Source organism: Salmonella sp. SJTUF15591 (assembly GCF_043356435.1).
In the GTDB taxonomy this organism is placed as follows: Bacteria; Pseudomonadota; Gammaproteobacteria; order Enterobacterales; family Enterobacteriaceae; genus Salmonella; species Salmonella enterica.
In genome coordinates, this window is sequence record NZ_JBEUJO010000003.1 from 401,478 (window position 1) to 459,148 (window position 57,671).

At 52.9% G+C, this 57,671-nt stretch carries 54 protein-coding genes, 3 tRNA genes and 1 pseudogene (2 of these 58 cut by a window edge); 30 read left to right on the forward strand and 28 right to left on the reverse strand.

What is annotated here, in order from left to right:
* Positions 1-2,361 carry the 5' portion of a type I restriction-modification system endonuclease gene (hsdR, locus tag ABVM99_RS09405; protein WP_023194447.1) on the reverse strand. The gene continues 1,149 nt to the left of window position 1, outside the view, so only the first 2,361 of its 3,510 coding nucleotides appear in the window; its start codon is at positions 2,359-2,361; the stop codon falls past the left edge of the window.
* A gap of 197 nt (positions 2,362-2,558) precedes the next feature.
* Here hsdR and ABVM99_RS09410 point away from each other — a divergent pair, with 197 nt between their 5' ends.
* The 3 genes from ABVM99_RS09410 to ABVM99_RS09420 all read left to right on the forward strand — a co-directional run bounded on the left by ABVM99_RS09410 (position 2,559) and on the right by ABVM99_RS09420 (position 4,318).
* The gene (locus ABVM99_RS09410) at positions 2,559-3,473 is read left to right on the forward strand and encodes a restriction endonuclease (protein WP_000290515.1); all 915 of its coding nucleotides are present in this window, start codon (positions 2,559-2,561) and stop codon (positions 3,471-3,473) included.
* A 268-nt stretch (positions 3,474-3,741) separates the two neighbouring features.
* Positions 3,742-4,029 carry a BrnT family toxin gene (locus tag ABVM99_RS09415; protein WP_001131963.1) on the forward strand — a complete coding sequence of 96 codons (288 nt, stop codon included), beginning with the start codon at positions 3,742-3,744 and terminating at the stop codon, positions 4,027-4,029.
* Positions 4,016-4,318 carry a BrnA antitoxin family protein gene (locus tag ABVM99_RS09420; protein ID WP_000063143.1) on the forward strand — a complete coding sequence of 101 codons (303 nt, stop codon included), beginning with the start codon at positions 4,016-4,018 and terminating at the stop codon, positions 4,316-4,318. Before ABVM99_RS09415 ends, ABVM99_RS09420 begins: the two co-directional genes overlap by 14 nt.
* A 74-nt stretch (positions 4,319-4,392) precedes the next feature.
* Here ABVM99_RS09420 and yjiA read toward each other — a convergent pair whose 3' ends face one another.
* From yjiA to btsT, 3 genes are all read right to left on the reverse strand, one after another.
* Positions 4,393-5,349 (reverse strand): GTPase, encoded by a 957-nt coding sequence (gene yjiA, locus ABVM99_RS09425; RefSeq protein WP_000187838.1) that lies wholly within the window; start codon positions 5,347-5,349, stop codon positions 4,393-4,395.
* A 10-nt stretch (positions 5,350-5,359) separates the two neighbouring features.
* A complete protein-coding gene (locus tag ABVM99_RS09430) occupies positions 5,360-5,563 on the reverse strand; it encodes a YbdD/YjiX family protein (protein WP_000460616.1) in 204 nt (67 codons plus the stop codon).
* Between the two features lie 94 nt (positions 5,564-5,657).
* The gene (gene btsT / locus ABVM99_RS09435) at positions 5,658-7,808 is read right to left on the reverse strand and encodes a pyruvate/proton symporter BtsT (RefSeq protein ID WP_000379928.1); all 2,151 of its coding nucleotides are present in this window, start codon (positions 7,806-7,808) and stop codon (positions 5,658-5,660) included.
* A gap of 366 nt (positions 7,809-8,174) precedes the next feature.
* Between btsT and tsr the strand changes: the two genes are divergently transcribed.
* Positions 8,175-9,836 carry a methyl-accepting chemotaxis protein gene (gene tsr / locus ABVM99_RS09440; protein WP_023195051.1) on the forward strand — a complete coding sequence of 554 codons (1,662 nt, stop codon included), beginning with the start codon at positions 8,175-8,177 and terminating at the stop codon, positions 9,834-9,836.
* A 111-nt stretch (positions 9,837-9,947) separates the two neighbouring features.
* On the opposite strand, the pseudogene ABVM99_RS09445 reads toward tsr, so the two are convergent.
* A pseudogene (locus ABVM99_RS09445) lies at positions 9,948-10,025 on the reverse strand (GNAT family N-acetyltransferase); the annotation flags it as partial.
* A gap of 133 nt (positions 10,026-10,158) precedes the next feature.
* On the opposite strand from ABVM99_RS09445, the gene ABVM99_RS09450 reads away from it, so the two are divergent.
* The 7 genes from ABVM99_RS09450 to ABVM99_RS09480 all read left to right on the forward strand — a co-directional run bounded on the left by ABVM99_RS09450 (position 10,159) and on the right by ABVM99_RS09480 (position 17,657).
* The gene (locus ABVM99_RS09450; protein ID WP_023195052.1) at positions 10,159-12,924 is read left to right on the forward strand and encodes a sigma 54-interacting transcriptional regulator; all 2,766 of its coding nucleotides are present in this window, start codon (positions 10,159-10,161) and stop codon (positions 12,922-12,924) included.
* A gap of 101 nt (positions 12,925-13,025) precedes the next feature.
* A complete protein-coding gene (locus tag ABVM99_RS09455; protein ID WP_000820693.1) occupies positions 13,026-13,448 on the forward strand; it encodes a PTS sugar transporter subunit IIA in 423 nt (140 codons plus the stop codon).
* A gap of 14 nt (positions 13,449-13,462) precedes the next feature.
* The gene (locus ABVM99_RS09460) at positions 13,463-13,924 is read left to right on the forward strand and encodes a PTS system mannose/fructose/N-acetylgalactosamine-transporter subunit IIB (RefSeq protein ID WP_000634729.1); all 462 of its coding nucleotides are present in this window, start codon (positions 13,463-13,465) and stop codon (positions 13,922-13,924) included.
* Positions 13,925-13,949: 25 nt separating this feature from the next.
* Positions 13,950-14,729, forward strand: coding sequence for a PTS mannose/fructose/sorbose/N-acetylgalactosamine transporter subunit IIC (locus ABVM99_RS09465; protein ID WP_000228866.1), 780 nt, complete (start codon positions 13,950-13,952; stop codon positions 14,727-14,729).
* On the forward strand, positions 14,707-15,555 hold the full coding sequence (locus tag ABVM99_RS09470) for a PTS system mannose/fructose/sorbose family transporter subunit IID (RefSeq protein ID WP_000178065.1): 849 nt from the start codon (positions 14,707-14,709) through the stop codon (positions 15,553-15,555). Before ABVM99_RS09465 ends, ABVM99_RS09470 begins: the two co-directional genes overlap by 23 nt.
* Positions 15,556-15,567: 12 nt before the next feature.
* Entirely contained in the window at positions 15,568-16,629 is a 1,062-nt protein-coding gene (locus ABVM99_RS09475) for an SIS domain-containing protein (protein ID WP_023195053.1), read from the forward strand.
* A 17-nt stretch (positions 16,630-16,646) separates the two neighbouring features.
* Entirely contained in the window at positions 16,647-17,657 is a 1,011-nt protein-coding gene (locus tag ABVM99_RS09480) for an SIS domain-containing protein (RefSeq protein ID WP_000900318.1), read from the forward strand.
* A 133-nt stretch (positions 17,658-17,790) separates the two neighbouring features.
* Here the strand turns inward: ABVM99_RS09480 and opgB are convergent, their stop codons facing one another.
* From opgB to ABVM99_RS09510, 6 genes are all read right to left on the reverse strand, one after another.
* On the reverse strand, positions 17,791-20,082 hold the full coding sequence (gene opgB, locus ABVM99_RS09485; protein ID WP_052938286.1) for a phosphatidylglycerol--membrane-oligosaccharide glycerophosphotransferase: 2,292 nt from the start codon (positions 20,080-20,082) through the stop codon (positions 17,791-17,793).
* A 282-nt stretch (positions 20,083-20,364) separates the two neighbouring features.
* Entirely contained in the window at positions 20,365-20,826 is a 462-nt protein-coding gene (locus ABVM99_RS09490) for a DUF2501 domain-containing protein (protein ID WP_001090314.1), read from the reverse strand.
* Positions 20,827-20,883: 57 nt separating this feature from the next.
* On the reverse strand, positions 20,884-21,621 hold the full coding sequence (gene dnaC, locus ABVM99_RS09495; RefSeq protein ID WP_000799924.1) for a DNA replication protein DnaC: 738 nt from the start codon (positions 21,619-21,621) through the stop codon (positions 20,884-20,886).
* A 2-nt stretch (positions 21,622-21,623) separates the two neighbouring features.
* Positions 21,624-22,163: a primosomal protein DnaT gene (gene dnaT / locus ABVM99_RS09500; RefSeq protein ID WP_000098573.1), complete on the reverse strand. Its 540-nt coding sequence runs from the start codon at positions 22,161-22,163 to the stop codon at positions 21,624-21,626.
* A gap of 92 nt (positions 22,164-22,255) precedes the next feature.
* Positions 22,256-22,729, reverse strand: coding sequence for a threonine/serine exporter (locus ABVM99_RS09505; protein WP_000511329.1), 474 nt, complete (start codon positions 22,727-22,729; stop codon positions 22,256-22,258).
* Positions 22,720-23,496: a threonine/serine exporter ThrE family protein gene (locus ABVM99_RS09510; protein ID WP_001727653.1), complete on the reverse strand. Its 777-nt coding sequence runs from the start codon at positions 23,494-23,496 to the stop codon at positions 22,720-22,722. Before ABVM99_RS09510 ends, ABVM99_RS09505 begins: the two co-directional genes overlap by 10 nt.
* 712 nt (positions 23,497-24,208) lie before the next feature.
* Between ABVM99_RS09510 and ABVM99_RS09515 the strand changes: the two genes are divergently transcribed.
* On the forward strand, positions 24,209-24,934 hold the full coding sequence (locus tag ABVM99_RS09515) for a response regulator transcription factor (protein ID WP_000936662.1): 726 nt from the start codon (positions 24,209-24,211) through the stop codon (positions 24,932-24,934).
* A complete protein-coding gene (gene bglJ, locus ABVM99_RS09520; RefSeq protein WP_000431546.1) occupies positions 24,895-25,569 on the forward strand; it encodes a DNA-binding transcriptional activator BglJ in 675 nt (224 codons plus the stop codon). The genes ABVM99_RS09515 and bglJ overlap by 40 nt, the downstream gene beginning before the upstream one ends.
* Before the next feature lie 50 nt (positions 25,570-25,619).
* On the opposite strand, the gene ABVM99_RS09525 is transcribed toward bglJ, so the two are convergent.
* The 3 genes from ABVM99_RS09525 to ABVM99_RS09535 form a co-directional block, all read right to left on the reverse strand.
* Positions 25,620-26,078 carry a YbaK/EbsC family protein gene (locus ABVM99_RS09525; RefSeq protein ID WP_000058276.1) on the reverse strand — a complete coding sequence of 153 codons (459 nt, stop codon included), beginning with the start codon at positions 26,076-26,078 and terminating at the stop codon, positions 25,620-25,622.
* Positions 26,079-26,228: 150 nt separating this feature from the next.
* Complete coding sequence (gene fhuF, locus ABVM99_RS09530; protein ID WP_023195055.1) at positions 26,229-27,017, reverse strand: siderophore-iron reductase FhuF; 789 nt, start codon at positions 27,015-27,017, stop codon at positions 26,229-26,231.
* Between the two features lie 120 nt (positions 27,018-27,137).
* Positions 27,138-28,202: a GGDEF domain-containing protein gene (locus ABVM99_RS09535; protein WP_000211213.1), complete on the reverse strand. Its 1,065-nt coding sequence runs from the start codon at positions 28,200-28,202 to the stop codon at positions 27,138-27,140.
* Between the two features lie 250 nt (positions 28,203-28,452).
* Between ABVM99_RS09535 and ABVM99_RS09540 the strand changes: the two genes are divergently transcribed.
* On the forward strand, positions 28,453-28,689 hold the full coding sequence (locus ABVM99_RS09540) for a DUF1435 domain-containing protein (RefSeq protein ID WP_000941879.1): 237 nt from the start codon (positions 28,453-28,455) through the stop codon (positions 28,687-28,689).
* Between the two features lie 31 nt (positions 28,690-28,720).
* On the opposite strand, the gene ABVM99_RS09545 is transcribed toward ABVM99_RS09540, so the two are convergent.
* The 4 genes from ABVM99_RS09545 to rsmC form a co-directional block, all read right to left on the reverse strand.
* A tRNA-Leu gene (locus ABVM99_RS09545) sits at positions 28,721-28,807 on the reverse strand.
* Positions 28,808-28,838: 31 nt separating this feature from the next.
* Positions 28,839-28,925: transfer RNA gene (locus tag ABVM99_RS09550), tRNA-Leu, on the reverse strand.
* 27 nt (positions 28,926-28,952) lie between these two features.
* Positions 28,953-29,039 (reverse strand) — tRNA-Leu (locus ABVM99_RS09555).
* Positions 29,040-29,229: 190 nt separating this feature from the next.
* A complete protein-coding gene (gene rsmC, locus ABVM99_RS09560; protein ID WP_023195056.1) occupies positions 29,230-30,258 on the reverse strand; it encodes a 16S rRNA (guanine(1207)-N(2))-methyltransferase RsmC in 1,029 nt (342 codons plus the stop codon).
* Positions 30,259-30,360: 102 nt separating this feature from the next.
* Between rsmC and ABVM99_RS09565 the strand changes: the two genes are divergently transcribed.
* The 8 genes from ABVM99_RS09565 to ABVM99_RS09600 all read left to right on the forward strand — a co-directional run bounded on the left by ABVM99_RS09565 (position 30,361) and on the right by ABVM99_RS09600 (position 36,845).
* A complete protein-coding gene (locus ABVM99_RS09565) occupies positions 30,361-30,798 on the forward strand; it encodes a DNA polymerase III subunit psi (protein ID WP_000203996.1) in 438 nt (145 codons plus the stop codon).
* Positions 30,743-31,189: a ribosomal protein S18-alanine N-acetyltransferase gene (rimI, locus tag ABVM99_RS09570; RefSeq protein WP_001092435.1), complete on the forward strand. Its 447-nt coding sequence runs from the start codon at positions 30,743-30,745 to the stop codon at positions 31,187-31,189. Before ABVM99_RS09565 ends, rimI begins: the two co-directional genes overlap by 56 nt.
* 21 nt (positions 31,190-31,210) lie before the next feature.
* Complete coding sequence (yjjG, locus tag ABVM99_RS09575) at positions 31,211-31,888, forward strand: pyrimidine 5'-nucleotidase (protein ID WP_001651448.1); 678 nt, start codon at positions 31,211-31,213, stop codon at positions 31,886-31,888.
* Between the two features lie 91 nt (positions 31,889-31,979).
* Complete coding sequence (gene prfC, locus ABVM99_RS09580) at positions 31,980-33,569, forward strand: peptide chain release factor 3 (RefSeq protein ID WP_000175965.1); 1,590 nt, start codon at positions 31,980-31,982, stop codon at positions 33,567-33,569.
* 401 nt (positions 33,570-33,970) lie between these two features.
* Positions 33,971-34,588, forward strand: coding sequence for a molecular chaperone OsmY (gene osmY, locus ABVM99_RS09585; protein WP_000178963.1), 618 nt, complete (start codon positions 33,971-33,973; stop codon positions 34,586-34,588).
* A 128-nt stretch (positions 34,589-34,716) separates the two neighbouring features.
* Entirely contained in the window at positions 34,717-34,878 is a 162-nt protein-coding gene (locus ABVM99_RS09590; protein WP_000490276.1) for a DUF1328 domain-containing protein, read from the forward strand.
* Between the two features lie 123 nt (positions 34,879-35,001).
* The gene (locus ABVM99_RS09595; protein WP_000531545.1) at positions 35,002-36,075 is read left to right on the forward strand and encodes a patatin family protein; all 1,074 of its coding nucleotides are present in this window, start codon (positions 35,002-35,004) and stop codon (positions 36,073-36,075) included.
* On the forward strand, positions 36,072-36,845 hold the full coding sequence (locus ABVM99_RS09600) for a metal-dependent hydrolase (protein WP_023195057.1): 774 nt from the start codon (positions 36,072-36,074) through the stop codon (positions 36,843-36,845). The genes ABVM99_RS09595 and ABVM99_RS09600 overlap by 4 nt, the downstream gene beginning before the upstream one ends.
* Positions 36,846-36,877: 32 nt before the next feature.
* Here ABVM99_RS09600 and ABVM99_RS09605 read toward each other — a convergent pair whose 3' ends face one another.
* Together ABVM99_RS09605 and ABVM99_RS09610 are read right to left on the reverse strand one after the other, a co-directional pair.
* Positions 36,878-37,741 carry a YjjW family glycine radical enzyme activase gene (locus ABVM99_RS09605; protein WP_023195058.1) on the reverse strand — a complete coding sequence of 288 codons (864 nt, stop codon included), beginning with the start codon at positions 37,739-37,741 and terminating at the stop codon, positions 36,878-36,880.
* Positions 37,713-39,263 carry a YjjI family glycine radical enzyme gene (locus ABVM99_RS09610; protein WP_001111671.1) on the reverse strand — a complete coding sequence of 517 codons (1,551 nt, stop codon included), beginning with the start codon at positions 39,261-39,263 and terminating at the stop codon, positions 37,713-37,715. Before ABVM99_RS09610 ends, ABVM99_RS09605 begins: the two co-directional genes overlap by 29 nt.
* A gap of 259 nt (positions 39,264-39,522) precedes the next feature.
* On the opposite strand from ABVM99_RS09610, the gene deoC reads away from it, so the two are divergent.
* The 4 genes from deoC to deoD all read left to right on the forward strand — a co-directional run bounded on the left by deoC (position 39,523) and on the right by deoD (position 43,952).
* Complete coding sequence (deoC, locus tag ABVM99_RS09615) at positions 39,523-40,302, forward strand: deoxyribose-phosphate aldolase (RefSeq protein ID WP_023195059.1); 780 nt, start codon at positions 39,523-39,525, stop codon at positions 40,300-40,302.
* A 123-nt stretch (positions 40,303-40,425) separates the two neighbouring features.
* Complete coding sequence (deoA, locus tag ABVM99_RS09620) at positions 40,426-41,748, forward strand: thymidine phosphorylase (protein WP_000477838.1); 1,323 nt, start codon at positions 40,426-40,428, stop codon at positions 41,746-41,748.
* A gap of 51 nt (positions 41,749-41,799) precedes the next feature.
* Positions 41,800-43,023, forward strand: coding sequence for a phosphopentomutase (gene deoB, locus ABVM99_RS09625; protein WP_000816454.1), 1,224 nt, complete (start codon positions 41,800-41,802; stop codon positions 43,021-43,023).
* Between the two features lie 209 nt (positions 43,024-43,232).
* On the forward strand, positions 43,233-43,952 hold the full coding sequence (gene deoD, locus ABVM99_RS09630; protein ID WP_000224864.1) for a purine-nucleoside phosphorylase: 720 nt from the start codon (positions 43,233-43,235) through the stop codon (positions 43,950-43,952).
* A gap of 37 nt (positions 43,953-43,989) precedes the next feature.
* Here deoD and ABVM99_RS09635 read toward each other — a convergent pair whose 3' ends face one another.
* The 7 genes from ABVM99_RS09635 to ABVM99_RS09665 all read right to left on the reverse strand — a co-directional run bounded on the left by ABVM99_RS09635 (position 43,990) and on the right by ABVM99_RS09665 (position 51,197).
* Positions 43,990-44,562 (reverse strand): membrane protein, encoded by a 573-nt coding sequence (locus ABVM99_RS09635; protein ID WP_017441766.1) that lies wholly within the window; start codon positions 44,560-44,562, stop codon positions 43,990-43,992.
* Positions 44,559-46,967, reverse strand: a complete 2,409-nt coding sequence (locus ABVM99_RS09640; RefSeq protein ID WP_023195060.1) for a fimbrial biogenesis outer membrane usher protein — start codon at positions 46,965-46,967, stop codon at positions 44,559-44,561. The genes ABVM99_RS09635 and ABVM99_RS09640 overlap by 4 nt, the downstream gene beginning before the upstream one ends.
* Before the next feature lie 13 nt (positions 46,968-46,980).
* A complete protein-coding gene (stjC, locus tag ABVM99_RS09645; RefSeq protein ID WP_001112028.1) occupies positions 46,981-47,688 on the reverse strand; it encodes a fimbrial biogenesis chaperone StjC in 708 nt (235 codons plus the stop codon).
* Between the two features lie 77 nt (positions 47,689-47,765).
* Positions 47,766-48,455, reverse strand: coding sequence for a DUF1120 domain-containing protein (locus ABVM99_RS09650; RefSeq protein ID WP_000722272.1), 690 nt, complete (start codon positions 48,453-48,455; stop codon positions 47,766-47,768).
* A 47-nt stretch (positions 48,456-48,502) separates the two neighbouring features.
* Complete coding sequence (locus ABVM99_RS09655) at positions 48,503-49,192, reverse strand: DUF1120 domain-containing protein (protein WP_023195061.1); 690 nt, start codon at positions 49,190-49,192, stop codon at positions 48,503-48,505.
* 310 nt (positions 49,193-49,502) lie between these two features.
* The gene (gene lplA / locus ABVM99_RS09660) at positions 49,503-50,519 is read right to left on the reverse strand and encodes a lipoate--protein ligase LplA (protein WP_023195062.1); all 1,017 of its coding nucleotides are present in this window, start codon (positions 50,517-50,519) and stop codon (positions 49,503-49,505) included.
* A 33-nt stretch (positions 50,520-50,552) separates the two neighbouring features.
* Positions 50,553-51,197: a YtjB family periplasmic protein gene (locus tag ABVM99_RS09665; protein WP_000090067.1), complete on the reverse strand. Its 645-nt coding sequence runs from the start codon at positions 51,195-51,197 to the stop codon at positions 50,553-50,555.
* Positions 51,198-51,313: 116 nt separating this feature from the next.
* On the opposite strand from ABVM99_RS09665, the gene serB reads away from it, so the two are divergent.
* The 3 genes from serB (at position 51,314) to nadR (ending at position 55,131) form a co-directional block, all read left to right on the forward strand.
* Positions 51,314-52,282, forward strand: coding sequence for a phosphoserine phosphatase (serB, locus tag ABVM99_RS09670; protein WP_001132983.1), 969 nt, complete (start codon positions 51,314-51,316; stop codon positions 52,280-52,282).
* A gap of 83 nt (positions 52,283-52,365) precedes the next feature.
* Entirely contained in the window at positions 52,366-53,748 is a 1,383-nt protein-coding gene (gene radA, locus ABVM99_RS09675) for a DNA repair protein RadA (RefSeq protein WP_001029710.1), read from the forward strand.
* A gap of 150 nt (positions 53,749-53,898) precedes the next feature.
* Positions 53,899-55,131, forward strand: coding sequence for a multifunctional transcriptional regulator/nicotinamide-nucleotide adenylyltransferase/ribosylnicotinamide kinase NadR (nadR, locus tag ABVM99_RS09680; protein WP_023195063.1), 1,233 nt, complete (start codon positions 53,899-53,901; stop codon positions 55,129-55,131).
* Positions 55,132-55,248: 117 nt separating this feature from the next.
* Here the strand turns inward: nadR and ettA are convergent, their stop codons facing one another.
* The gene (gene ettA / locus ABVM99_RS09685; protein ID WP_000046770.1) at positions 55,249-56,916 is read right to left on the reverse strand and encodes an energy-dependent translational throttle protein EttA; all 1,668 of its coding nucleotides are present in this window, start codon (positions 56,914-56,916) and stop codon (positions 55,249-55,251) included.
* A 175-nt stretch (positions 56,917-57,091) separates the two neighbouring features.
* On the opposite strand from ettA, the gene sltY reads away from it, so the two are divergent.
* Positions 57,092-57,671, forward strand: partial view of a murein transglycosylase gene (gene sltY, locus ABVM99_RS09690; protein WP_254170684.1) — the 5' end (the start) only. It continues 1,391 nt past the right edge of the window; the window shows 580 of its 1,971 coding nt (coding positions 1-580); it begins with the start codon at positions 57,092-57,094; the stop codon falls past the right edge of the window.

Here is a 57,671-nt window from a genome sequence, read left to right on the forward strand (position 1 = left end):
ATTAGGCAGTCGCTCTTTGTTGAAGCGGACGATCATGCTTTGCACTTTCTTCGCGTCTTTATCGGCATCGCCGGTGATCTTGATGATCGCGTCGTGCTCAAGCTGCGGATACTTTTTCTTAAACGCGGTACGCAGTTCGTCGACCACCATATCGGCATGGGCGTTGGTGACGCAGAACACCAGCGTTTTTTGCTGCCCGGTGGGATCCAGATATTTGGTGAGCTCGCCGCATACCGCGCGGTTAAACGCCGGGATCACCAGGCCACGGTTAAAATCGGCGACCTCAAAATCCTGATCGTCGGCCAGCGTGTCGTTGATCAGCTCGCCCTGTGGGTTCAGGCGTTCCACCTGTTCACCCTCGGAAAGATAGACCCCATCCTGTGCGTTGCGGGTGACGATCTGAATAGGGGGATCCTGATCGATCAGGTAACCGTCGATCACCGCCGTACGGTAGGTGTAGCGGTAAACCGGCTCGCCGAAAATATCCACCGTGTGCAGCGCTGGCGTGGCGGTCAGGGCGATTTTTACCGCGTCGAAGTGGTCGAGAATGCGGCGATAGGCGGAAACGTAATCCAGTTGGCTGCGGAACTGCAACTCGCCTTCGGTCTGCTCTTTATCGAGAATGTAGCCGCGGTGCGCTTCATCAACCACGATACAGTCGTAGCGGCCAACTGGCATCGGCTCATCGGATTGCAGCGTTCGCTTGACCAGCGACTGCACCGTGGCGACGTGGATTTTGGTACTGTCTTCCGGGAATTTATCGGTCAACCCTTTGATATCAAAAATGCTGTTAAAGGTATCACCGTTAATGCGCGTGTCTTCAAACGCCCCCAGCGCCTGCTCGCCGAGCGAGCGACGATCGACCAGGAACAGGACGCGCTTGAAACGCTGCGACTGGATCAGACGGAACATCAGGGCGATGGCGGTACGGGTTTTACCGGTACCGGTCGCCATCGCCAGCAGGATGTGTTGCTGACCGTTAACGATAGCTTTTTCCACCGCGCGGACGGCATCTTCCTGGTAATAGCGCAGGCCGAGTTCGCTCATTCCGGGGTTTTCGGCAAACCACTGGTTTTGTTTCTGCGGATCGCTGCCCAGCATGGCGACCAGCTCTTCCGGACGATGCCATTCCGGCAGCGCTTTTGACATATTGGTGGTGTGTCGGACATCGCGATACCAGATACCGCTTTTGGTCTTCATCGCTGCGCGGTATTCGCGCCCGTTGGTGGAGTAGCAGAAGGGGATTTTAAAGCGCTGCTGACCGCTGGTGTCCTGCCAGCTGATTTCATACTCCGGCACGGCGTCATGCACTTCGTCGGGAGCGTAGTGCTCCAGCAGCGTGTCGCGTAAAAATCCGTTATCGAAGTATTTACTGTAACGGTAAGACTCGTTGAGCTTGCTGAAGACATCGGTATTTTTGCGTTTCGCTTCAACGACAGCGATGGGCTTCAGGCCAACGAACAATACGTAATCGGCAAAGCCTGTTTTTCCCGTTTCATCTGTACCCGTTGGCCATTCGGCAATCGCTTTATTGACGCCGGGTTCCGGGCGAGCACCTTTGGCAAAGCGCAGCGTTTTACTGTCGGCCTGCCAGCCCGCTTTACGCAACTGGGCGTCGATCAGGAAGCGGCTCTCTTCTTCGCTGAGATTCAGCGTGCGTTTGATCGCCTGATCGGTGATCTCTTTGTGATAGGCCTTACGTTCCTGTTCGGTTTGCTTCGCCAGTTCGGCATCTTTTGCCGCAAGCTGTGCCTCCAGCGCGGCCAGACGTGCTTTGGTCTGAGCTTCGGTTTCCTGCTGTTTGCCCTCAAGGATGGCAATGTAGCCGTTGAGCGCAACCAGTCTTTGCTGCTGAGCTTCCAGTTCGGCCTGGCTTTGTACTTTCTCTTGTGCCTGACGTTCCAGCTGTTGTTTCAGCGTCAGCACTTCCTGGTGATAAAGATTCTCGCCGTGTTCTGGCAGAACAAACATTGGCACCGGGAAATCGTAATCTTTGGTCACCAGCCGGTAGTACCAGACGCTGAGGCGGAATCCGAGCCGCAGGCACATCTGGGCATCGTCCAGATCGTTATGAAATTCGTGGACGGCCAGGTTACCGATACGGCGCAGCTTATGGAAAACAGAAAGGATGCTGTCATCAATAAACGCAATCTTGCCCAGTTCGCGCAGCAGGTCATGTTGGTTTTCGCAGGCGGGTATATCCAGCAACTGGCCGAGATGTTTCGCGGTGGCTTCGCCAAACATGCGCATTTTTATCAGAGTGGTATTAGGATCGTCCGGATAGTTGTTTTCCGCCGCGCAGGCGATGGCGTAAATGAAGTCGTTGACGCCTTTGAGAAAGTCGAAGTTAGATTTGTTCATTTTTATCTATCCGGTTCCTGAGCGGGAAGACGTTATTACCCTGTGCCGTAAAGGGAAAATAACAGACCCATGGTAGACTTCATATTGTGTGTGATCAACGAACAATCAGAGAGTAACTGCTTCTTTCCTAATGTTTTCCTGAAGAGTATCGTTCTCCGGCGGGGTATCTAATCTATATCAATAGCAGGGATGGATTTATGGCTGTTCCAACATATGACAAATTTATTGAACCAGTGTTGCGTTTTCTGGCCACTCGACCCGAGGGCGCTTTGGTCAGAGAAGTGCGTGAAGCTGCAGCCGAAATGCTTGGGTTAAATGAGCAGCAGCGTGCAGAGGTGATTACCAGTGGACAACTGACGTACCAGAACCGCACCGGTTGGGCGCACGATCGTCTCAAACGCGCCGGGTTATCGCAGAGCCTATCCCGGGGAAAATGGTGTTTAACACCAGCGGGAATGAGCTGGGTTGCCTCGCATCCGCAGCCGATGACCGAGCAGGAAGTGAGTCATTTTGCTTGTGATTTTAACGGCGTAAAGCTCAGTAAGCCGGCAGATGCGGTGGCGTTAGATCCACAGCCAGAATCGATTGAGGATGATGAGCTTGCCAGAAGCAGCCCGGACGATCGCCTGGAGCAAGCGCTCAATGAGATTCGTGAATCTGTTGCCGAAGAATTGCTGGAGAACCTGCTTCAGGTTTCGCCGGCGCGTTTTGAAGTGATTGTGTTAGATGTGTTGCACCGCCTGGGATATGGCGGCCATCGCGGTGATTTGCAGCGCGTAGGGGGAACCGGCGATGGCGGCATTGACGGTATTATCTCTCTCGATAAGCTCGGGCTGGAAAAAGTCTACGTTCAGGCCAAACGCTGGAAAGGCACCGTTGGGAGCGCTGAAGTCAGGGGCTTTTATGGCGCATTGCCTGAGCAAAAAGTGAAACGTGGCGTCTTTATTACCACCTCAGGCTTTACGGCGCATGCCAGAGACTATGCTAACAAAGTTGAAGGTCTGGTGCTGGTGGATGGCGACAGGCTGGTGCATCTGATGATTGATAATGATATTGGCGTATCCTCACGTTTACTCAAGTTGCCAAAGCTCGATATGGATTACTTTGAGTAGTGGTAACGCTGGAACCTGATTGCGGGTAATTGAGATGGATCACGTTGTGGGCACCAGTGTTTCCTCTCGCCCAGAAATCACGTGACTTTCTATGGCTGCGTATCAGCCTAAACCCATGCCGGATAGCGGCTGCGCCTTCTGCGGCCTACTCTTCTGGTCAATTTCCTTTTATCTCGAATACGCAAATTGTGAAGCTATTTCCAACAATCCAGGTATAATCGTAAGATAATTGTATATACATTTTTGTATGTACAATTAGGAAAAACACATGCCGATGGAGTTTGAATGGGATGCGAACAAGGCTAAAAGCAACCTGAGGAAGCACGGTGTCCGCTTTGAGGATGCGGTACTGGTGTTTGACGATCCCCGACACCTGTCACGTCAGGAGCGTTATGAGAATGGAGAATATCGTTGGCAGACCCTCGGCCTTGTTCATGGCATTGTGGTCATTCTGGTTGCTCATAGCGTTCGGTTCGAAAGTGGTTTTGAAGTTATCCGTATCATCAGCGCCCGCAAGGCGGACAGAAAAGAGAGGAATCGTTATGAGCATGGTTAAACATAAACGCGGCAACGCATCCGCGCTGAGTGCTCAGCATGAGGCTGAACTGAAGGCGCTGGTGAAAAAATCAGATGATGAGATTGATTACAGCGACATTCCCGCTTCGGAGGATGGGCAGTGGTCTGAAGCAGTGCGTGGTAAGTTTTTTCGCCCGTTAAAAACTCAGGCCTCGGTGCGTATTGACGCCGATGTGATGGAGTGGCTGAAACGGCCAGGAAAAGGCTACCAGACGCGGCTCAATGCCATTCTGCGCGAGGCGATGCTGCGCGAGCAAAATAAGAAATAGCCCGAAGATGCCGGATGGCGGCTGCGCCTTATCCGGCCTACAAATTCCCGCCAGGCCAGATAAGCGCTTAATGGTTACTTCCTTAACCCCGCAAACGCCGCTCTGATCTCGTCTTCCGGCAACTGGATCCCGATAAATACCAGCGTGCTGTGCGGCGTTTCGTCGCCCCACGGTCTGTCCCAGTCGGCGCTGTAGAGACGCTGCACGCCCTGGAACAGCAGGCGGTTGGGTTCGCCGTCGATCCACAGCATCCCTTTGTAACGCAGCAGTTTATCCGCTGATTCCAGCAGCAGGTTTTCCATCACCCGCGACACCTCGCTGATATCCACCGGGTAATCCAGCTCCACCACAATTGACGACACATCGTTCTGTTTATCGGCAATAAAGTGGAAACGCGGTTGGCTTGCCAGCACGTTCTCTTCCAGCATAAAGCCGCTGGTATTAAACAACTGACTCAGGTCAATATCGCCGTGTACCACGGTATAAACCGGGGCGCGGGCGTTGATACGCGCCAGCCTCTCGCGCAGTTTCTCGCTGTCGCCTGCCACGTCGGTTTTGGTCAGCAGGATACGGTCGGCGTAGCCTATCTGCGACTGGGCGATGGTGAACTGGTTCATCTGCTCGTTAGCGTGCACCGCGTCGACCAGCGCAATCACGCCGTCTAACAGGTAGCGTTCGCATAATACGTCATGGGAGAAAAAGGTCTGAATAATCGGGCCGGGGTCAGCCATGCCGGTGCATTCAATCACCAGACGGTCGAAAGCAATATCGCCGCGGTCGCGGCTGTCGAGCAGGTCTAATAGCGCATCTTCCAGCTCGTTGGAGCGGGTACAACAGATGCAGCCGTTAGTCAGGGTTTTGATCTGTGTGGCGCGATCGCCAATCAGTTGATCGTCAACGGAGACTTCGCCAAATTCGTTTTCGATAACGGCGATTTTAAAACCATGTTGTTCGTTGAGGATATGGCGTAGTAGGGTGGTTTTGCCGGCACCAAGAAAACCGGTAAGTAGGGTAACTGCAATCGGGGTCATAGTCTCTCCATTAACAACAGCGCATACCGCCTTTGCCATCGCCGCCGTAACGTGCTTGCTGACGTTCGCGGAAGAACTCTTCATAGGTCATGTACGGCTTGTCGGGATGATTAGTTTTCATGTGCTCGACATAGTTGTCGTAGTCCGGAATACCAATCAACATTTTTGCCGCCTGGCCGAGATATTTTTTTGCCTGACCTAAAGTATCAAACATTCTGCCGTCCTGTTAATGAATAAAGCCGGATGGCGGCTTGCGCCTTATCCGGCCTACACTAGCCGGGATCGCTGTGCGCTACCCGGCATCAGTTTTAGTGGTGTGAAGAGATCTTCACGCCGCCTTCCGGCACGGGCACATACGGGGTTTCTTTGTCGGTACGTTTATCGCTGTTGCGTACCTTCATCCAGGTGGTGAAACCGTAGAAGATAATACTGTACACCACCACCAGGAACAGAATACTCAAACCAGCGTTAGTGTAGTTGTTCACCACGATATGGTTCATGTTGGCAATTTGCTGCGCGGTCAGGTTGGTGCCGTTGGCAATCTTCTCTTTATACAGGTTTGCCATGTAGAAGAAACCTTCCATCTGTGGGTTGGCGCTGAACAGTTTCAGGCCCAGTGCCCAGGTGGTGCAGATCAGCAGCCATACCGCCGGGATCACCGTCACCCAGATGTATTTGGTGCGCTGCATTTTGATCAGTACCACGGTGCTCAACACCAGCGCCACGGCGGCCAGCATCTGGTTAGAGATACCGAACAGCGGCCACAGGCTCTTCACGCCGCCCAGCGGGTCGACCACGCCCTGATACAGCAGATAGCCCCACAAACCGACGCAGCCTGCGGTACCGATGATACCCGCGACCAGAGAATCGGTTTTTTTCAGGAACGGGACGAAGTTACCCAGCAAATCCTGCAACATAAAGCGGCCGGAACGGGTACCCGCATCCAGTGCGGTCAGGATAAACAGTGCTTCGAACAGAATACCGAAGTGATACCAGAAGCCCATATCCGCCATCGGCAGGACTTTGTGGAACACGTGCGCGATACCTACTGCCAGCGTTGGCGCGCCGCCTGCGCGGTTCAATACTGACGGTTCACCGATATCTTTCGCAGTTTGCAGGATTTGTTCCGGGGAAATCACAAAGCCCCAGGAGCTGACGGTCGCCGCTGCATGTGCGGTAACGTCTTTCAACTGCGCCATAATCAGCGGCGCGTTCTCGCCGCCCATCTCGTGCAGGTTTGGCATGGTAATGCCCAGACCTGCCGGCGGGGTATTCATCGCGAAGTAGAGACCCGGTTCAATGATCGAGGCCGCCACCAGCGCCATCACCGCAACAAAGGACTCCATCAGCATCGCACCGTAGCCGATAAAACGCGCATCGGTCTCACAGGCCAGCAGTTTCGGCGTGGTACCGGAAGAGATGAGCGCGTGGAAGCCAGAGACGGCGCCACAGGCGATGGTGATGAACAGGAACGGGAACAGAGCGCCTTTCCACAGCGGGCCGGTACCATCGACGTACTGCGTCAATGCCGGCATTTTCAGTTCCGGGTTGAGGATCACAATCCCCAGCGCCAGACCGACGATCACACCGATTTTCAGGAAGGTAGCGAGATAGTCGCGCGGGGCGAGGATCAGCCATACCGGCAGCAGCGCGGAAACAAAGGCGTAGCCGATCAGCGCGAAGGTAATGGTGGTGTCTTTAAAGGTCAGCGCCGGGCCCCAGTAAGGGTCGTGGGCAATCACGCCGCCGAAGTAAATAGACGCCACCAGCAGCACGATACCAATAACGGAGACTTCGCCTACGCGTCCCGGACGCAGGAAGCGCATGTAGATGCCCATAAACAGCGCAATCGGCACCGTTGAGCAGACGGTGAAGACGCCCCACGGGCTTTCGGCCAGCGCTTTAACCACAATTAATGCCAGCACCGCGAGGATGATGATCATAATTAAGAAGCAGCCGAACAGCGCGATGGTGCCTGGAACGGTACCCATCTCTTCTTTGATCATCTCGCCAAGAGAGGCGCCGTTACGGCGGGAAGAGATGAACAGCACCATAAAGTCCTGCACTGCGCCCGCGAGCACCACGCCCGCCAGCAGCCACAGTGTCCCCGGCAGATAGCCCATCTGCGCGGCCAATACCGGCCCGACCAGCGGACCTGCGCCGGCGATGGCGGCGAAGTGGTGACCAAACAGCACGTAGCGGTTAGTCGGCACGTAGTTCAGGCCGTCGTTATTGATGACCGCCGGCGTCGCGCGCGTCGGGTCGAGTTTCATGACCTTCTGGGCGATATACAGGCTGTAGTAGCGGTAAGCCACCAGATAGACGGAAACGGAAGCGACCACGATCCACAGGGCGCTCACGTGTTCACCCCGACGTAGGGCAACGACCGAGAGGCAGAAAGCACCGATGATTCCGAGAATCACCCAGGGTATGTGCTTGAATATCTTTTTCGTATCCATAGTAAAACCTGGTTGTAAGTTTAATTATCAGCCGAAGCTGGGTGGACATTGAGTTCGTGTTTGAGGAGGTAAATTGACTGCTATGCTGAGAGGATCTTGCCAGATCATCGCGCGCGTAAAGTTAGGTAAATCAGTGAGTGGTTGTATGGCGGTTTAAGCGGTCGGACGTACCGGTAAGCGGTTTCGCGGAGGAGGGCGTGGGCTATTTTATGTGATTGAGATCACGATATAAAATGGGACGATCCTTGTTGCGCGGGGCGTCATAACGACTTAACTGAGCTAATCGTGATATTAATGGCGCGCATCCCATAAAGTTTTCCCTTTCCAGGCCGAAAATTCTGTATCTGTCTAGCGGAAAGAGAAAACATGTTAAAACGAATTAAAATTGTTACCAGCTTACTGCTGGTATTGGCGCTATTTGGCCTTTTACAACTGACATCCGGCGGGCTGTTCTTCAACTCGCTGAAGAATGACAAAGAAAACTTCACCGTATTGCAAACCATTCGTCAGCAGCAGTCTGCCCTGAATGCAACCTGGGTGGAACTGTTGCAAACGCGTAATACCCTGAATCGCGCGGGTATCCGCTGGATGATGGACCAGAGCAATATTGGCAGCGGCGCAACTGTCGCTGAACTGATGCAGGGGGCGACCAATGCGCTGAAGCTGACCGAAAAAAACTGGGCGCAGTATGAGTCATTACCGCGCGATTCACGTCAGAGTGAGGCGGCTTTCCTTGAGATCAAACGAACCTATGATATCTACCACGGCGCGTTGGCGGAGCTTATTCAGCTTCTTGGCGCGGGTAAGATTAACGAGTTTTTTGATCAACCGACTCAAAGCTATCAGGACGCTTTTGAGAAGCAGTACATGGCCTATATGCAGCAAAACGATCGTCTGTACGATATTGCTGTTGAGGATAACAACAGTTCCTACAACCAGGCGATGTGGGTACTGGTCAGTGTGCTGATTGCCGTTCTGGTGGTCATTATCGCCGTCTGGTTCGGCATCAAACTGTCGCTTATCGCCCCGATGAATCGTCTGATTGAAAGCATTCGTCATATCGCCAGCGGCGATCTGGTGAAGCGTATCGACGTGGAAGGCTCCAACGAAATGGGGCAGTTGGCTGAAAACCTGCGTCATATGCAAAGTGAACTGATGCGTACCGTTGGCGATGTACGTAACGGCGCGAATGCAATCTATAGCGGCGCCAGCGAGATTGCGATGGGCAACAACGATCTCTCTTCCCGTACTGAGCAGCAGGCAGCGTCTCTGGAAGAGACCGCCGCCAGTATGGAACAACTGACCGCCACCGTGAAACAGAACGCCGAAAACGCCCGTCAGGCCAGTCACCTGGCATTGAGCGCCTCTGAAACAGCGCAAAAAGGCGGCAAAGTAGTGGATAACGTCGTACAAACAATGCGCGATATCGCCTCCAGTTCGCAGAAAATCGCCGATATTATCAGCGTAATCGACGGTATTGCTTTCCAGACCAATATCCTGGCGCTGAATGCGGCGGTAGAAGCGGCGCGCGCAGGCGAGCAGGGGCGCGGGTTCGCGGTGGTAGCCGGTGAAGTCCGTAATCTGGCCCAGCGTAGCGCGCAGGCGGCACGAGAGATCAAGAGTCTGATTGAGGATTCCGTGAGCCGTGTTGATGTGGGGTCGACGCTGGTCGAAAGCGCCGGTGAAACCATGGATGAGATCGTCAATGCAGTGACCCGCGTAACCGATATCATGGGCGAGATTGCCTCGGCGTCTGACGAGCAAAGCCGTGGCATCGACCAGGTGGGCCTGGCGGTAGCGGAGATGGATCGCGTAACGCAGCAGAACGCCTCGCTGGTGGAAGAGTCCGCCGCCGCGGCTGCGGCGCTGGAAGAGCAAGCCAGCCGTCTGACCCAGGCCGTCGCGGTGTTCCGTATTCACCAGCAACAGCAGCGTGCGCGTGATGTGGCTGCGGTAAAAACCCCGGCAGCCGTGTCGTCACCAAAGGCCGCAGTGGCCGACGGCAGCGATAATTGGGAAACGTTTTAAGGGCGCATGGTGAACAGTCGGCCTACAGATGACCGTAGGCCGAATGAGATGTTCACACTTTTGCCTGATGGCGTAGCGCTTATCAGGCCTGGCAGTCCGCGCAGGCCGATTTTAAACCAGCATCAGGCGCATAGCGCAGCGTGATTCATACGCCAGGCCGTGCGCCGCTTCCTCCTCTCTTTTCTGACGTCGCGCGTTAATCCAACGTTGAGTGAAGGTGTGCGGTGATCCACAAAAAATGAATAAAGCGAGAGAACGCACGACAGGAGAGCCTTGTTTCGCGGCATCATAATTGCTGATGTGATAATCGTGAGAGGATACGATGCGCAAAGATGCCCTGCTTGCTTTCCTGATGAACCAAACGGATTTTTTTGATCCGGAAAATGTCAGTGAGGTGTTTACCGCGCGCTATCTGGCACAGCGTTTTAATATGCAGCGTAATACCGCCAGCCATTATCTGAACCAACTGGTGGCGCAGGGCGTGCTCTGCAAAATCAATACCCGTCCCGTCTATTTCCTGCATAAGCAGGCATTTAGCCAACAGTTTTTTACCCTTTCGCGTAATGAATACGCCAGCGTCGCGGAGCTGTTAGCGCACGGGGAACAGGAGTGCGCGCCGGACGATCACTTTTCTCTGTTGATTGGTCATAACGAAAGCCTGAAGCGCCCGATTGAGCAACTGAAAACCGCGCTGTTTTATCCCGACGGCGGACTGCCGCTACTGATGACCGGCGAAAGCGGCACCGGGAAAAGTTATCTGGCGCAGCTCATGCACGAATATGCCATCGCCCAGGCGCTTCTGTCGCCGGATGCGCCATTTATCAGTTTTAATTGCGCCCAGTATGCGAGCAATCCCGAACTGCTGGCGGCGAATCTTTTTGGCTATGTGAAGGGCGCGTTTACCGGCGCGCAGAGCGACAGACCGGGCGCATTCGAGGCGGCTGACGGCGGCATGTTATTTCTGGATGAAGTCCACCGGCTGAGCGCCGAAGGGCAGGAGAAGCTCTTTACCTGGCTCGATCGTGGTGAAATTTATCGGGTAGGCGACACCGCGCAGGGGCATCCGGTTTCGGTACGTCTGGTATTTGCGACGACCGAAGAGATACACAGTACCTTTCTGACGACATTTTTGCGACGCATCCCGATTCAGGTCAACCTGCCGGATCTCCAGCACCGCAGCCGTCAGGAAAAAGAGGCGCTGATCTTACTGTTTTTCTGGACGGAGGCGAAAAAACTCTCGGCCACGCTTATCCTCAAACCGCGTTTGTTGCAGATCCTCAATCAGTATGTTTATCGCGGCAACGTCGGCGAGCTGAAAAATGTGGTGAAGTATGCGGTGGCGACGGCATGGGCGAAAAAGCCTGGGCAGGAAACCGTTACCGTGTCGCTGCACGATCTGCCGGATGCCATGCTGTCGGCATTGCCGTCACTGAATGAACCGCTGGCGGACGACACGCCGGTGAGCATCTCGCCCGACACGAACCTTACCTGGCTGCTGCGCGCCCGCGACGAGATGCAGGGCATGATCCATGATACGCAGTGTCATGTGCTGGCGCTATACGAACTGGTACGTAGCGGGAAAGAGGAGTGGGAGACGGTACAAAAAAGAATGGGCGATGAAATTGAAACTCTCTTCGATCGCCTGATTTTTACCGGCGACGATAATGTGCACTCACAGCGGTTGCTGTTAATTACAAGCCAGGTGCGGGAAGAGTTTTATCGTCTGGAGAAGCGCTTCAATATGCAGCTTAACGGCAACTGTATTTACGCGCTTAGCCACTATTTAATCCATCGTACCGCACTGGCGCCTTCTCGTCTCAACAGCGAGCAGATCCGCCAACTTGACGCCTTCCTCGCCCAGAAATATCCGCTGCTGTACAGCTTCTGTTTACAAATTCTGGAGACGCTGGGCCAGAAGCTGGATCTGGAGCCGAGACGCATTGATATGCTGCTGCTGGCGCTTTGGCTGCATAAACAGGGGGCTAACAACCAAAAACAGGTGACGCATGCGGTGATTCTGGCGCATGGCTATGCCACCGCCAGCAGTATCGCCAACGTCGCCAACCGGCTACTGAAAAATACGATTTTTGAATCGTTCGATATGCCGCTGGACGTCACGCCGGAGGCGATAGCGCAGCAGGTGATGCGCTATCTGGAAGAGCATCCGCTCGCCTCCGGCCTGATGATTCTGGTGGATATGGGATCGCTCAAGGCCATTCATCGTCATTTTGATCGCGCGCTTTCCACGCCGGTGACGATTATCAACAACGTCTCGACCAGCATGGCCCTGTATGTAGGGGAGCGTATTTTACAGGGGCATTTTATTGAAGAGATCGCCCGCGATATCGCCCGGGATGTGCCGGTCGAGTATCAGCTCTACTGGCCGAAAAGCAACAAACCGCGCGCCATACTGACCACCTGCGCGACCGGTATCGGTGTGGCGACGAATCTTTGCGCATTACTGAGCTCCAGTATTCCGCAGGCGCTGGAGATTGACGTCGTCGCCTGCGATTATGCGATGCTGGCGAGCAATAAAACCCAGGAGCCGGTATTTATGCGCTACGACGTACTGGCGATAGTCGGCACGCTGGACCCGCACATCGCCAGCGTGCCGTGGATTTCGCTCGACTCGCTGATCTCCGGCGAGGGGAACCACTATCTGATGCGGCTGTTTGGTTCGCTGACCACGCCGGAGCAGGTGGCGGAGATCAACAACCTGCTGCTGAAAAACTTCTCGCTCCGACGAGTGATCGAATCCGTCACCATCCTCGACACCAGCAAAGTCATCAACCACGTTGAGCAGTTTCTGCTGCGCTATGAGCATCTGGCGGGCGTTACCGTCTCGAATGAAAGAAAGGTGGCGCTCTATGTGCATATTAGTTGCCTGATTGAGCGTCTGATCCGCCATGCGGGCATTACTGCCTGGAGTGGGCAACAGTGTCCGGAACAGGAACTGAATCGGCTACGGGAAGCGTTTAGTGTCATTGAGAGTAACTACAGTGTCAAAATCCCCACCGCCGAGCTTGGCTATATCCATAATATCCTGACCTTCGAAACAGAACTTATCGAGCAAGATCAACAGTTTTAACGATTCCCCTCTGTTAACCCACATCTTTTTTCGGCGCGCCACTTTTTCTGGCACGCCGCTTGCTCTCTTTTATCACAGTGGAATGTGTTTTAGAGGTCAGGATGAAGAGACATTATATTTTCGCCAGCCACGGCACGCTGGCCAGCGGAGTTTTAAACTCCGTGGAGCTGATTTTAGGCAAACGGTCAAATGTCTGGACGCTGTGCGCTTACGTTGAAGAGAGCGTGGATTTAAGCCAGCAGGTAGATACGCTAATTGCCCGGATCCCGCCGGAAGATGAAATTATTGCGCTGACCGATATTTTTGCCGGCAGCGTGAATAACGAATTTGTCCGTTATTTATCACGAGAAAATTTTCATCTGCTGGCAGGGATTAACCTGCCGCTGGTTATCGATCTCTTTATGTCGGAAAACGATGGCAATACCACGCATACCATAATGACGGCGTTAGCGGATTCAAAAGAAAATATTCAGTACTGCAATCAAACTATCACCAGCGCCATGCAAAGCGATAAAGATTTTTAAGGGGAGGAAGCGTCATGATTGTTTTTTTACGGGTGGATCATCGTTTATTACATGGACAGGTCGCCTTTTCCTGGACGCAGTACGTTGGCGCAGACTGTATTTTAATTGCCAACGACAGCGTACCTAATGATGACCTGCGTAAAACCACCATTAAAATGGCGAAGCCGCCCGCGGTGAAGCTGGTTATTAAAAATATTGCCGATTCAATTGAAGCGATAAAAAGCGGCGTTACCGATAAATATAAACTTTTTATTGTTGTTGAGTCCGTGGCGGATGCGTACCGGCTGGCGCGCGAATTACCCGACATTAAAAGCATTAATTTAGGCGGCACGAAGGTACGTGAAGGGAGCCAGAATATTGCTAAAGCCATCAATCTGTTAGCGGATGAAATGACTCAACTTCGGGAGCTGGCGGCTGGCGGAGTAGAGATAGAAATTCGGCTGGTGCCTAACGATCGTAAACAACTTTTTGCCTGAGCGGATACCCTCCTGAGGACATATTATGGTAGAGGCGCTTTTACTTGGACTGGTGGCGTTTATCGCCCAGTCTGAATATGCATTAGGGACGTCGCTGATTTCCAGACCTATCGTGACCGGACTTTTAACCGGACTGGTGCTGGGCGACATGGAAACCGGAATTGTGATGGGCGCGACGCTGGAGTTGGCGTTTATCGGTTCCTTTTCGGTGGGCGCGTCGCTGCCGCCGGATGTGGTCACTGGCGGTATTTTAGGTGTGGCCTTTGCGATTAATTCCGGCGCTGGGGCGGAAACCGCGCTGTTATTAGGTTTGCCTATCGCGACACTGGCGTTAATTGTGAAAAATATCTATAACGGAATGTTTATTCCGTTGCTCTGTCATAAAGCCGATGCTTACGCTGAGGTGGGGGATACCCGGGGCATTGAGCGTATGCATTTAATCTCCGGCATTGGGCTGTCGCTGACGCTGGGGATTATCGTCACGGTCTCTTATTTAGCGGGCGTGAATATGGTTAAAGGTTTTCTGGATGCCATTCCAGAATTTATTAAACATGGATTAAGCGTTGCCACCGGTATTATTCCCGCGCTGGGTTTTGCCATGCTGGCGCGCTTATTAATTAATAAAAAGGTCGCCCCCTATTTTTTCCTCGGTTTTGTTTTAATGGCGTATTTAAAAATTCCGGTGACGGGTATTGCGATTCTCGGCGCGATCGTCGCCGTCGTGATGGTCAATATGCCGAAATTTGCGGCCTCGCAACCGGCACCTGCGCAAGGAGCGTCTCATGACGATGAAGATGATTTCTGATAAAGACCGCCAGCAGGCGGAAACCACTGGTCTGGTCACCGCGCGTGATTTACGCCGCGTCTTCTGGCGGTCATTCCAGATGGAGTTTTCCTGGAACTATGAACGACAAATGAACCTGGCGTTCGTCTATACGCTCATTCCGGTATTAAAGAAACTGTATAGCCGAAAAGAAGATCTTGCCGAAGCGCTAAAACGCCATCTGGCTTTCTTTAATACCACGCCGCACATTGTGACGTTGATCCTCGGTATTACCGTGGCGATGGAGGAGAAAAATAGCCAGCAAAAAGAGATGGACGCCAGTTCTATCGATAACGTCAAAGCGTCGTTAATGGGGCCGCTGGCGGGTATTGGCGACTCTTTTTTCTGGGGAACATTGCGTCTTATCGCCACTGGCATCGGTACCAGCCTGGCGCTGAAAGGCAATATTCTGGGGCCGATTTTATTTCTGCTGGTGTTTAACGTACCGCATATTCTGGCCCGCTGGTTCTTTACCCGCTGGGGCTATGTGCTGGGAACCGGCGTACTGCAACGTATTCAGCAAAGCGGAATGATGGAAAGCCTAACCTATGGCGCCTCGATTATCGGTCTGATGGTGGTTGGCGCGATGACGGCCTCCATGATTGATATCACCATTCCCATTACGTTTGGTACGGGAGAGGCGAAAACCCATGTCCAGGACATTATTAACGACATCATGCCTTGTCTGCTGCCGTTAATTAGCTTCGCCATTGTGTACTGGCTGTTAGGGAAAAAAGTGAAACCGTTAACCATCATTGGCGGTATTGCGCTGGTGGGAATTTTCGGTTCCTGGATAGGGTTATTTTAAGAGGGATACACAATGTCACCAACCATGCTGACCTATATTAACGAAGAGTCTGACGTCCTGGCGAATATTATTCGCCGCCATCGCCAGTCGCTGGAAGAAGTATCGCGGTTCGCCAGCCAAAAAACGTTACGACGAATACTGATATTAGCCACCGGATCGTCATTGAATGCCGCCTTTTGCGCCCGTTATTTCTTTGAGCGCTGCGGTATCTCTATCGATATTAAAGAGCCGTACACCTTTAGCCAGTATGAGAATAGCGATCCGCAAGCCGATATGGTTATTGCTATTTCCCAGAGCGGGAAAAGCGCTTCTACCCTGGAGGCGATGCGTAAAGTTCAGGCGCAGGGACGTCCGGTATTCGCTCTGACCGCCGATCCGCAAAGCCCTCTTGGCAAGGCCAGTGATTATCCACTGGATATTCTGACCGGGATTGAGTCCGTCGGCTTTGTTACCCGTGGATTTAGCGCGACGGTACTGAATCTGTTGCTTATCGCGTTGTTAATTGCCCGTCAGCAGCAGCGACTGACGGAATCGCAGGTCGAGGAGTATGTGGCGCAGCTTCAACGCATCGCGGCAACCCTGCCGTTGGTTATCGTGCGTACGGAAGCGTTTATTCACCAGCACCAGTCCGTTTTACGAAACGGGACGCGTTTTGTGGCGATAGGCTACGGCGCGCTGGTTGGGGTGGCAAAAGAGTTGGAAACTAAATTTACCGAGACGGTGCGTGTTCCCTCAAGCGGGTTTGAGCTGGAAGCCTATATGCACGGCCCGTATCTGGAAGCCAATGCGGAACATGTGATGTTCTTCTTTGAGGACCGGCCCGACGCGCGCTCCAGGGCGCTACGGGAGTATATGACGCCTGCGGTCGCCAAAACCTTTACTCTCACGCTGGCGAAGGCGGCGCAGGATGACCAGACGCTTGCGCTGGATGTAGCGGTTGATCACCATTTCTCGCCATTGCTGTTGATTGTGCCGGTACAACTCATGGCGTTTCATATCGCCTCACTGAAAGGCATCGACCTTTCGGTACGCATTTTTGACGATTTCGATCGCGTTTTAAAAAGTAAAATCTGAACAATCAGGAGAAAAATATGTTGGGTTTTAATCAGGACGAGTACCTGACGAGTGCTCGTGAGATCATCGCTGCGCGCCAGAAGGCAGAACAGGTTGCTGACGAGATTTATCAGGACGGGTTCAGTTCTTTATTTTTCGCCTCTGTTGGCGGTTCACTGGCGCCAATGATGGCAATTAATGAATTTGCCAAAGAATTAACAACGTTGCCGGTTTATGTTGAGCAGGCGGCAGAATTAATTCATAAAGGAAATAAGCGGCTGAATAAAGACTCTGTGGTTGTTACGCTGTCTAAATCCGGTGATACCAAAGAATCGGTGGCGATCGCCGAGTGGTGTAAAGTGCAGGGAATACGCGTAGTCGCCATTACCAAAAATGCGGACTCTCCGCTGGCGCAGGCGGCGACATGGCATATTCCGATGCGTCACAAAAATGGCGTGGAATATGAATATATGCTGCTGTACTGGCTGTTTTTCCGCGTGCTGTCGCGCAATAACGAATTCGCCAGTTACGATCGCTTCGCCAGCCAACTGGAAATTCTGCCGGCGAATCTGCTGAAAGCGAAACAAAAATTTGATCCGCAGGCTGATGCTATCGCCAGCCGTTATCATAACAGCGATTATATGATGTGGGTCGGCGGCGCGGAGATGTGGGGCGAGGTCTATCTGTTCTCCATGTGTATCCTGGAAGAGATGCAGTGGAAGCGCACGCGCCCCGTCAGCTCTGCGGAATTTTTCCACGGCGCTCTGGAGCTGCTGGAAAAAGAGGTGCCGCTCATTCTGGTGAAAGGGGAAGGGAAATGCCGCGCGCTGGATGAACGCGTTGAGCGCTTCGCCAGTCAGATTACCGATAACCTGGTGGTGATTGATCCGAAAGCGTATGCGCTGGACGGTATTGATGATGAGTTCCGCTGGATCATGGCGCCGTGTGTTGTTTCGACATTGTTAGTTGACCGACTGGCGGCGCACTTTGAGAAATATACCGGCCACAGTCTGGATATTCGTCGCTACTACCGTCAGTTCGATTATTAACAGAAAGGGGCGTGTAGCATATACAGTGCCTGATAGCGCTTCGCTTATCAGGCCTGTGCGCCAGTTTATTGATAAAGATGATGTGTAGGCCGGGTAAGGCGCAGCCGCCACCCGGCATATACGACATTCTCTTTTAACCCTCAACATTCACCACTTTGATCTCCACCATGCCAATCCCCAATTTGCGCGGCGAATGGCCCAAAATATTACCTTCGTTGGTGGAGACGGGAGTGGGCGGCGCAATGACTAAGGTATTCGCGTCCGTCGGGTTGTTGAAATGCAGCGTGATAGTGGACACATCGTGACCCAGCACCAGCGTCTGTTCTTCGTTGCCTACGCGTACCGGAATCGGCCGATTCGCGTTGTCGTCGAAGGCTTTGGCGGTGATCACCAGATCAAACTTTTTCGGCAGCGGCGCTTTATATTCGATTTTAACCTCATCGCCCAACTGCGCATTTGACCAGCGCCCCCAGGACTCCGGCCGGGAAATGCCGCTAAACTGCTTCACCTCCTCCGGCGCGCCCGCGACATTAAAGATAAAGCTATCGGCTTTATAACGAATATCGTTATCGACAATCTTTAAGGTATCGACGTTGCCTTTGTAGCGTTCCATATCGATCATCGTGTCTTTAAACGCAGTCTTACCCTGCCACTGCGCTTTATCGACATGCTGTACGGTTTGCTGCCCGCCAAGCTGCCCCTGCGAGACGCACCAGTCGGTGGAGAGCGCCAGCGCCGGTGCCCATAGCTGCGCCATCTTGTAACAGCGATCGACCCAAACGAAATTATCGCGCGGGGCGAAGTCGGCCAACTGGAACCGTAGCGGAGCGGAGTATTCACTTTCCGGTAACGGTTCAACACGCTTATCCGATACGCGCAGTAGTAACGGCAGGCGGAAGTGGCTGCCGGAAAACGCGATCATGTTTTTGTCCCGATCGATAGTGAACGCTTTTATCTCTTTTGGAAAATTCCACAGGCGAATAATATCCGGCTTCATCGCCAGCACTTTCTCTTTTACATTCAGGAACACTTCCGACAGCGACTGCCCGGAAAGGCTGCTACGTCCCAGACCGATAAAATTATCGCCGCCGAGAATATCCAGCACCGTTGCGCCGTTGTCCATTGTGTTGCGTTTGACCGCCAGCGTCTCCTGCTGCGGTTTATCGCCGCGCAGAATGAAAAACAGATTGTTGCGATCTTGCTTATTCAGGTATTTCCAGGCCGTATTGTTCATCGCCAGATGGTCGGAAGAGACGACGATAACGGTATCTTTAAACCACGGTGACGCTTTGATTTTGTTGATAAACTCGGCGATGTTTTCCTGGCTGCAACTTACGGCGCTAAAGGACTGGTTGGGCTTGCCGTCGTAATCGTAGCGTTTGCGGTTGCAGGTGCGTGAGATAAACCCGTCCGGGTGGTGAGTATCTACGGTCAGCGTAAACAGCGAAAAACGCTGGCCTGAGCGGGAAAGCGCTTCAAATTTCTTCCATGCCTCATCAAGCACCGTATCGTCGTAGAAGCCCCAGTCGTTACGATAAGACGGGTCCGCCACCACCGTTTTTAGCTCTTCAGCGCCGTACAGATGATCAAATCCGTGTGATTTCAGGAACACGTCTTTCCCGGCAAAACGCAGGTTAGCGCCCTGCACGAAATAGTTCTGGTAGCCGGAGTTTTTCAGAATGTCGCCGAGGCAAATATTTTGCGGGAAGAAGCTGGAAACCGACGCGGACGCATTGCCCTCAAACGGCGCAAACAGCGGAATACCGCACTGGGAAGCCACCATCCCGGCGATGGTGTAATCCGTTCCCGGCAGTTGCATGGTATGGCTGAAATCCAGCCCCTCATTTTTCAGCGCGCCCAACTCTGGCGTGAGATTGGGGAAAGCGTCATTATCAAAATAGGTCCGTTCCAGGCTCTCGCCGTAGATATAGACCAGATTGAGCTTCGGATTAGGAATGGTTTTTGCTGGTTCTTTATAATAAACGGCAAAATCCGGATCGCCATCGCGCATTTGTGATTTTACCAGTTCGGTAATCTGGCGAAACGCCGGGCTGGCGTCGACCGAACCCAACGCCAGCAGTAACGCCAGCAGGCTGTAACCGACATGATGAGGATGGTGACGGCGGCGGCGTAGTACCCATCCCAGCGCGCCGAATACCGCCACTAACGCCAGGGCAATGCCGATTCCCGGCAGAATATATTTGCCGACTCCCGCTCCCGTCAGACTATTCGTGAGCGTATAAAGCACTGCGTCGTTGATCCCGTCGCCGGTAAAATAGTCGCTGGCATACAGGGTAATATTCAGAATGACAAAAAGTCCCAGCACCGTGAGAGTGGCGGCAAACCACCAGGTGTTACGGCCCGCCTTCCAGGCATATATCAGCACAGAGGCGAGAAACAGAGCGACAGAAAGCAACTCGGACAACTGACGATCCTCAATAAACCAGGCTTATCGCTGGCAGGAAAAAATTTCTAACAATGTAATAGCGATGTCACATTGCTGCAATTCTAATAACTTTACACGGCGCTGTTATTTAGAATGAGTTTAGAAAGTTGGTTTTTTGATCGGCATCACTTCCTGCCATAGCGGTTAATAACAGGAAAAGACGAAGAGAAAAATCGGGTTAATACCGTGTTGGCGGGTAAAGGGCCAAAACACGGCTTTTATCAGGGCGTTCCAGCGTGGCGCACGGTCAGAAAAACGCAGTCAGGAGAGGAAATTCAGCCCTTGCTGCAACACCAGATCGCAAGCTTTGGTTTTCACCTTTTCCGCCAGCGGCGTACTGCCGATATTATTGAGGTTCAACTGCTGGCCGTCCTTCGTCTTGAGCAACCCTTGCAGGCCGTTCAGGTAGTTAGTGTCCTGCTCCTGCTGTGTGGTATCCAACCCCAACTTGTTCAGAATCTGATTTTTAACGTTTTCCACGTTGGTAGCGGACGCCAGTTTCTGTTTGGCGCAGTACTGCAAAATACCGGCGGCATTATTCATATTATCGGCGCTGAGTGACTGGGCACCTCTGCTGAGCAGACCGGTTAGCGCAGAAAGCGACATCCCGCCCTGCTGTGCGTTCGCGCCCTGAGCGCTTAACTGACTGGCGGCAATACCGCTGGTGGAAATCAGTACGCTGGCGATCGCCGCGCAGCACAGAACATGTTTCGCTGTATTCATGGTAATCACCTGTGTTATGCCAGCCAGGCGTCGTATCGCCCTGGCGCACGTTGCAATTTAATACTCTTTACCTGTCACCCGGCTGCGGTAACTGTCCCAGGTAAAATTAACCCATAAACTGTTGCCGAGACGCATACGGTCCATGACGCGTTCGCCAAGCATTTTCGTCATCTCTTCCATATTGCTGTTCGTCAACATGCCGGTGGGACGTTTTGACGAGGAACGACGATCGACAATTTGATTGATGATCACTTTTTCATAGCGGGATTCGGTCTGCACGCCGATCTCGTCGATCACCAACAGATCAACGTTACTCAGATCGTTAAGCAACTGCTCTTCGCTGGTTTCCCGATTGCTGAACGTGTCTTTCATCGCTGACATAATATCCGCTACGGTGATAATCAGTACCGACTTTCCGCGCAGCAGCAGCTCGTTACAAATAGCCGCGGCGAGATGGTTTTTACCGGTTCCAGGCTTGCCGGAAAAGACAAAGCTGGCGATATTGCCGTCAAACTCATCAACGTATTGTCGGGCTTTGCTTAACGCGTTCATTTGTCCGTCGCACTCAACCCGATAGTTATCAAACGAACAGTTTTGATGCAGCGGTCGAATGCCGGAACGGTTAAAGGTGCGCTGCATTTTCATCGCCCGGTTTTCCCGCGCCAGCGCCGCCGCCCGGATCTCGCCTTGCTCTTTCTGCCACGCCAGCAATTCTTCGCCCGTTTTAAACGCCGGCGTAATATGCGCAGGCATCATTTTTTGTAGACGCTGCATCAGGTCGCCAACATTTTTCATCGTTACCCCCTAAAACCTGGTGGAATATGATTGTCAGGTTCGCTGACGCTATTGATGTCGCGCTGCGGCATTCCGCCATTGCTGGAACGGCTGATTTGCACGCTGCGCGCCAGCTTTTGCTGCCACTGGATATGGTGAAAAACCTTACCTTCCGCCTGCCAGTAGGCGATAAACGCCGCCAGCTCTTCTGCGGTGACCGGCTCCCGAAGCGCCACGCCCCAAAGGGCAGCCTGACGCTGAAAATCCGCATCCGGTTGCCAGGCGGGATACATGGCGAATTTTCCGCAGGGAATCGCAACGGGGGCGGCTTCGGGTTCTTCGTAAAATTGCGCGTCTAACGCCACATCGCTTCCCGGACGTGATAACTTTTCTTCAAGCGCCAGCAGTTCAGCCATGCGTGCAGGCGTCACGGCATAAAAGGCAGGCGCATTATTAGCGAATACCGCCACTGCGCCGCCCGTTGACTTCGCCAGCACAGCATGATGATCGTGTAAAAGGGCGTCAATACCGATGACGTCCGACGTTAAAATTCTGGAAGACATAATGTTTCTCAATATGGAACAACAACCGAGAAGGGCGACTGTTTTTATAGTACCACACAGACCTGTAAGAACAGCAGGAGGCGTTCCACCATTCACACGCGGGGGCGTTTGCGGTACAGCCATAATCCCGGTACAGAGAGGCCAATTGAGAGCGCGCCAACAATGGAAGAGGCTTTCAGAAAATTGGTCAGCAGCGTAATCATCATCGGTTCGCTATAGCCCAGATGGCTAATTTTTACTGCGGAAATCATCGCGGTATAGGCGGAAATCCCCGGAAACATCGGGATCACGGCCGCGACGGTAAACACTTTAGGGTGAGCGAGATACCAGCGTGACCACTGAATACCAATACTGCCGACCAGCAGCGAAGCCATAAACGTCGACCATTCGATATTAAAACCAGCGCTCATCATCAGCATACGCGAGCCATGACCCAGCGCCCCCAGTAGCGCGCACCACGGAAGCGCCCGGTGGGGAACATTAAAGACCATCGCAAACCCGACGGCGGGGATCGCAGACAATATCATGTCCTGCATAAGCGCCAGTAAAAAGTCGATTATACCCATCCTCGTAGCCCCCATACTGTCATTGACATCACTACGCCCACACAGGTGGCCAGTGTCAACAGGCTGGCGATAGCCCAGCGCGCCAGCCCGGTATTAATATGTCCTTTAAACATATCTGCGACGGAATTAATCAGCGGAAAGCCCGGCACCAGTAGCAGTACGCTCGCCGCCATGGCGATAGTGGGCGTCTGGCTAAAGGCGGGAAGGGTGAGCATCAGCCCGGAAATCGTGGTAGCGACAAAGGCGGTAATGCAAAAATTGATCTGCGGATGTAAATGCCGCTGCGCCAGCATCTGGCGGATATACATGGCTATCATACTGGCGAAAAAGGTGATAACCGCGCCATCCCAGCCGCCATTATTCAGCTTACAAAAGCAGGAGCAGGAAAGACCGACCATAAACGCCACCAGCCAGCGCGGATAACGCAGCGGGCGGAGCTGGCTAAAGCGTTTTTCCACGCCTTTGTAATCCAGCAGACGATGTTCCGCGAGGATAACGATATGCTGAACCTCCGTGACGACGTGCATATTAATGCCGCGATCCTGGTTTTTACGTGTCGATGTCAGACATTGTCCGTCTTTAATGGTCGTCAGGACAATGGCGTTAGAGGAGATCGCGCTTTCGACGCTATCCATACCGAGCGCCAAACCGAGTCGGGTGGAAAGCTCATCAACCAGTGCGCTTTCCGCCCCGTGCTGCAATAAAAGCAGCCCGCATTGAATACATAACCGTGTTACTGCTCGTTGAATTGATTGCTCTTCTTGCATGACTCGTCCTGTCCGAAAAGACATTCTATGCGCCGCCACTATGACAGAGGCTTTCTTTTTAACACGAAGCGCAGGCATGATGGCGTTGGTTAAGATCAATTTCTTGTTGATAAAAACGTCAACCACCAGACGCAACGCATAAGCTTCCTGAGACGTGCGCTTCGTCACAGGCAGGATATCCTTATGGGCGACGGTTCTCGTATGTCCGTTTCCAGAATAGAGGCATTATGCCAGCCTGGCCGCTCATTTTTGAATCAATGATGTGGTGAATTTTATCAACTATATGCATTAATGGTTTAACTACAATGGCGTGAGCAGCGGGCGTAAAAATAGGCATGACTTAGTGTAATTCGCAGATATTACATGGGTTTTATGGATGGTAGACAGTATTGTTGGGCTTTTGTTTTAGGACTCAGCAATATGAATGAAGGGCGAACTCATATTTTAAATTTATTAATATGATGCGTTTTCGTTAGAATTGCTAATGTGCAAATTTAGTTAATTTAATTGTCTTGCTTCTGGTTTTATGAGTAACTATGCGATAGTGATTTCATGTTTTTGTGCTATGTGGATTGTAGCGCAATCAATGTTAGATATTTAAAAATAAAACAAGGATAATTAATCCACTCGGCCTATATTTCTTTGCGATCATTGTTAATAGTGTTTTTATTAATGGGGCAATGAAAGGGGGCGGCGTGGGTGCGGAGGAATTATGCTGCCAGGATGCTGCAAAAATGGACTTATTATCAGTAAAACCCCTCTTATACAGGAAGGTCTTAAAGGGGCTATAACAGGTAATTTCCCCGATTATAAACTGGCGTATTGCCGTACGATAGAAGAGCTAACGCTGCTACAGCTACGCCGGAGTAATTTAGTTATTGCTGATTTAGCAGTTAACAATGCCTCTTCCCGCGCTATCTGCGAATATTTTTATAGCTTAATCTCGCAATATCGCGACATACATTGGATATTTCTGGTTCCTAAATCCTGCTATCCACATGCAGTTGATCTCCTGATGGGCCCCGTCAGCACCTTGCTTTCAGACGAAGAGCCAATCGAGAATCTTATTAGCGTTATCCATGCGGGAAACGCTCGCTCAGAAAGAATAAGCAAAACATTATTATCGCCTCAGGTACCGTCTGAAATTCAGCAGTCCCACGACAGGCCGATTGTCCTTACGCTGTCTGAACGAAAAGTATTACGCCTTTTAGGAAAAGGGTGGGGCATTAACCAAATTGCGGCGTTACTTAAAAAAAGTAATAAAACAATTAGCGCCCAAAAAAATAGCGCCATGCGACGCTTATCAATACACAGTAATGCAGAGATGTATGCATGGATAAACAGTTCTCAGGGAGCCAGAGAATTGAACCTACCTTCGGTATATGGAGAAACCATGGAATGGAAAACAGAATCAGCAAGAGAAATGTTGCGCTCGTAGAAAAATGCGTGATGAGCACCATTGGTATTAAAGGGCTATTTGATGCAATGCCGGATTGCCGACATACGCTTCATATTTTTTCAAAACCATCCGCGTTTTATAAGGCTGCGCTAAAGACGCCGTTTTCTGCCGTTATTTTTTCTCTTTCTGCGTTAAGAACTGAACGCCGGACAGGATTATCCAGCCTGACAGAACTGGCGATAAATTATCCCCATATGCGGCGTCTGGTGATTGCCGATGATGATGCTGAAGCCCGCTTAATCAGCGCGCTATCCCCGCTGCCGCTGGATGGGGTCATCAGCAAAGCGTCGCCGTTGGATGTTTTACAGGATGCCTTATTTACATCGCTTAATAGCGCCCGGCGGACAACGGAGCGTACAGACAATCTTTGGGAACTTCACCAGAATTGTATGCTCAGTCCAACCGAGCGGGAGATTCTGCGTTTCATGTCGAACGGCTACTCAATGCCGCAAATTGCCGTCCAGTTAGAACGTAACATTAAGACTATCCGGGCGCATAAGTTTAATGTGATGTCCAAGCTGGGCGTGAGTTCTGATGCCGGGTTACTCGATGCGGCGGATATTCTGTTATATCTGCGCGCCGGAGATGCTACCGCGCTCCAGCATCGGGTATAGCCCGCGCCGGATGCGCCGTGCTTGTTCGGGGAATCCGGGTGTCAGGCACGTTATTGGCACACGTCTACCCAGGTCGCCGATGTCAGTTCAGCCATTCTTTCCGGCGTGATGCGTACCGCGCTGTGCGTGGCGCCTGCGGCAGGCAATACTTCGTTATACCCCTTCAGAGAGATGTCGCAATAGACGGGCAGCGGGTGCTCCAGCCCAAAGGGACATACACCGCCGACAGGATGTCCGGTTGCATTGACCACTTCATCGCTGCTCAACATACGCGCTTTTGCGCCGAAAGTGGTTTTAAGCTTCTTATTATCCAGGCGGGCATCGCCTTTCGCGACCACCAGGATAATGGTGTCTTTTACTTTAAGCGAGAGCGTCTTAGCTATCTGCCCTGGCTCTACGTTGTGCGCTTTGGCTGCCAGCTCGACAGTCGCTGTACTTTGATTTAATTCGATAATTTCAATATCGGGAGCATGATCGGCCAGAAATTGCCGTACAGATTGCAGACTCATTCTTCTCTCCTGAGACCTTACCAATAGCCACGGTAGACCCAAAAATGGCAAAACGTAATTTGGCATACGGAGAGCGCCGCTGTAAATAAAATAATGTGACAGGCCAGCAGCAGTAAGCCGTGACGATAACTGAAGGCAACGTAACGCAGTTTACTTTAGCGTGCAGTCGCCGCACTGCTGTACGTCAGGTAAGCGGTAACGTTGGCAGCAGGTTCTGCGTACCAGAAGACCGTCGCGCATTACGACGGTCCGCCACAGCGGGTTATCCTGACCGTCGGATAGCTGCTTTTCAAAAAAACAGCGCTGGCGTAGCGTTGCCAGCAGGGCTTCGCCAAGCAGCGGTTTCATCTCAGTCAGATACCAGTTGATTAAATAACCGGTATTGCTCCAGATAAGTTTCGCGTTGATGTCGCCAGTCGCCTCCAGCGCCTGAATGACCGGCTGTAGTGCGGAGACTACCAGCGTTTCCATTCGTTCTTCCGGGGAACGCTCCGTTGCCAGGTTATCCTGATGCACATCAAGCCAGAAACACGCGGCGCGCCCGGTTTCATGAAATTCAACGTGAATATGTTCTGCCGAGACATCGATAGCGCGCGCTTGCGTCAGTAATGCCAGCATCAGCGGCGGCGCCATCAGCCCGATATACCATTGCGCCCACAGGGAGGTTAACGGCTTATTTTCACGTGGCAGGCCTGGCGTGTGCCGATAGATGTGATCGGAATAGGCGGCCAGCAATGAACGAAACGTCGCGGGGCGCGTCCACTGGGCAAGAGTCATCGCCGTTGGCGGCGGCGTTTCATCCAGCCGGATGAAGTCCAACAGGTGCTCACGGGTAGAGGCGATCGTCTCGCGTACTGCGTCCGCCAGCGAGGCGTCTTCCGGCTGGGGAGCAGCTCGCCAGATAATATCGTCAGCAATCGGTGCGGAACGGTAGGCCATAGCGCAGTTTAATGATGTTAATCTAAATGATAATGATTGCTAATCCTATCGATAGCGATAAACGATGGCAAGCGGTTTATGGTTAACGCTGTTGGCGTAGCACGATTACGTCAGCAGGATTCATAGGGCGCGCATGTCGTCGCTGACCAGAATGTGGTTACGTCCAAGATGCTTGGCTTCGTAGAGCGCTTTATCCGCTTTTTCGATAGCGTCTCCGATATTGCGATCCGTCAGGGGCGCAATGCCGATACTGACAGTGACATTGGTGGCGACGCTTTCGTTAAACATATGCGGGATTTTAAGATCGTATACTTCCTGTCGGATACGTTCTGCGGTAGCGCGGGCTTGCTGTGGTTCGGCGGTGGTCAGCAACACCAGAAATTCTTCCCCGCCAAAACGGCAGACGACATCGCGCGATCGCACGGCGTCCCGAATTGCCGCTGAGACGCGGATTAACGCCTGATCGCCCATCATATGACCGTAGTGATCGTTATACGCTTTGAAATGATCGATATCCAATAGCAGGACGTAGTGTTCATGGCTGCCCGGCGCCTGTAACGTATCCAGCCGATTTTGCAGGCCACGGCGGTTATATAAGCCGGTTAATGGATCAAGCATACTCAGGCCATTGAGAGTTTCCCGCTCGGCCAGCAGCTTAAACATGAGCTGTTGGGCAAAGTTATCGTAGCGTTTCTGGATAACATGTTGAATAGTGATTCCCACCATTGGCAGGGCCAGCAAATAGAGAATTCGCAAACCTTGTTCATTACCGTTTAGCCACAGGCAGACCGCGACTGGCGGTAGCGAATAGAGCGTAAACGCGACGATATTCGCGGCAAAGGCTATCGAGCCGATAAACAGAACGCTAAGCAGGGAAATCAATAAAAAAGAGAAATCATAATGGCCTAACGCCGGATACTTTAGCGCAATATGCGCCGCCCATATTCCCCCAAAGAGTAGGGAGATAAAGGGGAGATTAATTCTTTTTTGCCCATATTTCCCATGCCATATCAACAGTAATACGCTCAGGACCACTATCCCGATCATTGGCGTGCAAAATACATTGATTTGATAAAGGGGGAAAACGAGAGTAAATAGCGCCGACACGGCGTTGAGAAACAAGAAAAGACGTAAAGAAAACTGATACTTCTTAATACGAAGCGACCGCCAGGATGGTGTTGTCATGGGTAATTGTCGTTATTTATCGGTGATATACACGGAATCGGGCGCCAACATGAAAATAACGTATGAGAAAAGGTCGCCTAAAGCGAGGTGTTGTTGTTTTTACGTTAACAGTCGGACAATTTATCACCTTACTGAATACGTGTCATCAACCGTTAAGTAAAACTCATCTCTTTAGCTTTCACTCTGGCTGACAAATGAGAAAATATATCATATGATATTGGTTATCATTATCAATTCCAGAGGTGAAACCATGTTGCAGCGGACGTTAGGCAGCGGATGGGGCGTGTTATTGCCTGGAGTGATTATCGTTGGACTGGCGTTTATCGGCCTGTCAGCTTATGCGCTGAAGCTGTTGATTGTATCAGGATTGCTACTGTCTGCGCTGATGTTGTATCACAAACAATTACGGCATTTTGTACTGCTGCCATCATGTATGGCGCTTATTGGCGGCATGATGTTGGCAATGATGAACTGGAATCAGGGATGAAAATGAAGAGACAAAGGAAGGATAAGATAATTGGTGCGAGGGGGGGGACTTGAACCCCCACGTCCGTAAGGACACTAACACCTGAAGCTAGCGCGTCTACCAATTCCGCCACCTTCGCACAGTTATCTTACTTTTTGATATCGCCTCGTTGGTGCGAGGGGGGGGACTTGAACCCCCACGTCCGTAAGAACACTAACACCTGAAGCTAGCGCGTCTACCAATTCCGCCACCTTCGCCCAGTGCGAGCAATATCAACGTGGTTTTGGTGCGAGGGGGGGGACTTGAACCCCCACGTCCGTAAGGACACTAACACCTGAAGCTAGCGCGTCTACCAATTCCGCCACCTTCGCATACCATCGATTCTTGAAAAGAATCACTACCACGGAGGCGCATTCTAGTGGTTTTCAGCTATTCGTCAATAGTTAATTGCATGGGATAGATTGATTGCTGCAAAAATGGGCGCGAGACGTAGGTTGGATAAGACGCTTTGCGTCGCCATCCGGCACATGCAACCAGATGGCGCTGCGCTTATCAGGCCAACTATTTCTTCGCCTGACGGGTCATCACGGTACGATAAACCTTAAAGCGCCCGGTTTGCGCGATGACTTCATGGAAGCCAAAAGTCTCATCCAGAATCTTAGGATAGGGCAGAAAGGCGTTCGCCACGATGCGTAACTCTCCGCCGCTGTTCAGATGGCGCACTGCGCCGCGAATGAGCGTTTGCGCCGCATCGAGGCTGGTTTGCATTCCGTCGTGGAACGGCGGGTTGGAGATGATCATGTCAAAACGTCCTTTGACTTCCGAAAAGACGTTGCTGGCGAATACCTCGCCTTCAAGACCATTAGCGGCAAGCGTGGCGCGGCTGGCTTCCACCGCCGGCGCGCTGACGTCACACAGCGTCAGGCGCACTTTCGGCGAATGGCTGGCCAGCGCGGCGGAAAGCACGCCAGCGCCGCAGCCGACATCCAGCACTTTACCTTTGGTGTGCGGCGTCAGCGTAGACAGCAGCAGTTGGCTACCAACATCCAGTCCGTCGCGGCTGAATACGCCCGGCAACGTTTTGATGGTCAGCCCGTCGATATTGTACTCGGCCCACCAGGATTCAAGACTAAACTGCGGCTGCTTTTCCAGACGACCATGGTAAAGGCCGCAACGTCGCGCGCTATCTACTTTGTTCAGCGGCGCATAGTCCGCCAGCATCGGTTCGGCGCTACGCACGCCGCTACGGTTTTCTCCCACGACGAAAACATCGACGCCCACCGGCATCAGCGACAAAATATTCATCAACTGGAACTGCGCTTCGGGTTTATTTTTCGGCCAGTAGTAGATCAGCGTATCGCAGTCAGCGACATCGCTGGCTTGCACGACCAGGCTAAAACGGACGTTATCGCCCATCTGGCGGCTTAACGCCTGCCAGTGGTGAAACTGTTGCGTATGCGCGCGGCTGGCGGCGCATTCAAAGCGCGCGGGCAGGTCATCCTGCAAATCTCCGGCAAAAAGAATACGGCTTTGTTCGAAATCATCACTGTGGCGCAGCAAGACTTCACTTGCCGGGGTAAAAGCAGACATGGAATGCTCCTTAATTCAGACTGGCGGCGATTATAGTAGTTTGATGGCGGAGATTCGACAGATTTGCTATATTTGCGCCCCTGATTACAGGAGCGTTTCGCTATGACATCCCGACGAGACTGGCAGTTACAGCAACTGGGTATTACGCAGTGGGCGCTGCGACGTCCTGGCGCGCTACAGGGCGAGATTGCGATTTCCCTTCCCGCGCACGTTCGTCTGATCGTGGTTGCAGAGGAATTACCCGCGCTGAACGAGCCGCTAATGCGCGATATTTTACGCGCGTTGACCGTGAGTCCCGATCAGGTTTTACCCCTGGCGCCTGAGCGCGTCGCCATGCTGCCGCAGGGCAGCCGTTGTAATAGCTGGCGGTTAGGAACTGACGCGCCGCTCCAACTCGAAGGCGCTCAGGTCACGACGCCGGCGTTTAATGAACTCCGGGCAAACCCGGCGGCACGCGCCGCACTATGGCAACAAATCTGCGAACATGAACACGATTTCTATCCTCAGCACGACCGATCTCCCCGCAGCCTGGCAGATTGAGCAACGCGCTCATGCGTTTCCGTGGAGCGAAAAAACGTTTTTCGGCAACCAGGGCGAACGGTATCTCAACCTTAAGCTGACCGCTGATGACAGAATGGCCGCGTTTGCCATTACACAGGTGGTGCTGGACGAAGCGACGCTGTTCAATATTGCCGTCGATCCGGATTTTCAGCGTCGGGGGCTGGGGCGTATGCTGCTTGAGCATCTGATTGATGAACTGGAAAAACGTGGGGTTGTAACGCTATGGCTGGAGGTACGCGCCTCTAACGCTGCCGCCATCGCGCTGTATGAAAGTCTGGGGTTTAACGAGGCGACGATTCGCCGCAATTACTATCCCACGGCACAAGGGCATGAGGACGCCATCATCATGGCGTTACCGATAAGCATGTAATAAAAGAGGCAAGGTGTAATGATGAAGTGGGACTGGATTTTCTTTGATGCCGATGAAACGCTGTTTACGTTTGATTCTTTCACCGGCTTACAGCGGATGTTCCTTGACTATAGCGTCACCTTTACCGCTGAGGATTTCCAGGATTACCAGGCCGTGAATAAGCCGCTATGGGTGGATTATCAGAACGGCGCGATTACCTCATTACAATTGCAGCACGCGCGCTTTCAAAGTTGGGCTGAACGGCTAAACGTTGCGCCGGGGCGGCTGAATGACGCTTTTATTAGTGCGATGGCGGAGATTTGTTCTCCTTTGCCGGGCGCCGTTTCGCTACTTAATGCGATTCGCGGGCAGGCTAAAATCGGTATTATTACTAACGGTTTTACCGCGCTACAACAAACTCGTCTGGAGCGCACCGGGCTGCGCGAGTATTTCGATCTGCTGGTGATTTCCGAGCAGGTTGGCGTCGCGAAGCCCGATCCGAAAATCTTTAACTACGCCCTGGAGCAGGCGGGGAATCCTGACCGCTCGCGCGTATTAATGGTTGGCGATACCGCGGAGTCCGATATTCTTGGCGGCATTAACGCCGGATTGTCGACCTGCTGGCTTAACGCGCATCATCGCGAGCAGCCTGCGGGTATTCATCCAACCTGGACTGTGGCGTCATTAAGCGAACTGGAGCAGCTCCTGTGTAAACACTGATTGCCTCCCCCAGGTTGATGGGTAAAATAGCCGCATTTTTCGTATTCAACATGCGTGGTCAAACGCCGCGCTTACTCAAGAAGATTTGACTATGACGTTGTCTCCTTATTTGCAAGAGGTGGCCAAACGCCGCACTTTTGCCATTATTTCTCACCCGGACGCCGGTAAAACCACCATTACCGAAAAAGTGTTGCTGTTCGGACAGGCGATTCAGACCGCCGGTACGGTAAAAGGCCGTGGCTCCAGCCAACATGCAAAATCTGACTGGATGGAGATGGAAAAACAGCGTGGTATCTCTATCACTACCTCGGTGATGCAGTTCCCGTATCACGACTGTCTGGTGAACCTGCTGGACACCCCGGGGCACGAAGACTTCTCCGAAGATACCTACCGTACCCTGACGGCGGTGGACTGCTGCCTGATGGTGATCGACGCTGCGAAAGGCGTTGAAGACAGGACTCGTAAGCTGATGGAAGTTACCCGTCTGCGCGATACGCCGATCCTGACCTTTATGAACAAACTCGACCGTGACATCCGCGACCCGATGGAACTGCTGGATGAAGTGGAAAATGAGCTGAAAATCGGCTGCGCGCCGATCACCTGGCCGATTGGCTGCGGCAAGCTGTTTAAGGGCGTTTATCACCTTTATAAAGATGAAACTTATCTGTATCAGACCGGTAAGGGCCACACCATTCAGGAAGTGCGCATCGTTAAAGGGCTGAATAACCCGGATCTGGACGCCGCCGTCGGTGAAGACCTGGCGCAACAGCTGCGCGACGAGCTGGAACTGGTGCAGGGCGCGTCTAACGAGTTTGATGAAGAGCTGTTCCTGGCAGGGGAAATTACCCCGGTATTTTTCGGTACCGCGCTGGGTAACTTTGGCGTTGACCATATGCTGGATGGTTTAGTGGCGTGGGCGCCCGCGCCGATGCCGCGTCAAACCGATACCCGCACAGTGGAAGCCTCAGAAGAGAAGTTCACCGGTTTTGTCTTTAAAATTCAGGCCAATATGGACCCGAAACACCGCGACCGCGTGGCGTTTATGCGCGTGGTTTCCGGTAAGTATGAGAAGGGCATGAAGCTACGCCAGGTCCGTACCGGCAAAGATGTGGTGATTTCCGACGCGTTAACTTTTATGGCGGGCGACCGTTCGCACGTTGAAGAAGCGTACCCGGGCGATATTTTGGGTCTGCATAACCACGGCACCATTCAGATCGGCGATACCTTCACCCAGGGCGAGATGATGAAGTTTACCGGTATCCCGAACTTTGCGCCGGAACTGTTCCGTCGTATTCGCCTGAAAGATCCGCTCAAGCAAAAGCAGCTACTGAAAGGGCTGGTGCAGCTTTCTGAAGAGGGGGCGGTGCAGGTATTCCGTCCCATCTCCAACAACGATCTGATTGTCGGCGCCGTGGGCGTTTTGCAGTTTGACGTTGTTGTCGCGCGCCTGAAAAGCGAATACAACGTTGAGGCGATTTATGAATCCGTCAACGTGGCGACGGCGCGCTGGGTGGAAAGCGCCGATGCGAAGAAATTCGAAGAGTTCAAGCGTAAGAATGAAACGCAACTGGCACTGGATGGCGGCGACAACCTCACCTATATCGCCCCAACAATGGTTAACCTGAACCTGACCCAGGAACGTTACCCTGACGTTCAGTTCCGTAAAACGCGCGAACACTGATCCCTTTCCGGGCGCGGCATCCGCCGCGCCTTCGTACTTTCCCTGCCTTTTTAACCGCTTACGGAATGTTCTTAAATCCCGCGTTTTTTCTCCGATCTGCCTGTTTTTTATACGCACCGACAAGCGATTTTAAAATTGTGATCTATATTTAACAAAGTGATGACATAAATGTCGGCTTTAATGCCTGTTCAATGCGTGAATATGAGAGCTTAAAGCTGAGATTTGTTTCAGTCACGATATTAATAACTGAAACGGAAGGGTGGCAGGCGACGCGTCGTTACAAATTCACGAATGTGATGCCAGTCATTGACTTCAGAAACCGGTGAGTTTCACCGCATTCAGCAATGCAACCTCGTGTTGCCTGAGCTCAAATTACGAGCAAACTATACAGGACAAAATCGATGACTATGACAAGACTGAAGATTTCTAAAACTCTGCTGGCCGTAATGTTGACCTCTGCTGTTGCGACAGGTTCTGCCTTTGCAGAAAACGCAACAACGGACAAGGCGCAAAGCGGAACCGAAACCGCAGGGCAAAAAGTCGATAGCTCTATGAATAAAGTCGGTAACTTCATGGATGACAGCGCCATCACTGCGAAAGTCAAAGCTGCGCTGGTAGACCATGACAATATTAAAAGCACCGATATTTCTGTCGAAACCAATCAGAAAGTCGTCACCCTGAGCGGCTTTGTAGAAAGCCAGGCGCAGGCTGAAGCCGCCGTGAAAGTGGCGAAAGGCGTAGAAGGCGTGACCTCCGTTAGCGACAAACTTCACGTTCGCGACAATAAAGAAGGCTCCGTGAAAGGTTATGCCGGCGATACGGCCACGACCAGTGAAGTCAAAGCCAAGTTGCTGGCGGACGATCTTGTCCCTTCCCGTAAAGTGAAAGTGGAAACGACCGATGGCGTCGTACAGCTCTCCGGTACCGTTGAAACTCAGGAACAAAGCGACCGCGCTGAAAGCATCGCGAAAGCCGTTGATGGCGTAAAAAGTGTTAAAAACGATCTGAAAGTTCAGTAATTCGTCGTAATTCGTCCTCCCGACGTTTGTCGGGAGGCGTAATGTGCACCACACTAAAAATATCGCGAATGAGTAGCCTGAGCGCTCATATTTAGCGGTCGACATTAACTATGGTAAAGGAGAGGCTTATGTTTCGTTGGGGCATTATATTTCTGGTTATCGCGTTAATTGCCGCCGCATTGGGTTTTGGTGGACTGGCTGGTACGGCTGCCGGCGCGGCGAAAATCGTCTTCGTCGTCGGGATCGTGCTCTTCCTGGTCAGCCTGTTCATGGGCCGTAAACGACCCTAGCAGGCAGCTGTAAAGATATATTGCTATCAAGCCAGTCCAGCGGACTGGCTTTTACGGTTTTAGCCGTTAACGTTTTGCGTTACCTTGTCAGCCTGGAAAAAAATGAAAAACAGGAAGGCAGAGGTGGGCCAGCGAATACCGGTTACGCTCGGCAATATTGCGCCGTTATCATTAACACCGTTCCGGCCAGGCCGTATGGCGCTGGTCTGTGAGGGCGGGGGGCAGCGGGGTATCTTTACCGCAGGCGTGCTGGATGAGTTTATGCGTGCGCAGTTTAATCCTTTCCATCTCTACTTCGGCACATCAGCCGGTGCGCAAAATCTCTCGGCGTATCTCTGCAACCAGCCCGGCTACGGGCGTAAAGTCATTATGCGCTATACCACCAGGCGCGAATTTTTTGATCCGCTGCGATTTGTACGCGGAGGAAACCTTATCGACCTCGACTGGCTGGTGGAGTCCACCGCCGCCCGGATGCCGCTGCAGATGGATACCGCAGCGCGCCTGTTCGACAGCGGAAAATCCTTTTATATGTGCGCCTGCCGGGGGGATGATTACACGCCGGGCTATTTCTCGCCGACAAAACAAAACTGGCTTGATATCATTCGCGCCTCCAGCGCCATACCGGGTTTCTACCGTACCGGCGTTACGTTAGAGGGCATCAACTATCTGGACGGTGGCATTAGCGACGCCATTCCGGTTCAGGAGGCGGCAAAGCGGGGGGCGAAAACCATTGTGGTGATCCGCACCGTACCCTCGCAAATGTATTACACGCCGCAGTGGTTTAAGCGTATGGAGCGCTGGCTGGGAGAGAGCAGTCTACAGCCGTTGGTCAACCTGGTGCAGCATCATGAAACGTCCTACAGCGCGATCCAACAATTTATTGAAAAGCCGCCGGGTAAGCTGCGGATCATTGAAATTTATCCGCCGAAACCGCTGCACAGCATGGCGCTGGGCAGCCGTATCCCGGCGCTGCGTGAGGATTACAAAACCGGGCGATTATGCGGGCGTTATTTCCTTGCCACCGTTGGTAAATTGCTCGCCGCAACGCCGCCTCTCTTGCGCCATACGTCGCGGATTGCCGTGCCGGAAACGGTGGTCGTGCCTCCGGCGCCGGTGGCCAATGATACGCATGTGGCGGAGGTCATTAGCGCGCCGCAGGCAAACGACACCACATTTACCGACGAGGATCTGGCGTGAGCTGGCGCTTTATCGATACACACTGCCATTTTGATTTCCCGCCCTTTACGGGCGATGAGCGCGCCAGTATTCAGCGTGCCTGTGAGGCGGGCGTTGAAAAAATCATCGTGCCGGCGACCGAGGCGGCTCACTTTCCCCGCGTGCTGGCGCTGGCGGCGCGTTTCCCGTCGCTTTATGCTGCGCTGGGATTACACCCCATTGTGATTGAGCGTCATGCCGATGACGATCCTGATAAGCTGCAACAAGCACTGGCGCAACAACAGAACGTCGTGGCGGTAGGCGAGATTGGTCTCGATCTTTATCGCGACGATCCGCAGTTTGCCAGGCAAGAGCGATTGTTAGACGCGCAACTGCAACTGGCAAAACGCTACGATCTGCCGGTGATCCTGCACTCGCGGCGCACGCATGACAAACTGGCGATGCACTTAAAGCGCCAGGATCTACCGCGAACCGGTGTGGTGCATGGTTTTGCCGGCAGTCTGCAACAGGCCGAACGCTTTGTGCTACTGGGCTATAAAATCGGCGTCGGCGGCACCATCACCTACCTGCGCGCCAGTAAAACCCGTGATGTTATGGCGCGGTTGCCGCTGGACGCGCTGTTGCTGGAGACCGATGCGCCGGATATGCCGCTAAAGGGGTTTCAGGGGCAGCCGAACCGCCCGGAGCAGGCGGCGCGCGTATTTGATGCGCTCTGCGAATTACGTCCGGAGCCCGCAGAGGTGATAGCCGATACGCTGTATCGCAATACCATTACCTTGTTTCGGCTCTGAGGGCATCGCAGCCGCCGTCCGGCAGGCGACGCTTACAAATATAGCGCCGGCAAAATCAGCTTCGCCACCCCACGCGCGCGCAATCCGTCTGCCAGCCGTTCCACCTCCTGCGGCGTCGCGCCTGGCCAGGCTTTCGCTTCGCCATAGACGCCATGCGCATGAAAGGCATTCAAACGCACCGGAACCTCGCCCAGCGAAGTAATAAACGCCGCCAGTGAATCGATATGCGCCGCATAGTCCACCTGACCCGGGATAACCAGCAACCGCAGCTCCGCCAGTTTTCCCTGCGCAGCAAGAAAGCGGATACTGTGCTTAATATGCGTGTTATCACGTCCGGTCAGACGGTGATGACACTCGCTCTTCCAGGCTTTCAGATCGAGCATTACGCCGTCGCAAACCGGCAGTAGTTTCTGCCAGCCGGTCTCGCTTAACTGACCATTACTGTCCACCAGGCAGGTCAGCCGTTGTAACTGCGGATCGGCTTTGATCGCTGTAAATAGCGCCACAATAAACGGTAATTGCGTGGTCGCCTCTCCGCCGCTGACGGTAATACCTTCAATAAACAGCGATGCTTTACGAATATGACGCAGCACATCGTCCACGCTCATGGTCTGCGCCATTGGCGTTGCCTGCTGTGGGCACATTTTCAGGCAGGTATCGCACTGCTCGCAGATGTCCGACCGCCATACCACTTTCCCGCCATCAACGCTGAGGGCGTGGTGCGGACACTGCGATACGCATTCCCCGCAGTCGTTACAGCGTCCCATCGTCCACGGGTTATGGCAATTCTTGCAGCGCAAATTGCAGCCCTGTAAGAATAATGCCAGGCGGCTGCCTGGCCCATCGACGCAGGAAAACGCAATGATCTTACTGACTAAAGCGCATCTGTTGTTCATGGCTGACTACGCGTGGCTGTCGTTCCAGGATGCGGGTATTACGTGCGGCTTCTTCTCCCAGCCAGGTGGTGTTCGTGCGCGAGCCTTCGGCGCGAAATTTCGCCAGATCCGACAGGCGCACCATATAACCGGTGACGCGCACCAGATCGTTGCCGCTGACATTGGCGGTAAATTCCCGCATCCCGGCTTTGAATGCGCCAAGACAAAGCTGAACCAGCGCCTGCGGATTACGCTTGATGGTTTCGTCCAGCGTCAGAATGTCGCTGATCCCGGCATGGTAAAAGGCATGGTGCGGCGCGACGGTTTGCAAATGGGTGATAGGGTCCGGTTCATCGCCATACGGCAGACGCGCGCCCGGCGTAGTGCCGATATCGGAACTGATGCCAGACTGGGCATGGAGCAGCGCCCGTTGCTTCCAGCCATACTTCACTGGCGTATTTTCGACGAAATCCGCCAGTTGGGCGCTGATACGGTAGCCCAGTTCGTTCGCCGTTTCATTCTTGCCGTAACGGGCGTTCAGGCCCGCGTTTTCGCACAGCAGGTTCACGGCTTCCGCCAGCCCGTACATACCGAACATCGGCGCAAAACGTTCGGGATCGATCAAACCTTCCTGTACAAGAAAGCTATTCTCAAAGAAATGTGACTTTTCATAGAGGAATTCACATCGTGAATTAATGATGGCGATCTGCTGTCGGCAGTAGTGCGGTAGCGTGCGTGAAAAGAAGTCATCGACAGACGTACTGCGTTCTGCCACGGCTTTCAGGTTGAGACGTACCAGCGTACTGCCGCCGCCGCCAAGCGGTAGCGAGTTATAACAACTGACGATGCCATAATGGCCTTTTGTGAAAATTTTATCATTTACAGGGCCGTTGGAAATGTGTGGCTTACTGCATTCACAAATGTTTTTGGCGACCTCCAGCAGCAGATCGTCCGGCGTAATTTCCGCATCGTAGATAAACGTCAGGTTAGGCGCCACCTGCTTTAACTCGGCATCAGCGCGCAAAATCGCTCGTGTGACAGGCGTATCGGCAGGGCCAATATTGGCATGCATAAAGGCGTCTGGCAGCGTTCTGTCGAGATAACGCCAGAAACGTTTTATTCGAATATCGATCGCATCTTGTGTTAGAATTCTAACATACGGTTGCAGCAACGCATCAAGCTGGCCGAGATAAACCGGCATGGACGTCACGGAAGGAACGTGATGATACAGAATGGTGAGTAGGGATAACGCATCATCCAGATCTTTCGCGCCTTCCAGTTCCAGCCACTGTGAACCGTTAGCCAGAAATCGGGCGTAATCGGGCAACACGTAGCGCGGTTTGAAGGGGGCGTGCCCCTCAAACATATCGCAAATGACGCCTTCATCCAGCGCCTGGCGGGCATCTTCCGGCAGGGGGGGATAAGGCAGGGCGTTTTCAGCTTCCAGCGCCAGAAAATGGCGTTTTTGTTCAGGCGTGAGCACCGGGCTGGTCACAATTTGCTGGCAACGCTGCTGGAGCGCAGTTTCGCATGAGGCAGGCATCTTCGTTTCCTCTTTATGCCGGGACGATGCGCTATTGTAGAAAATGGCGGCAAACCGACTTTGATCCTGATGCGCTTATCGCTCGAAGAACAGGCGGTGACGGCGGGATAATTTGATTCAGATCTCATTACAGTAATGCAAATTTGTACGTAGTTTTCATTAACTGTGATGTATATCGAAGTGTAATCGCGAGTGAATGTTAGAATATTAACAGACTCGCAAGGTGAAATTTTATACGGCAATGCCGTTGGAGAATGTCATGACTGATTTAAAAGCAAGCAGCCTGCGTGCGCTCAAACTGATGGATCTGACCACTCTGAACGATGACGACACCAATGAAAAAGTGATCGCGTTGTGTCATCAGGCAAAAACCCCGGTCGGGAATACGGCGGCGATTTGTATTTACCCGCGTTTTATCCCGATTGCGCGTAAAACTCTGAAAGAACAAGGTACGCCGGACATCCGCATTGCAACGGTGACTAACTTCCCGCATGGCAATGATGACATCGATATTGCGCTGGCGGAAACCCGTGCGGCGATCGCCTACGGCGCTGACGAAGTGGACGTGGTATTCCCGTACCGCGCGTTGATCGCCGGTAACGAGCAGGTGGGTTTTGACCTGGTAAAAGCCTGTAAAGACGCCTGTGCCGCAGCGAACGTATTGCTGAAAGTGATTATCGAAACCGGCGAGCTGAAAGAAGAGGCGCTGATTCGCAAAGCCTCTGAAATCTCCATCAAAGCCGGTGCGGATTTCATCAAAACCTCTACCGGTAAAGTACCGGTAAACGCTACGCCGGAAAGCGCGCGCATCATGATGGAAGTGATCCGCGACATGGGCGTTTCTAAAACCGTTGGCTTCAAACCGGCGGGCGGCGTACGTACGGCGGAAGACGCGCAGAAATTCCTCGCGATTGCAGACGAACTGTTTGGTGCTGACTGGGCAGATTCTCGTCACTACCGCTTTGGCGCATCCAGCCTGCTGGCAAGCCTGCTGAAAGTGCTGGGTCACGGCGACGGTAAGAGCGCCAGCAGCTACTAAGCTCTGATTTGCCGGATGGCGCTGCGCTTATCCGGCCTACAAATCCAGGCCTGTAGGCCGGATAAGGCGTTAGCCGCCATCCGGCGATGTAAGCCTTCTACTCTTTTCCCTCAGGAGGGTACCGTGTTTCTCGCACAAGAAATTATTCGTAAAAAGCGTGATGGTCATGCGTTGAGTGACGAAGAAATTCGTTTCTTTATCAATGGTATTCGTGACAATACTATCTCTGAAGGGCAGATTGCCGCCCTGGCGATGACCATCTTCTTCCACGATATGACCATGCCGGAGCGTGTTTCGCTGACCATGGCGATGCGGGATTCCGGTACTGTCCTTGACTGGAAAAGCCTGAATCTCAATGGCCCGATTGTCGATAAGCATTCGACCGGCGGCGTAGGGGACGTGACGTCTCTGATGCTGGGGCCAATGGTAGCGGCCTGCGGCGGTTATGTGCCGATGATCTCCGGTCGCGGCCTCGGACATACCGGCGGTACGCTCGATAAACTGGAAGCGATCCCGGGCTTTGATATCTTCCCGGACGACAACCGTTTCCGCGAAATTATTCAAGACGTGGGTGTGGCGATTATTGGGCAAACCAGCTCGCTTGCACCGGCGGACAAACGTTTTTACGCCACCCGCGACATTACCGCGACGGTGGACTCTATTCCGCTGATCACCGGTTCCATCCTCGCCAAGAAACTGGCCGAAGGGCTGGATGCGCTGGTAATGGACGTCAAAGTCGGTAGCGGCGCGTTTATGCCGACCTATGAACTTTCTGAAGCCCTTGCTGAAGCGATTGTCGGCGTGGCAAACGGCGCGGGAGTTCGCACTACGGCGTTGTTAACCGATATGAACCAGGTGCTGGCTTCAAGCGCCGGTAACGCGGTGGAAGTGCGTGAAGCCGTGCAGTTCCTGACCGGTGAATACCGCAATCCGCGCTTGTTTGACGTTACCATGGCGCTATGCGTGGAGATGCTGATCTCCGGCCAGCTGGCGAAAGACGACGCCGAAGCGCGTGCGAAATTACAGGCGGTGCTGGATAACGGTAAAGCGGCAGAAGTCTTTGGTCGTATGGTGGCTGCGCAGAAAGGGCCAAGCGATTTCGTTGAGAACTACGATAAATACCTGCCGACCGCCATGTTGAGCAAAGCGGTATATGCTGATACCGAAGGGTTTATCAGCGCAATGGATACGCGTGCGCTGGGGATGGCGGTCGTCTCGATGGGCGGCGGCCGTCGTCAGGCGTCTGATACCATTGATTACAGCGTTGGCTTTACCGACATGGCCCGTCTGGGCGACAGCATCGACGGGCAGCGCCCGCTGGCGGTGATTCATGCCAAAGACGAAGCCAGTTGGCAGGAAGCGGCGAAGGCCGTCAAAGCGGCAATTATCCTTGACGATAAAGCGCCAGCAAGCACACCTTCGGTCTATCGTCGAATTACTGAATAGTTGTATACTGATCTGATCAATTATTTTTGAAGCACTAAGTACGGAGAAGATATGAAACGTGCATTTATTATGGTGCTGGACTCATTCGGCATCGGCGCTACTGAAGACGCGGATCGTTTTGGCGACGTAGGTTCCGACACTCTGGGCCACATCGCAGAAGCTTGCGCCAAAGGCGAAGCTGACAATGGCCGTAAAGGCCCGTTGAATCTGCCTAACCTGACTCGTCTGGGGCTGGTGAAAGCGCATGAAGGCTCTACCGGTAAAATTGCCGCCGGCATGGACGGCAACGCGGACGTTATTGGCGCATACGCATGGGCGCACGAACTGTCCTCCGGCAAAGATACGCCGTCCGGCCACTGGGAAATCGCCGGCGTGCCGGTGCTGTTCGACTGGGGTTACTTCAGCGACCACGAAAACAGCTTCCCGCAGGAACTGCTGGATAAGCTGGTGAAACGCGCCAACCTGCCGGGCTATCTCGGTAACTGCCACTCTTCCGGTACGGTCATTCTGGACCAGCTCGGCGAAGAGCACATGAAAACCGGCAAGCCGATTTTCTACACCTCCGCTGACTCCGTGTTCCAGATTGCCTGCCACGAAGAGACCTTTGGCCTGGATAAACTCTACGAGCTGTGCGAAATCGCCCGTGAAGAGCTGACCGAAGGCGGCTATAACATTGGCCGCGTGATCGCGCGTCCGTTTATCGGCGACAAGGCCGGTAACTTCCAGCGTACCGGTAACCGTCACGACCTGGCCGTTGAACCGCCAGCGCCGACCGTGCTGCAGAAACTGGTCGATGAAAAACAGGGCCACGTGGTGTCCGTCGGTAAGATTGCCGACATCTACGCCAACTGCGGCATCACTAAGAAAGTGAAAGCGACCGGTCTGGACGCGCTGTTCGACGCGACCCTCAAAGAGATGAAAGAAGCGGGCGATAAAACCATCGTCTTCACTAACTTCGTTGACTTCGACTCTTCCTGGGGCCACCGTCGCGACATCGCGGGCTACGCCGCAGGCCTGGAGCTGTTTGACCGCCGTCTGCCGGAGCTGATGGAGCTGGTGGGGGAAGATGACATTCTGATCCTGACCGCTGACCACGGCTGTGACCCGAGCTGGACTGGTACTGACCATACCCGTGAGCACATTCCGGTGCTGATCTACGGTCCGAAAGTCAAACCGGGCTCTTTAGGTCACCGTGAAACCTTCGCGGATATCGGCCAGACGCTGGCGACCTACTTTGGTACATCGCCAATGGACTACGGTAAAAACATGCTGTGATACCTGTTGTCTTTCGCGCTGTAGATGCGTTGACTTCATTCGCTCACCCCGGTCACATAGTTCATCTATGCTCCCGGGGATTCACGAATTCGTCGCCTTCCTACAACGCGAAATCCTTAGGGTATTTCACTGTTTTGACACACATTTTGTAGACCTGATAAGGCGTAGCCGCCATCAGGCAATAACAACAAATTTAAAGGGAACTGAAGATGGCAACTCCACATATTAATGCAGAAATGGGTGATTTCGCTGACGTCGTATTGATGCCGGGCGACCCGCTGCGCGCGAAGCACATTGCTGAGACTTTCCTCGAAGATGTCCGCGAAGTGAACAACGTTCGCGGCATGTTAGGTTTCACCGGGACTTACAAAGGCCGTAAGATCTCCGTGATGGGCCACGGTATGGGTATCCCGTCCTGCTCCATCTACACCAAAGAGCTGATCACCGATTTCGGCGTGAAGAAAATCATTCGCGTCGGCTCCTGCGGCGCTGTGCGCATGGACGTCAAACTGCGCGACGTGGTGATCGGTATGGGGGCCTGCACTGACTCCAAAGTGAACCGTATCCGTTTTAAAGATCATGACTTCGCGGCTATCGCCGACTTCGACATGGTGCGTAACGCGGTTGACGCAGCAAAAGCGCTGGGCGTAGACGCGCGCGTGGGCAACCTGTTCTCCGCTGACCTGTTCTATTCTCCGGACGGCGAAATGTTCGACGTGATGGAAAAATACGGCGTACTGGGCGTAGAGATGGAAGCGGCGGGCATCTACGGCGTTGCGGCTGAGTTTGGCGCGAAAGCGCTGACCATCTGCACCGTGTCCGACCATATCCGTACCCACGAGCAGACCACTGCCGCTGAGCGTCAGACGACCTTCAACGACATGATCAAAATCGCGCTGGAATCCGTACTGCTGGGCGATAAAGAGTAAGATTGTGAAGGGGGCCAGAGCAGGCCCCCTTCATCGGTTATTTCGTCAGCACTTCCCACTGTAAATTGCTTTCCAGCATGACCGTATCGGTAGAATGTGTAAATTGATTATCGTTCAAGACCGGTGTTAATGTCAGCGTGACGTTCATCATTTTCCCACTGACCTGCTGGTTATTATCCATCGCGATGATACCGTTGTTATTATGTAGCAACAGACTATCCAGGGCACTGTCATTGGGAGCAAAGCTCACTCTATCAAGGGTGCTGGCAATAGGATAACTTTTACCATCTACTATCATCTGACTAACACGTACGGCGAGACCACCGTTATTTCCAAAATAAAATCGTCCCTTTTCCCCCGCTGAGGCTTGCACAAAAAGAGCAATATTCTGGCTTTCTGGGCAACTCACACTAACGTGAACCTCCTGTGAAGACATTTGATTCCAGCCTTGCTGAGAATTGACGATATCATCTTGCTTAAGCCAGCCAAAGCTGACGTTTGGCGAAGAGAACGTTATTTGGCAGTCATCGTCGGCCCGGGCTGATGGAGGGAGTAGTGCGGTGAAGAGACAACATATAGCAATCCCCAACCATTTGCTGTTGGATTTCATTGACAGACTCCCTTTGCCGTTTCATAAAATGCCTCTTTATCCTGGATTTTCTGCAGCGTGTAGTGGATGCGACACAGACGATTCATATCATCATCAGCGGCATATAACGCAGGATTATCCCCAACATCGGTGATAAATACGCGTCCGCTGTCGACAGCGCTGACCAAATAGTTATTTTTTTCATCTACAATGCTGGTGCCTTTAGGTAGCCATGAGCCGTCCGGACGCTTTACTGTCAGCATCACACGGCGTGTATTCAGCACGTTGAAATCCAGTACCCGAAAAGCGCTGTGCGCGACGGTAATATTCTTAATACCGTTTGCCAGTTCCATGCTCTTTGGTAGCGTATTCGCATTAACCTCTACGCGGGATTTCCGCCATTCAGTTAGCCCCGGAATGACGGCCTGCCCCCAGCGGTCAGTCCAGATTCGCCCCTGTGGCGTGGCGATTTCAATGCCGCTTTCTGGTTCGCTCAGGCGTGCGATAGCAAAGGTATTTTTGATGGTGTAAGGCGAGAACGTTATGCCATGTTCGTGTGCAGCGATGCCTCCGCTGAAGGTTGCGTTATAGTTGCGGTAATTATCGCCATCAGTGCCGCCGCCCACGCTGAGTTGAGTGTAATGGAGATTGCTATTGAGATTACCGTTGAAGCTATTTTGCTGGTTTTTTGCATCACGATCCGCAGAAATATAGTAATGGGTATCTTTACTTAGCGAACCATTATTTTGTAGCCCGTAGGTTGTTTTATCACCTTGATTACGCATATAAGCGCCGACGCGCTGCTCACCTAGTGGAATGCTGATATTGATGTAAAACATATCATCATCATTACTGCCGTTATGATTCTCATCATCCTGATTAACAGCGTGCTGCCAGTTAGCGGTAATTGAGGCATATTTAAATGTTTTGCCCCAGGAAGCCATTATACTGCGAGAGTCGTTGTTATTATCCGTAGCCTGATAAGTGTAATAACCCAGAGAGAAGGTACCTAACAGATTATGGTTCCAGGCGATATTAGCACTGGAGCTACTTTGGTATTCGTAAGCATCTTTATTGAGCGCATCCGTTAACTCACGGTATCCGTCGCTGTAGCGGGCGGTGCTGACGTCAAGGCTAATTTCCCCGGGCAGCGCCATGCTGGCGCGTAGTTCACTTTTCGCACCCTGCAGAGATTCGCCGAAGGACGCTTTACTGCCCAGCATTGAGCCGGAAAACGTCCATTTGTTGGTTGGAAGCCATTGCAGCATACCTCCTGCCGCTTGATAGTCTTGTGCCAGTACGCCAGACGCCTGCGCCAGCCAATTTTCACTCAGTTTCCAACCATCGCTGATGTTATAGATCCAGGGGAGAGAATAGTCGCTGGTGGTATCACGTACGCGCCCTATGGACATTGTTAAGCCTGCGGGCGTGAGTTCGCGTAAATTAAAGGATACTGCCGGCACCGTGAAGGTTGTCGTTGAGCCATCGGTTTCAACGACGCTGACGTTAAGGTCGGTATTGCTGCGTATGATGGGGACATTTTCAAGGGTAAATGCCCCAGCGTTCACTGGTGCGGTATAAATAATCTGTCCGGACTGACGAACTTCAACGCGAGCCTGGTGGGTTCGGGCAATACCGTTAATGGTTACGCCTTGGGTATCCTGTGCCAGCCCTTGTTCAGGGATAAGCTGTACGCCGTTGATCGGCGCGCCACTGAATAGACTGGAGTTGACGTTGATCTGCCCAACTTGCGCACGCATTTTTTGTGCCTGAAATACGTGCTCCGCATAGGTATATAGACTATCGGTACGGTATTCTCCATCATTATTCGTCAGCATGTAGCGGCTGCGCAGCGTCCATTCCGCGAAGTTTAAGCCAGCTTCAAGGTTTGCCTGGGCATAGTTTCGGCTATCGCTACCGGATGACTCGCTGCGACTGGCGTACAGGTTATAGTTAAATAACCCGGCGGTGCCGCCTTTAATCACGTTGTTTAGCGAGAGTAAGTTATTATCCAGAGCCTGCGCCGGAACAAAAAGCTCCAGCGACTCACTGTTTGGCAGTGGGGTAATAATCGCTGAGGGATAATCTTCTTGTAGGCTATGGCAGGTTTCTTTGGCGCTGATATTAAGCGGTACGAGCCCGCTGGCGCTGAGGAAATCGTCATCCACGCAAAGCTGGCCTTCTGTGTCGAAACGCGCGACCAACGACCCTCTATTTACGCCATTGATCTTTACCATGACGGTGTGGCTGCCTGGTAGAAAACGCGGCGCACGGGAAAAATATTGTGCGACGTTGGGGCTAATGCCTCTGGAGGTGAGAATACCCATGTCAAAATTCAGCTCCTCCGCCAGAGCCGAAAACGTCGTGGTCGCCAGTGAGCAATAAAGCGCAGTTTTGATGTATAGCGGCAGTTTTAAATACTTCACGTGCTAGCTCTCATCACGGCACCAGCGGTGAGGTAAAGCTGGGGACTTCAATGCCGTAACGGCTGGCAGGGTAAAAACGTACGGATGTATCAGCAGCAAGGGGCGTTTTTATACTGACGTTCAATGTTTCGCCGGGCAGAATATAGGTTTTTTTAATCGTGCCTTCGCCCCCGGAAGGTAAGAAGGTAATATTTTGGGCTAAACGTACAACGTAGGGAGACGGATTTTTGACGTTGATTGTTTGTCCGTTTCTGGACCAGGTTAATAATTTCCAGGCATCAGTAACGACCGGTAGATTTTTAGGACGAATTAATACCGGCAAATCCTGGCGTAGATTAAAACCTATTTTCATTCCCTTATTGGTAGATTTCGGAGGAATACCTTCAAACGTGACGCGTTTATAGTGCTCGACGGTGAGCGGTTCCGTGCTTTCCATAATAAAGCGTAGTTGCTGCTGCTGGCCTGCTTCAACGCGAACAACCGGTTGAGTGACATCCAGTTTCACACCATTGTCGTCAGGTAAATCAACGACGGTGGTATATAACAAAGCCGGATTGCTGTCGGTGTTTTTAACATTCATTACGCCGCTGTGTGTGGATTCTTCAATCACCAGTAGCGTAGTTTCCGGTACCATGCCGGCAGCGTTAGCCTGTGAAAAGAGTGCTGAAAAAACAAAGGGGACGCTGAGTAATAATAATGGAAGTTTAGTCACTGCTGGCATCAGAATTAGTCCTTTAATTTTAATCTGTCTCCCCATAATAAGGGAGACAGATCAATAACCTTTTTATACGGTCTGGATCAGAGATATTTAAGCGTGATGGTTGCCTGACCATCCAGAACAGTATCATCAGTAATGGCCAGCGTTGCAGTATCCTGAATGGCCAGTGAGGTTTTCAGCGGGAAAATGGCAAGAGTATACGGAACTGGTTCGGTGGTGCCTTTTGTAGCAACGGTAAACATTTCCATATTGCCGTTTTTGATAATCCCGGTGGTGGACTTCTGCCAGACTGGGCTATCAACGGTTCCTGAGATAGCGTCAGATTTTACACCATCAGCGGTAACGTTCGCGGTATCGGTATAAATAGAGAACGCGCCGATTTTTACACCTTCGGTTGTTTTGCCAACGCCGTAGGACATTGTGGTATCAGATACTATACCATTAGTCATATTGCCATTGGCTATGGAGATAACGGATGCGCCTGGGTGGGTGTCCGCACGGTCATCGGTAATAGTCCAGGCTGCTTTGGTTGCAGACGGACAAGAGATACTCAGAGAGACATCTTTAGTGCCCAGTTGGTTTACATCGGTTGCGGAAAGTGTGGCGAGGCGGATAGTACCGTAATCAACCACGCCGCCGTCGCTGAGTTCTGGGGTACAACCGCCAACAATCAGTTGACCGGTGACTTTTAATACGGCGGTGGTGTCAGCATTCACGCTGGTTGTAGCAAAGGCTGCTGCAATTGCAGTAATAAGCAAAATTTTTTTCATTATAGTTCCATTAAAGAGGTGTTGAATATTCCATGTGAATGCTGGAGTTACAGATATACGAGTGTAAAGGTCGCCTGACCATCAAGCGTGGTGTTATCGGTAATAGCCAGTGTGTCCGTTCCCTGTATAGCGGCAGCTACGCGTATAGGAAATGTTGCAATGGTAAAAGCGGCGGGGCCATTTTCATCGCCGACACTATATGTAGTGACAGTTGGAAATGTATTTGTAAGCGCAACGAATTCGTTTCCTGTGATAGCCCAGTAATCTGGATTATTACTACTTGACGCTACCATTTTCGTCTGAATGCCATCGGCGGTCGCATTATTCAAGTCCATAGAGAGGCCGAATGAACCAATGTTGATACCACCTGCTGTTTTACCCAGACCTAGCTGATAGTTTGGTATTCTATTGTTCTGATGTCTAAATGTTGCGTCATCGATAGTCAATGATGTTACCGAATCGGCATGATTATCGGTAGCGGTCCAGCCAACTTTTGCCGGTGCAAGACACTGAATCGTGAGTGTTATATCTTTGTATCCCAGTTGATTCGTCTCAGTTGGCAGCAGATCGCTAACGGCCTTAGTACCGAAATCTACAACTCCACCATCACTTAACTCTGGTATACATGCGCCGTTGGTTAAAACGCCAGTCAGTTTTAATACAGCAGTGGATTCAACCGCTTGCGCTGAAGTTGATAATCCTATTACGACAGAGGTCGCTATTAATAATTTTTTCATCAGTAATCCCTAACGATTAAGTATATTTCCAAAGAACATGTAATGCGCGCCGGGATTCTATGAAGAGAATGATAGGTTGTAAATTTAATAAAATTAAATCTTGCTTAAGAAAAACTTTAATCATCATTGGTGATGATAAATGGTTTATAATTCGCTGGGTTTATGAAGTGCGGGGAAATAATATTAATTTTAAAGATTATAGTAGTTGGCGAGTGTGTTTTAACTATTTGTGCTATTCGCTCATTTTTCAGAATATGTTGTTATGTTTAAATAATATCAGAGACACATTCATCTCTCTGATATTATTCATTTAGCGCACTGCTCCGGCAATCCACGCCGATAATTCCCGCAGTTCTTTTTCCTGCTCCGGGAAATCAACCAGTAACGCTTCGCACGCCTGTTGCAGCATATCCGCGCGGTATAAGCACCCTTGCAGTCGCCCCGCCAGCGCTTCCAGCGGTGCCGGGTTCAGGCTATCGGTAAACACCTGTGCGCGGGTAATCACACCTTTCTCGACGTCAAAATGCAGCTCGACGCCGCCCCAGGTGAAACGTTCGTCCAGCAGATGGCTGAACGCCGGTGCCTGGCCGAAATTCCACTCCCAACTGCTCTGGCGCGCAAAGGTTTCGGCAAAATTCGGCAGATCCGGCGTTTTATCCGGTGAAATCACTTCCGCGTCGACGCGTTCGCCGTAATGGGCGAAAAAGGCTTCCGTGACCGCCTGGCAGACCTGTTCATGGGTGATACCCGGTAATAGCTCGGTAAGATTGGCCACGCGGGAGCGAACGGAGATAATCCCTTTCGCCGCAAGTTTCTTTTTATCTGGATTCAGATAGTTCGCCAGACGGCTGAGGTCGGCGTTCAGCAGTAGCGTGCCGTGATGGAAGCCGCGATCTTTGGTTTCGCGATAGGCTGAACCAGAGACTTTGCGATCGCCGTCCGGCGTTTTTACGACCAGATCGTTGCGTCCCGAAGCATCGGCCATGATGCCCAGCGAATTCAGCGCCGCGAGCACAATATGGGTGGAGATGGTTTTATCGTATTCCGGTTTACCGGCCATAAAGGTAAAGCAGGTATTACCGAGGTCATGGAATACCGCGCCGCCGCCGCTGCTACGGCGGGCCAGACGGACGTTATCTTCTTCCATACGCCGCGTATTACACTCTTTCCACGGGTTTTGCGCGCGTCCAATCACCACCGTATCCGCGTTGCGCCACAGGAACAGCACGCGCTGGGTGGCGGGCATCTGGCGGAAAATGCACTCCTCGACCGCCAGGTTAAACCAGGGGTCATAAGAGTCAGAAATAAGCAGGCGTAATGTTGTCATGGTGGTTTTCCTTACCTTTATTAAGCCGTCATTTTACTCTTTTTCCTCACGCTCTTCCTCTTCCGGAACAGGCTTGCTGGCCGTTAGCAGGAAGGGGGACTGCTGCCAGCGGGTGCGTTTACCTTGTAGCAAGGTGCGCGTCAGCACCACGCCTATCGCCAGCGAGAGTAGCAGCATCAGGCGTAGAATGTTGGTGGTGTTATCGACCTGCTTTGCTTCGGTGGCCAGCGTGTGGGTATCCAGCGTCAGACGCAGGTAGCCCAAGGGGCCGTTTTTCCCCTGGATAGGCTCGACAATTTGTTGGTTAAAATAGCTGCCCGCTTTTTTGCCATCCAGCGCCAGCCTGTCGCGCACATTGACGCTTTCGCCAGCGCGAGTAATGAGATCGCCCTGTTCATCATAGACGCCGGCATCCAGAATACGGCTCTCTTGCGTGAGCTGACGCAGCACGGCGTTGATGCGATTTTCATCCGGTGTTTCGCTGCGCATCAGCGGGGCGATGTTGAGCGTCACCTGGCGCGCCAGCGTGCGGGCCAGCTCTTCCAGCTGCGGATTGCGCTGTCGCTGGTGGTTTTGACTAAACCATGAAGCGCCCTGCATGAGCGCGACGAGCAGTGTGAGACAGAACAATACAATGACTGCACGATGCAGCCGAAATTTCAGTTTTGCGCGAGCCATATTCCACCTGCTGAAAATTTGAGGCTTAATGTTGCCAGAAGCGATGGTTACAAGGTAGCCTCATGCGTTATTTTCCGCGGGGCGGTTACCGGCCTGAACGATTTACAGGAGCTTTAATGCCTAACATTACCTGGTGCGATCTGCCTGAAGATGTCTCTTTATGGCCTGGTTTGCCTCTTTCTTTAAGCGGCGACGAGGTGATGCCTCTGGATTACCATGCAGGCCGCAGCGGTTGGCTGCTGTATGGGCGCGGGCTGGATAAGCAGCGTTTAACTCAATATCAGACCAAACTGGGCGCCGCAATGGTGATTGTCGCCGCCTGGTGCGTGGAGGATTATCAGGTCATTCGTCTGGCGGGGTCGCTGACGCCGCGTGCGACGCGGCTGGCGCATGAGGCGCAGCTGGATGTCGCGCCGCTGGGTAAAATTCCGCATCTGCGCACGCCGGGGCTGCTGGTGATGGATATGGATTCCACGGCGATCCAGATTGAGTGTATCGATGAAATCGCTAAGCTGGCCGGTACCGGCGAGAAGGTGGCTGAAGTGACGGAGCGCGCGATGCGCGGCGAGCTTGATTTTACCGCCAGCCTGCGCAGCCGCGTGGCGACGCTGAAAGGCGCGGATGCCGATATTTTGCGCCAGGTGCGCGGGAATCTGCCGCTAATGCCAGGATTAACGCAGTTGGTGCTAAAACTGGAAGCGCTTGGCTGGAAAATCGCTATCGCCTCCGGCGGCTTCACTTTCTTCGCCGACTATCTGCGTGACCAGCTACGCCTGACGGCGGCGGTCGCCAATGAGCTGGAGATCATGGACGGTAAATTTACCGGTCACGTTATCGGCGATATTGTGGATGCTGAGTATAAAGCCAATACCTTGCTTCGTCTGGCGCAAGAGCATGACATCCCGCTGGCGCAGACGGTGGCGATTGGCGACGGCGCTAACGATCTGCCCATGATCAAAGCGGCAGGGTTAGGTATTGCCTTCCATGCCAAGCCAAAAGTAAACGAAAAGACGGAGATTACGATCCGCCACGCTGACCTGATGGGCGTGTTTTGCATTCTCTCCGGCAGCATGAACCAGAAATGATTAACCTGCCCAATGGCAAGGCGACCGTAGGCCGGATAAGCGTCAGCGCCATCCGGCAACAGCGTTAACGAAAGAGGTAAAACGTGGCAAAAGCTCCCAAACGCGCCTTTGTTTGTAATGAATGCGGGGCCGATTACCCGCGCTGGCAGGGGCAATGCAGCGCCTGCCATGCCTGGAACACCATTACCGAGGTGCGCCTTGCCGCATCGCCGACGGTGGCGCGTAACGAACGTCTGAGCGGATACGCCGGCAGTGCGGGCGTATCAAAAGTGCAGAAACTGTCTGACATCAGTCTTGAGGAATTGCCGCGCTTTTCTACCGGTTTTAAAGAGTTTGACCGCGTGCTGGGCGGCGGGGTGGTACCCGGCAGCGCCATTTTGATTGGCGGTAATCCCGGCGCGGGCAAATCAACGTTGCTGCTGCAAACGCTGTGCAAGCTCGCCGAGCAGATGAAAACGCTGTACGTCACCGGCGAAGAGTCGCTACAGCAGGTGGCGATGCGTGCGCACCGTCTCGGCCTGCCGACCGCTAATCTGAATATGCTCTCCGAAACCAGCATCGAACAAATTTGCCTGATTGCCGAAGAAGAACAGCCGAAACTGATGGTGATCGACTCCATACAGGTGATGCATATGGCGGACATCCAGTCGTCGCCGGGCAGCGTCGCCCAGGTCCGCGAAACGGCAGCCTACCTGACGCGCTTCGCCAAAACGCGCGGCGTGGCGATCGTGATGGTCGGCCACGTCACCAAAGACGGGTCGCTGGCGGGGCCGAAAGTGCTGGAACACTGTATCGATTGCTCAGTATTGCTCGACGGCGACGCCGATTCTCGTTTCCGCACGCTGCGCAGCCACAAAAACCGCTTTGGCGCAGTCAATGAGCTGGGCGTCTTCGCCATGACCGAACAGGGGTTGCGCGAAGTGAGCAATCCGTCCGCCATCTTTTTAAGCCGTGGCGATGAGGTCACTTCCGGCAGTTCAGTGATGGTCGTCTGGGAAGGCACGCGACCGTTGCTGGTGGAGATTCAGGCGCTGGTCGATCACTCGATGATGGCGAACCCCAGACGCGTGGCGGTCGGTCTGGAACAAAACCGTCTGGCAATCCTGCTGGCGGTGCTGCACCGACACGGCGGTCTGCAAATGTCGGATCAGGACGTCTTCGTCAACGTGGTCGGCGGCGTGAAAGTCACCGAAACCAGCGCGGATCTGGCTTTACTGCTGGCGATGGTCTCCAGCCTGCGTGACAGGCCGTTGCCGCAGGATCTGGTGGTGTTTGGCGAAGTGGGGCTGGCAGGCGAGATTCGTCCGGTGCCGAGCGGGCAGGAGCGTATTTCCGAGGCGGCGAAACACGGTTTTCGTCGGGCGATTGTGCCTGCCGCCAACGTACCGAAAAAGCCGCCGGAAGGAATGCAGGTGTTCGGTGTTAAAAAGCTCGCAGATGCGTTAAGCGTGTTTGACGACTTATAATTCTCTGTATGTAGTGATGTTGTATAATTTGCCGGATGGCGATGCAATGCGTCTTATCCGGCCTACGGATTGATACGGATTGATGTTGTAGGCCTGATAAGCGAAGCGCCATCAGGCAGTGTTATGCGATTTTTCCAGCAGGAGGCTCTTGTGTCATCGTTCGACTATCTCAAAACCGCGATTAAGCAGCAAGGTTGCACTCTGCAACAGGTGGCTGACGCCAGCGGTATGACCAAGGGGTATCTGAGTCAGTTACTTAACGCCAAAATCAAAAGCCCCAGCGCGCAAAAACTGGAGGCGCTACACCGTTTTCTCGGGCTGGAGTTTCCCCGCCGACAGAAAAACATTGGCGTGGTGTTCGGTAAATTTTATCCATTGCATACCGGACACATCTACTTGATCCAGCGCGCCTGTAGCCAGGTGGATGAGTTGCACATCATTATGGGATATGACGATACGCGCGACCGCGGGCTGTTTGAGGATAGCGCCATGTCGCAGCAGCCCACCGTGTCGGATCGCCTGCGCTGGTTATTGCAAACCTTCAAATACCAAAAAAATATTCGCATCCACGCCTTTAATGAAGAGGGGATGGAGCCTTATCCGCATGGCTGGGACGTCTGGAGCAACGGCATTAAAGCGTTTATGGCAGAGAAGGGAATACAGCCGAGCTGGATCTACACTTCCGAAGAGGCTGATGCGCCGCAGTACCTTGAGCATTTAGGGATTGAGACGGTGCTGGTCGATCCTGAACGCACGTTTATGAATATCAGCGGGGCGCAAATCCGCGAAAATCCGTTTCGTTACTGGGAATATATTCCTACCGAAGTGAAGCCGTTTTTCGTGCGTACCGTCGCGATTCTGGGCGGGGAATCAAGCGGCAAGTCTACGCTGGTCAATAAGCTCGCCAATATTTTTAATACCACCAGCGCTTGGGAATATGGCCGCGACTATGTCTTTTCGCATCTGGGCGGCGATGAGATGGCGTTACAGTATTCCGACTACGATAAAATTGCGCTGGGTCATGCGCAATATATTGATTTTGCAGTGAAATATGCGAATAAAGTGGCGTTTATCGATACCGATTTCGTCACCACCCAGGCATTTTGCAAAAAATACGAAGGGCGCGAGCATCCGTTTGTCCAGGCGCTGATCGACGAGTATCGCTTCGACCTGGTGATTTTGCTGGAGAATAATACGCCGTGGGTAGCTGACGGACTGCGAAGCCTGGGCAGTTCAGTGGATCGTAAAGCGTTCCAGAACCTGCTGATCGAGATGCTGAAAGAAAACAACATTGAGTTCGTTCACGTTAAAGAGGCTGATTACGATGGCCGCTTTTTGCGCTGTGTGGAACTGGTGAAAGAGATGATGGGCGAGCAGGGATAAGAACCCATGCCTGATGCGACGCTTACCGCGTCTTATCAGGCCTACAGTTTCACAACGTACTGGAATCGTTGGGTTTGTAGGCCGGGTAAGCGCAAGCGCCACCCGGCATTCAGACATTTATTTGGCAATACGCTTGTACTTGATACGCTTCGGCTCCAGCGCCTCGGCGCCCAGCGTGCGTTTCTTGTACTCTTCGTATTCGGTAAAGTTACCTTCGAAGAATTCCACCTTACCTTCATCCTGATAATCCAGAATGTGGGTGGCGATACGGTCGAGGAACCAACGGTCGTGCGAGATAACCATCGCGCAGCCAGGGAACTCCAGCAGGGCGTTTTCCAGCGCGCGCAGGGTTTCGATATCCAGGTCGTTCGTCGGTTCGTCGAGCAACAGGACGTTGCCGCCCACCTGCAGCAGCTTCGCCAGATGCAAACGACCGCGCTCACCGCCGGACAGTTCGCCAACGCGTTTGCCCTGATCGACGCCTTTGAAGTTGAAGCGGCCTACATAGGCGCGGCTTGGCATTTCGGTATTGCCGATCTTCATGATATCCAGCCCGCCGGACACTTCTTCCCAGACGGTTTTGCTGTTGTCCATCGCGTCGCGGAACTGATCGACCGAGGCCAGCTTGACGGTTTCACCCAGCGTAATGGTGCCGCTATCAGGCTGCTCCTGACCGGACATCATGCGGAACAGGGTCGATTTACCCGCGCCGTTTGGCCCGATGATCCCGACGATAGCGCCTTTCGGCACAGAGAAGCTCAGGTCATCGATCAGTACGCGGTCGCCGTAGGATTTACGCAGGTTGCTGACTTCAATGACTTTGTCGCCCAGACGCGGTCCTGGTGGAATAAACAGTTCGTTGGTTTCGTTACGTTTCTGATACTCAACGCTGTTCAGTTCTTCAAAGCGAGCCAGACGCGCCTTACCTTTCGACTGACGGCCTTTCGCGCCCTGACGCACCCACTCCAGCTCTTTCTCAATGGATTTACGGCGCGCCGCTTCGGCAGACGCTTCCTGCGCCAGACGCTGATCTTTCTGCTCCAGCCAGGAGGAGTAGTTGCCTTCCCACGGAATACCTTCGCCGCGGTCAAGTTCCAGAATCCAACCGGCAACATTATCGAGGAAGTAACGGTCGTGGGTAATCGCCACGACGGTGCCTTCGAAGTCGTGCAGGAAACGTTCCAGCCACGCAACAGATTCGGCATCCAGGTGGTTGGTGGGTTCGTCGAGCAGCAGCATATCCGGCTTTTCCAGCAACAGACGGCACAGCGCCACGCGACGGCGCTCGCCGCCGGACAGTTTTTCGACTTTGGCATCCCAGTCCGGTAGACGCAGGGCGTCAGCTGCGCGCTCAAGCTGCACGTTCAGATTATGACCGTCGTGCGCCTGGATAATCTCTTCAAGCCGGCCCTGCTCTGCGGCCAGCTTGTCGAAGTCGGCATCCGGATCGGCATACAGCGCGTACACTTCATCCAGACGTTTGAGGGCGTTAACCACTTCCGAAACGGCCTCTTCAATCGACTCGCGTACCGTGTGTTCCGGGTTTAGCTGAGGTTCCTGCGGCAGGTAGCCAATCTTAATGCCGGGCTGCGGGCGCGCTTCACCCTCGATATCTTTATCGAGACCCGCCATGATGCGCAGCAGGGTAGACTTACCGGCGCCGTTAAGGCCCAGCACGCCGATTTTGGCGCCAGGGAAGAAGCTCAGCGAGATGTTTTTCAGAATATGACGTTTCGGCGGAACCACTTTGCCGACACGATGCATGGTATAAACGAATTGAGCCACGTTGGACTTCGCCTCTATGTTTATCGTGATGGTGAATAGATTTCAAAGGCGAAGTGTAGCCTTTTTCCCTGCCTAAGCCCAGCCAGCAGATCGCACTCGCAATAAAAGTAAAAAAGTGTCCGTAACGTGGCGCAAATGGCTATGACTGGTTAGCATAAATTCATTACGCGGCATGATGCTGCATTGGATAACAATTGAGGAAGTGCTTGTGGATAGAGCCAAACCATTTGTCTGGCGTCTCGTCGCCGCCAGCGTATGCCTGCTGACCTTTTGTCACCTCGCGCGGGCCGACTCACTGGAAGAGCAGCGTAACCGCTATGCGCAGATTAAGCAGGCCTGGGACAACCGCCAGATGGATGTGGTAGAGCAGATGATGCCGGGTCTGAAAGATTATCCGCTCTACCCGTATCTGGAATACCGTAAGATCACCGACGATTTGATGAACCAACCGGCGATTGCCGTCACGCAGTTTGTGCGCGCCAATCCTACGCTTCCGCCTGCGCGTACGCTGCAATCACGCTTCGTCAATGAGCTGGCGCGTCGTGAAGACTGGCGCGGCTTGCTGGCGTTTAGCCCGGAGAAACCCGGCACCACGGAAGCGCAATGTAACTATTACTACGCGAAATGGAGTACCGGGCAAACGGAAGCGGCCTGGCAGGGCGCGAAAGACCTTTGGCTGACCGGCAAAAGTCAGCCGAATGCCTGCGATAAACTGTTCAGCGTCTGGCGGGCCTCCGGCAAGCAAGACCCGCTGG

Coding starts and splice junctions, on each gene's coding strand:
- stjC (WP_001112028.1), bottom strand. CDS start 47,688: ATGCCAGCAGTGACTAAACTTCCATTATTATTACTCAGCGTCCCCTTT.
- ABVM99_RS09415 (WP_001131963.1), top strand. CDS start 3,742: ATGCCGATGGAGTTTGAATGGGATGCGAACAAGGCTAAAAGCAACCTG.
- ABVM99_RS09465 (WP_000228866.1), top strand. CDS start 13,950: ATGGTAGAGGCGCTTTTACTTGGACTGGTGGCGTTTATCGCCCAGTCT.
- deoD (WP_000224864.1), top strand. CDS start 43,233: ATGGCAACTCCACATATTAATGCAGAAATGGGTGATTTCGCTGACGTC.
- ABVM99_RS09525 (WP_000058276.1), bottom strand. CDS start 26,078: ATGAGTCTGCAATCTGTACGGCAATTTCTGGCCGATCATGCTCCCGAT.
- ABVM99_RS09665 (WP_000090067.1), bottom strand. CDS start 51,197: ATGGCTCGCGCAAAACTGAAATTTCGGCTGCATCGTGCAGTCATTGTA.
- ABVM99_RS09460 (WP_000634729.1), top strand. CDS start 13,463: ATGATTGTTTTTTTACGGGTGGATCATCGTTTATTACATGGACAGGTC.
- ABVM99_RS09540 (WP_000941879.1), top strand. CDS start 28,453: ATGTTGCAGCGGACGTTAGGCAGCGGATGGGGCGTGTTATTGCCTGGA.
- ABVM99_RS09470 (WP_000178065.1), top strand. CDS start 14,707: ATGACGATGAAGATGATTTCTGATAAAGACCGCCAGCAGGCGGAAACC.
- ABVM99_RS09480 (WP_000900318.1), top strand. CDS start 16,647: ATGTTGGGTTTTAATCAGGACGAGTACCTGACGAGTGCTCGTGAGATC.
- ABVM99_RS09455 (WP_000820693.1), top strand. CDS start 13,026: ATGAAGAGACATTATATTTTCGCCAGCCACGGCACGCTGGCCAGCGGA.
- ABVM99_RS09610 (WP_001111671.1), bottom strand. CDS start 39,263: ATGCCTGCCTCATGCGAAACTGCGCTCCAGCAGCGTTGCCAGCAAATT.
- ABVM99_RS09420 (WP_000063143.1), top strand. CDS start 4,016: ATGAGCATGGTTAAACATAAACGCGGCAACGCATCCGCGCTGAGTGCT.
- ABVM99_RS09590 (WP_000490276.1), top strand. CDS start 34,717: ATGTTTCGTTGGGGCATTATATTTCTGGTTATCGCGTTAATTGCCGCC.
- ABVM99_RS09430 (WP_000460616.1), bottom strand. CDS start 5,563: ATGTTTGATACTTTAGGTCAGGCAAAAAAATATCTCGGCCAGGCGGCA.
- ABVM99_RS09475 (WP_023195053.1), top strand. CDS start 15,568: ATGTCACCAACCATGCTGACCTATATTAACGAAGAGTCTGACGTCCTG.
- dnaT (WP_000098573.1), bottom strand. CDS start 22,163: ATGTCTTCCAGAATTTTAACGTCGGACGTCATCGGTATTGACGCCCTT.
- ABVM99_RS09655 (WP_023195061.1), bottom strand. CDS start 49,192: ATGAAAAAATTATTAATAGCGACCTCTGTCGTAATAGGATTATCAACT.
- ABVM99_RS09605 (WP_023195058.1), bottom strand. CDS start 37,741: ATGAACAACAGATGCGCTTTAGTCAGTAAGATCATTGCGTTTTCCTGC.
- ABVM99_RS09635 (WP_017441766.1), bottom strand. CDS start 44,562: ATGAAATCCAACAGCAAATGGTTGGGGATTGCTATATGTTGTCTCTTC.
- ABVM99_RS09410 (WP_000290515.1), top strand. CDS start 2,559: ATGGCTGTTCCAACATATGACAAATTTATTGAACCAGTGTTGCGTTTT.
- ABVM99_RS09490 (WP_001090314.1), bottom strand. CDS start 20,826: ATGAATACAGCGAAACATGTTCTGTGCTGCGCGGCGATCGCCAGCGTA.
- btsT (WP_000379928.1), bottom strand. CDS start 7,808: ATGGATACGAAAAAGATATTCAAGCACATACCCTGGGTGATTCTCGGA.
- yjjG (WP_001651448.1), top strand. CDS start 31,211: ATGAAGTGGGACTGGATTTTCTTTGATGCCGATGAAACGCTGTTTACG.
- ABVM99_RS09510 (WP_001727653.1), bottom strand. CDS start 23,496: ATGCAAGAAGAGCAATCAATTCAACGAGCAGTAACACGGTTATGTATT.
- rimI (WP_001092435.1), top strand. CDS start 30,743: ATGAACACGATTTCTATCCTCAGCACGACCGATCTCCCCGCAGCCTGG.
- ABVM99_RS09650 (WP_000722272.1), bottom strand. CDS start 48,455: ATGAAAAAAATTTTGCTTATTACTGCAATTGCAGCAGCCTTTGCTACA.
- dnaC (WP_000799924.1), bottom strand. CDS start 21,621: ATGAAAAATGTTGGCGACCTGATGCAGCGTCTACAAAAAATGATGCCT.
- deoB (WP_000816454.1), top strand. CDS start 41,800: ATGAAACGTGCATTTATTATGGTGCTGGACTCATTCGGCATCGGCGCT.
- osmY (WP_000178963.1), top strand. CDS start 33,971: ATGACTATGACAAGACTGAAGATTTCTAAAACTCTGCTGGCCGTAATG.
- prfC (WP_000175965.1), top strand. CDS start 31,980: ATGACGTTGTCTCCTTATTTGCAAGAGGTGGCCAAACGCCGCACTTTT.
- bglJ (WP_000431546.1), top strand. CDS start 24,895: ATGGAAAACAGAATCAGCAAGAGAAATGTTGCGCTCGTAGAAAAATGC.
- ABVM99_RS09565 (WP_000203996.1), top strand. CDS start 30,361: ATGACATCCCGACGAGACTGGCAGTTACAGCAACTGGGTATTACGCAG.
- ABVM99_RS09535 (WP_000211213.1), bottom strand. CDS start 28,202: ATGACAACACCATCCTGGCGGTCGCTTCGTATTAAGAAGTATCAGTTT.
- serB (WP_001132983.1), top strand. CDS start 51,314: ATGCCTAACATTACCTGGTGCGATCTGCCTGAAGATGTCTCTTTATGG.
- lplA (WP_023195062.1), bottom strand. CDS start 50,519: ATGACAACATTACGCCTGCTTATTTCTGACTCTTATGACCCCTGGTTT.
- rsmC (WP_023195056.1), bottom strand. CDS start 30,258: ATGTCTGCTTTTACCCCGGCAAGTGAAGTCTTGCTGCGCCACAGTGAT.
- ABVM99_RS09450 (WP_023195052.1), top strand. CDS start 10,159: ATGCGCAAAGATGCCCTGCTTGCTTTCCTGATGAACCAAACGGATTTT.
- deoC (WP_023195059.1), top strand. CDS start 39,523: ATGACTGATTTAAAAGCAAGCAGCCTGCGTGCGCTCAAACTGATGGAT.
- tsr (WP_023195051.1), top strand. CDS start 8,175: ATGTTAAAACGAATTAAAATTGTTACCAGCTTACTGCTGGTATTGGCG.
- ABVM99_RS09515 (WP_000936662.1), top strand. CDS start 24,209: ATGCTGCCAGGATGCTGCAAAAATGGACTTATTATCAGTAAAACCCCT.
- yjiA (WP_000187838.1), bottom strand. CDS start 5,349: ATGACCCCGATTGCAGTTACCCTACTTACCGGTTTTCTTGGTGCCGGC.
- ABVM99_RS09505 (WP_000511329.1), bottom strand. CDS start 22,729: ATGGGTATAATCGACTTTTTACTGGCGCTTATGCAGGACATGATATTG.
- fhuF (WP_023195055.1), bottom strand. CDS start 27,017: ATGGCCTACCGTTCCGCACCGATTGCTGACGATATTATCTGGCGAGCT.